This window comes from Pedobacter terrae, assembly GCF_036946585.1.
In the GTDB taxonomy this organism is placed as follows: domain Bacteria; phylum Bacteroidota; class Bacteroidia; order Sphingobacteriales; family Sphingobacteriaceae; genus Pedobacter; species Pedobacter terrae_C.
Genome location: NZ_JAQIIV010000025.1, coordinates 1 through 57,671, shown reverse-complemented (window position 1 = coordinate 57,671; position 57,671 = coordinate 1). Strand labels below are relative to the sequence as shown.

Sequence of the window (57,671 nt, the reverse complement as noted above, 5' to 3'; positions counted from 1 at the left end):
TTGTAGCCATTTTGGTTGGTAACGATGGTGGCAGCGAAACCTATGTGGCCAGTAAGATGAAAAACTGTGAAAAAGTTGGTTTTAAATCTTCACTACACCGTTACGATAATTCGGTTACCGAAGCTGAATTATTGGCGAAAATTGAAGAAATTAATCAGGATGCTGATGTAGATGGTTTAATTGTACAATTGCCTTTACCTAAGCATATTGATCCTGAGAAAGTAACCGAAAAGATCGACTATCGCAAGGATGTTGATGGTTTCCATCCCGTAAACCTTGGGAGGATGATGCGAAACCTACCTTGCTTCATCCCAGCTACACCATACGGCATCTTGTTAATGTTGCAGGAATACAATATCGATACTGCAGGAAAACACTGTGTGGTGGTGGGTCGCAGTAACATTGTAGGTAGCCCAATGAGTATTTTGATGGCCCGTAATGCCAATCCTGGTAACTGTACAGTAACACTTACACACTCACGCACCAAAGATTTGAAAGAGCAGGTTTTGCAGGCAGATATCGTAATTGCGGCGATTGGTAAGAAGAATTTCGTTACTGCCGATATGGTTAAACCTGGTGCCATTATTATTGATGTGGGCATTAACCGTGAAAACTCTACTGAAACCAAATCAGGTTTTAAGTTATATGGTGATGTTGATTTTGAAAATGTTGCACCTATATCATCCTACATTACTCCTGTACCTGGCGGTGTAGGTTTGATGACCATTGTTGGTTTATTGAAAAATACCTTGGCATCAGCGAGGAAAGAAATTTATTTATAATTGAGAGTTTAAAGACTAAAATAAAACATCAAAGTTGATGAATTTGGAAAAACGGCTTAACTATTTGAGCCGTTTTTTTTACGTATAAAATTTTTAATCCCTACGTAAAATCCCTATATTTGAGATAAAATTTAATCAGATGGATACTAAATTAACTTTAAGTTTCAATCAAGATGTTGTAGCGAGGGCAAAAAAATATGCTGCTGAAAATAACATCAGCTTGTCACGATTAATAGAACACCTCTTAACTCAGGTAACTGCTAAAGAATACAAGTCTTTAGAGGATTTTCCCATTTCAGACTGGGTGAGTATGGTTGCTGAAGGTGAAGTAGCGTATAAAAAAATACCAAAGGCAACCCGTAAAAATTCAAAAGACGAATTCTTCTCCTCTAAAAAATAATTGATGAAGATATTTTTGGACGCCAATGTTTTAGTATCGGTACTGAATAAAGAATACCCACTTTATACCTATTCATCGAGAATTTTAAGCTTGGCATCTCATCCAAAATTTGAAATCTATACTTCACCACTTTGTTTGGCCATTGCTTTTTACTTTGCCGAGAAGAAACATAAATCTCAATTGGCCAAGCAGAAAATCGATTTGCTTTGCCAATATATTAAAATTGCAGGAAATTCATCAAAAGGTGTTTTGGATACATTATCGAATAAGAAGATACACGACTTTGAAGATGGACTTGAGTATTACGCTGCGCAATCAGTTGATTGTAAATGTATCATCACTGAAGATGTGGAAGATTTTTATTTTTCTGAAATTGAAGTTTTAAACTGTCAGGAGTTTTTTAGAAGACATTTGCTTAATTAATATTAGTGATAGAACTTTTTACCAGACCTGTCAATCCTGAATGAAATGAAGGATCTTTTATACAGCTCATAGATTTCTCTCCCAAAAGTTCGGGACTGCGCCATAGTCGAAATGATGAATCAAGAGAAATGAATTTAACTACCCCAAAATTTACTCCACCAACTTTCTTCGAAACCAATGTATAGACCGTCTTCTCTCAATTCTGTAGGATAGATTCTAATGTAATCGCCCTGGCCTTCTGCTCCCCTCCCTGTTACTAAGCTGTATTCGTAACGGTGAATCGGGCAAACCAGGCGTCCGTTTTTGCACCAGCCACCGCTAAAATGTCCACCGGCATGCGGACAATGTGATTGTGTAGCCATAATTTTATCTTCATTATTAATCACACAAATCTGTTTGCCATTAACAGAAATGGTTCTGATGTCATCGATATGGGGAATTTGATTGTTATTTAATGCTTTAAACCACTTCATAGTACTAAAATACGGCAAATAAATATCAGTATTATTTCATCTTTCTATTAAATTTAGAAATAGGAACTGCTTCCCCACATTTTTTTAAGATATTTGCAAGCTCAAAAATGAAACAAGCAATACCAGAAGACGGCACATTACTTCCTTTAATGGAAGAATTTTACACCATACAGGGCGAGGGATTTAACACAGGTAAAGCGGCCTATTTTATCCGCTTGGGCGGTTGCGATGTAGGTTGCCACTGGTGTGATGTTAAAGAAAGCTGGGACGCAGAGATGCATCCGCTCACAACTTCGGATGTTATTGTAGAAAATGCCAGTCAATTTCCTGGTAAGGCAGTGGTAATCACAGGGGGCGAGCCTTTAATTTATAATCTCGATTACCTCACCAATAAACTTAAAGAACGAGGAATCCTAACGTTTATCGAAACATCAGGTGCCTACCCCCTTTCGGGTAACTGGGATTGGATTTGCCTATCGCCCAAAAAGTTTAAAGCACCAAGGCCTGATATTACCCCTTTCGCCAACGAGCTAAAGGTAATTGTTTTCAATAAAAGTGATTTTAAATGGGCCGAGGAATATGCTGCAATGGTATCTCCTAACTGCAAATTATATCTTCAGCCAGAGTGGTCTAAATCAAAAGAAATTACACCATTAATTATTGAGTATGTAATGGCCAACCCTAAATGGGAGATTTCCTTACAAACACACAAATTTTTAAATATTCCTTAATTTAGTTTACATTAGCTTTTATACCAAATGTTAATGTAATGAAATTTTGCTTAATCCTCTCTTTTAGCATACTAAGCTTTTATTGTTTTGCACAAAGTTCTACAAGTAAAAAAGCGCAGGTTTATTTTGAAAAAGCAGGTCCATTTATTGATAAATTTGATTACACTTCCGCTGAACAGGTATTAAAGAATGCGGTAGAAGCCGATCCGCTATTTCAGAACGCTTATATCTTACTTGCTGGCGTTTATAAAGCTCAAAAAAGATATCAGGAAGCCAAAACAGCTTACGAAAAGGCAATTTTAATTAATAAAACCGTTGCTCCCGAAGTAATTTATGACCTAGCAGAAACAACATTTGCTACGAAGGATTATTTAAAAGCAAAGCAGCATTTTATTAATTTTTTGGCATTGAATTCTTCATCTGAAAAAACGAGGAAAGCAAAAAAGTATCTTTTGGATTGCGATTTCGCCAACATCGCAATAACGAAGCCTGTAAAATATAACCCATTAAATTTAGGCGAAGGTGTTAACACACCCGATGCCGAATACTTCCCTGCGATCACTGCCGATGGAGAGACATTGGTTTTTACCCGCCAGGTAAATGGTAATGAAGACTTTTGGAGCGCACAGTTTAAAAACGGCACATGGGGTCTTGCCAAGCCGTTATCAAGCAAAATAAATACAACTAGTTATAATGAAGGTGCACAAACAATTTCTCCTGATGGTAAATATCTATTTTTTACCGGATGCAATCGACCAGAAGGTTTAGGCAGATGTGATATTTATGTTTCTCACCGCGAGGGGAAAGATTGGGGTGAACCCTATAATATTGGTAAGCCTGTTAATTCTGAGTTCTGGGAATCGCAACCGGCCATTAGTCCTGATGGGCGTACATTATATTTCATTAGCAACAGACCTGGTGGATATGGGGGTTACGATATATGGAAGAGTACCATAACGGAAGATGCAAAATGGGGCCCTGCCATTAATCTTGGACCTGAGATCAACACCGCTTTTGATGAAAATACTCCTTTTCTACATGCAGACGGCAAAACATTGTATTTTTCTTCAAATGGCTGGCCAGGTTTTGGGAATAAAGATATTTACTTTAGTAGACAGGGAAATGATGGCCAATGGCAAAAACCGATTAACATTGGTTATCCGATCAATTCTTTTGAAGATGAAAGCGGTTTAGTGGTAAGCGCCGATGGAAACTCCGGGTTCTTCTCATCAAATTTGAAAGGAGGTTATGGCATGCAGGACATTTACAGTTTTGGCATTCCGGAAACGGCAAAACCCTTAAAGGTTTCTTATGTAAAAGGAATTGTAAAAGATCGGGACACTAAAAAAACAATTGAAAGCAATGTGCAGGTAATAGATTTGAAAACCAATAAGACCTTTTTTGATGATTATACCGATCCCGAAACGGGTCAATTTTTGGCAGTGATGCCCATTGGGAGCAATTATCTGTTTAATGTTAATGCTGAAGGCTACCTATTTTACTCTGAAAACTTCGAACTTAAGAGTGTCGATATCAACAAACCTTACCAGATTGAAGTATACATCGAAAAAATAAAACAAGGCGGAAATGTAACCTTAAAAAATATTTTTTTCGACACCAATAAGTTTAATCTTTTACCTGCTTCTATTCGTGAACTGGACCTGCTGATCGATTTTTTGCATCAAAATGAAAATGTTCAAATTGAAATTCAGGGACATACCGATAATGTTGGTGATGATAAACTGAATGAAAAGTTATCTTATAATCGAGCCAACGCCGTTTACGACTATCTGGTCAAAAACAGTATTGATGCAAAAAGGCTTACTTTCAAGGGCTTTGGGGCTAATAAACCTATTGCTGATAATAAAACTGAAACAGGCAGAAAAAACAACAGAAGAACTTCTTTTGTGATTACTAAAATATAGTTTTTCTGTGATTCTATTTGATCTGAACTCAATACTCCTTGTTATAAAGTGGCTAAAATAATAAATATACGGTTGTTTCGGTCAAGCCCTTTTTCAATTTGTAGTTTTATCCTATATTAAAGGTAATCTTTCAATATAACTACCTAAAAACAAGCCTCTAACAAAATAATTTTTAAAAAACTCAAGCAATTTATACTTTTATCATATGGATAATGTAAAACCCCTGCCCGATTTATCAGCAGAAGAACAACGTGTTTTAGGCGCTTTAATAGAAAAAAAAGCCGCACCACGCCCGATTATTACCCAATGACTTTAAACAGTTTAACGGCTGCGTGTAACCAAAAAAGTTCAAGAAATCCGGTGGTAAATTATGATGAGGAAACGATAACTTTAACGCTAAACCAACTTAAAATAAAAGGGTTAATTTCCACCGTTACAGGAGGATCCAGTCGCGCAACTAAATACAAACATAATTTAGCCATTGTTTATCCATTAGTACCCTCTGAGTTGGCAATCATTTGCCTTTTGCTTTTACGCGGTCCATTAACACCTGGAGAAATTAATAGCAATTCGGGAAGGTTATATGAATTTGAAAGTATAGAAGAGGTTTTAGAACAACTTCAAAAACTTTCGGATGAAGAACCAGCCTTTGTAAAACAATTGGCTAAGAAAGCTGGTCAGAAGGAAGCCCGTTTTGTTCATCTTTTAGGCGAACAAGCTGAAACCGCAACAGATCCTGAAACATATACAGCACCTCAAACTGATACCACAGCATTGGAAAATCGCGTTGAAAAGCTAGAATTGGAAGTGGAAGAACTTAAAGAGCTGGTGAATTTATTGATGGACAAGTAGGTTAGCTAGTTCATTGGCATTGGTTCAGTGATTTTCCAGTGATAACTTTAATTAAAGTGCTCGTTAGTCTGCTCGTAGTCGGCGACCTTACGAATTAACTTTCTGTGTTTCCGTGGCAAAAATTAAGTCTTAGCGAGACGCTAAGACGAATACTAAGTGAAAAATAATTTAAGCAGATAATCCTTCAAAAAATCGTCATTCCCAACTTGATTGGGAATCTTAAAGCGCTCGTATTAAGATTCGCGAATGCGCGAGAATGACGACCGTTCTATTGGAGTCTGTCGATGGTAGCGTTGTATTAGACTTTGCGAATTAACTTTCCGTGTTTCTGTGTTTCCGTGGCGAAAATTGGTCTTAGCGAGACGCTAAGACCAATACTAAGCTTCGTACTTTTTAAAAATAGTACTCGCCGTGTGACCACCGAAACCAAAAGTATTGTTTAATACATAATTGATTTCCTTCTTAATTGGCTCGCCCAAAACAATATTTAATCCCTTTGGAATATTTTCGTCTAAATTTTTGGTGTTAATCGTAGGCGGAATGATATTATGCCTGATCGAAAGAATACTGATTACACTTTCAATTGCACCTGCTGCACCCAACAAATGGCCGGTCATCGATTTAGTGGCGCCAATGATTACAGGTAAACCATTAAAAACAGTATTAATTCCCTGCAATTCACTTAAATCGCCCAATCCGGTTGAGGTAGCGTGTGCATTAATATAATCAATTTTATCCGCAGTTATGCCAGCGTCTTTTAATGCTTTTTTCATCCCTAAAGCAGCACCAATGCCATCAGGAGGCGTTCCGGTAAGGTGATAGGCATCTGCAGCCATTCCCCCACCAACAATTTCGGCATAAATATCTGCGCCACGCGCTAAAGCATATTCCAGCTCTTCCAAAACCAAGGCACCAGCACCTTCACTCATCACGAAACCATCTCTATCTTTATCAAAAGGTTTAGATGCACCTTGAGGATCGTCGTTATTTTTCGATAAAGCTTGTGCAGCGTTAAATCCACCTACAGATGATTTGGTCAATGCTGCTTCCGAACCACCGGCAATCATCACGTTTGCTTTTCCTAAACGGATCGTATCAAAAGCGTTCACAATTGCGGTATTAGATGATGCACAGGCCGAAACTGTACAATAATTTGGTCCGCGCAATTTATGACGAATAGAAATAGCCCCAGCAGCAATATCAACAATCATTTTTGGAATAAAATAAGGGTTAAACCTTGGCGTGCCATCTCCTGCATGAAATTCTTCCAATTGTGCCTCAAAAGTACCGATACCCCCATTTCCAGTTGCCCAGATTACGCCAACTTCAGCCAATTCTCCATCATTCATGGCACTGAAATCCAATCTGGCATCTTCTATAGCCTGATCGCTCGAAGCAATAGCATACTGCGTAAAAAGGTCGTATTTTTTAATCTCCTTTTTCTCCAGGTATTCTTCAGGATTAAAATCCTTTACTTCACCTGCAAACTGCGTTTTAAATTTACCCGAATCAAATTTTGTAATGGGACCAATTCCACTTTTTCCGGCTAAAATTTGTTGCCAAAATTGCTCAACGGTATTGCCAAGCGGGGTTATCGCACCTAAACCGGTTACTACTACTCTTTTCATTTTAATATTTTTTAGTCAATTCCCTTGGATAAAATGAACTGTTATTTATCCAAAGGGTATTTTAATATAACTGGAATAGATCAACACGGCCAATTGTCTTGTTACAGTTGATGTAAACCCAGGATTTACTTAATGCCGCGAAAGTAACAATTCCCATATTGAAAACCGTCATCTAAATGGAAACAACTTTTTTTTCCTTTCCAGCTCATATTATTTTAGTGCTCAACGGTATCTATCCAAGCCTTTCTATTGGCATTCATTACATTTAAAGCATCAACTGGCGACTGTCTGAACAATTCATAAATCTTTGCGGTATCGCCTACCCTGATTTCAAACTCATCATTGGCTAAAGCAGCGATGAATTCATCGGCAACAACCGAAGGTTTAATCCCATTATGGCCACCGATCTCTTTTGAAAACTCGGTATCGACCAACGGTGGCATCAATTCGAAAACTTTAACAGTTGTTTCTTCTAAACTTAATCTTAACGAAGTGCTGTATGAATGTAACGCTGCTTTACTGGCTGCATAAGTTGGCAAGGTAATCCCTGGCACATAAGCTACTACAGATGAAACATTTACAATCGCTGATGCTGCCTGTTGTTTTAATACAGGCAATAATTTTTGATTGATCCTGATGATAGAAAGGTAATTGGTCAATATTTCATCTGCTGCATTTTCAAATGCATCCTGATTCGGATCGGCTAAATTATAAAGCAATGCTCTTCCGGCGTTGTTGATCAACAAGTTTAACTGAGGAAATTCAGATTTGATTTTCTCGACCAAAAGATCTACATCATCTCCCTTGCTCACGTCAGACAGAACAGTAGTTAAATTAGGTAATGATGCAGCTGCTGCATCTAGTCTGCCTTGATTTCTACCCGTAATAATTACATGGTTATCTAAAGCGGTTAATTGTTTTGCGATCTCTAAACCGATACCAGCAGTTCCGCCGATCAATAAAACGGTATTTTTCGAAGTTTTCATTTTTATATTTTTTTTTAAAATTTTTAAGATTAAGAAATGCCTTCTAAGTATAATAAATACCAATCGGTATATTTTGGTTCAAAAATTTTTAGCTGAGGCTATTGACGTATTTTTTTAAAGAATCCATAATTAAATTCCAATATGCTGGTTTTGCAGTCAATCTTGAAATCATGATTCCACCTTCTATGATGGCAATAACAGTCAGTGCAATTTGCTCCGGATGATAATTTGCATTGATTTCTTTGGCAGCGATACCGGTTTCAATCAGTTCTACAATACGGTTCTTCCAACCGAGCACAGCTTTTGCTGCTCGTGCTTTCAAAGCCGGGTGGGTATCATCAGCATCAATGGCAGTATTTAAAATCGGACAACCACCTTCTGTTACTGTACCGGTAAGAAGATTTTGATAGATATCAATGTAAACCAATAATTTACCCTTTACATATTTTTGTCTGTTTATTTCGGCCTCTATCCTCGACACCACATTTTTTAGATTGTAATCGAAAGCAGCCAATGCTACTTCATCCTTATTGGCAAAGTTGCCATAAATGCTGCCTTTTGTTAAACCAGTAGCTGCAGTAATATCATTTAAAGAAGTACCAGCATAACCCTTCATATTAAAAATAGGTGCTGTTTTCTCTACAATAAAATTTCTCGTTTTTTCTGCCTTGGTCATGTTTCTTTAAATCGACGATGCAAATATATACCAATCGGTATATTAAATTCAATTATTTTTATCATCGTAATCTCCTTTTAACTTAAGTAGTGCCTCCCTTTTATCACATTAATTCATTTTAGGTTTGAATTTTGTAACTTTGATTGATGAACAAACCAGAGACGATAGAAGATTTTTATCAGAACAAATTCAGGTTCCTACCTGATAACCTCCAGAATGGGGTAGGTCATTTTAACGTTTTCAAACTGGAAGATTGTTTAAGGGATGATCACAAGCCGATGAGTTATAACCGCAGGGATTATTACAAAATCTGCCTTACACGTGGCCATAATGTTTACCACTATGCAGATAGGAGTATCGAAATTAATGGTACAGCTTTAATCTTTTTCAATCCGCTTGTACCTTATACCTGGGAACTGGGCAGTGGCAAACAAAGTGAGGTAACAGGTTACTTTTGCATCTTTACAGAGGCTTTTTTCACCGAAAAGATCCGTGGAAATATTGGTGATTTGCCAATGTTTACCCATGGAGGAAAACCCGCATATATTTTGAATGAACAGCAGGACAGGCACATCGAAGCTATTTTTTCTAAGATGTTTGAAGAAATTAATTCTGATTATATTTATAAATATGATCTGCTTCGAAATTATATTACAGAAATTACCCATTTTGCTTTAAAAACAGAACCTTCTGAAAATCTATTTAAACATACGGATGCCAATGCCAGGATTACTTCTGTTTTTACCGAGCTGTTAGAGCGACAGTTTCCCATCGAAACCACTACTCAAAGGTTTACCATGCGTTCGGCGAAAGATTATGCTTCACAGCTTTCGGTACACGTAAACCATTTAAACCGTGCGATAAAAGAAACGACTGGCAAAACCACTACTCACTATATTACAGAACGTTTGTTGAGAGAAGCTAAAGCTTTACTGAAACATACCGATTGGAATATTTCAGAAATAGGTTATTGCCTGGGATTTGAAGAGCCTACCCATTTCAACAATTTTTTTAAAAAATTAACCAACCACACTCCTACTTCTTACCGGATTGTTTGAATTTCGTAACAATCAGTTTGATTAACGTAATAGCGTAAATTCATTTGCGCCGTAATTTTGTCTTAACAAAAAAAGGATAAAACTATGGGCATGAAAAAAGTTTGGTTTATTACTGGAGCTTCAAAAGGCTTAGGATTAAGTTTAGTTCATCAGTTATTAAAGGCTGGCCAATCTGTGGTGGCTACCTCAAGAAGTATTGATGAACTTAAAAAAGCAGTAAATGATGAAACGGGAAAATTTCTTCCTCTGGCCGTTAATCTTGCTGACGAAAAAAGTGTAGAGGATGCAATACAAGCAACTATTGCAAAATTCGAAAGAATAGATGTTGTAATTAATAATGCAGGTTATGGCATTGGAGGTAGCATTGAAGAATTGACTGATGCGGAAACGCGCAACAGTTTTGATGTAAATGTTTTTGGAACAATAAACGTCATCAGAAAAGCTTCACCTCATTTAAGGGCGCAACGAGCTGGTCACATCATCAATATCGCATCGATTGCGGGCATCGCTGGTGCAACTGGCTGGGCGATATATTCGGCAGCGAAATCGGCAGTAATTGCATTGTCAGAGGTCTCGGCCGAAGACCTTAAAGAATTCGGCGTAAAGGTGACCGTTGTAGCGCCAGGTGCATTCAGAACCAGTTTCTTAACTGCGAATTCATTGATTTTGGCAGCTAATCCTATTGCCGAATATGAAGAAGTGCGGTTAACACACAGCAAATACCTAAAAATGGATGGTCAACAGATTGGTGATCCAGAGAAGGCCGCAGCAGCTATGATCTCATTGGCAAGTATGCCTAATCCACCGGTTCATTTACTTTTAGGGAACGATGCTTTTCAGCGGGCAAACAACAAGTTAGCATCATTGCAGAAAGAATTTAATGATTGGAAAGCCATCACCATTTCAACAGATTTCGACAAAAATTAATTTCAAAAAACAAAATTTATCATGGAAAATCAAAAAGTATGGTTTGTAACAGGCGCTTCAAAAGGCCTGGGACTAATCTTAGTAAAAACATTATTAAACAGTGGCGTTAACGTTGCCGCAACTTCAAGAAATTTAGAAGATTTAATGAAAGCCGTAGGCGAACACGAAAATTTCTTGCCTTTGGCAGTTGATCTGATCGACGAAAGTAGTGTAGAAAATGCGGTTAGCCAAACCATCAGCAAATTTGGCCAGCTGGATGTTGTCGTAAACAATGCGGGCTATGGCATGCTTGGCGCATTAGAAGAGTTAAGCGACAAAGAATCGCGCCAAAACTTTGATGTGAATGTTTTTGGTTCTTTAAATGTAATCAGAAAGGTGTTGCCGCAGTTGCGAAAACAACAATCAGGTCATATTTTCAATATCTCTTCAATCGGTGGCTTTTCAGGTAATTTCCCCGGCTTTGGGATTTATTGCGCCACCAAATTTGCGGTAGTCGGCTTTACCGAATCGCTGGCTGCAGAAGTAAAATCAATGGGCATAAAAGCAACTGTTGTAGAACCGGGTTATTTTAGAACCGAGTTCCTTACATCAGGCTCATTAGCAGTGCCAAGTTCTCCTATCAATGCCTATAAAGAAGTGCGCGAAACACAAGTTGCACACCAAAACGACATCAACAACCAACAGCCAGGTGATCCGGCCAAGGCGGTTGAAGTAATTATTGCGGCTTCCAAAAGTGAAAACCCACCGCTTCATTTGTTCTTAGGTCCTGATGCTTACCAGATAGCCGATGGAAAAATTGCAGATGTACAAAGGGATATGTCGAATTGGAAATATTTAGCTACTGCTACCAATTTTGATGAAGTGATTATTTAATTTATGAAATCCGTCATTGCTCTTTCGACCGACAATGCAATGACGGATTTTTTATTATCGTTTTAAGTTTTCGTTTACAAAATCCTTGATGTAAGATTTAATCAGGTCTCTCGTATTTCTGAAATGCAACATGATTTCTACTTCTGTACCTATTGCTTTTGCCGGATCAGGAAAGTTACGGTGTAATTTTATGGCATTCGTAGGAAAATACGGGCAAAATTCTTTGGCATGATCACACACGGTAATCACATAATCGAAAGAAATATTGAAATACTCTTCAATATTATTCGAAGTTTGGTCTGAAATATCAATTCCATCTTCGGCCATTATTTTTATTGCCTTTGGATTAACCCCATGTACTTCTATGCCGGCGCTATAGATTTTAGCTCTATTTTGTGCATAATATTTCAAATATCCTTCTGCTAGTTGGCTACGGCAACTGTTCCCGGTGCAAAGCACCAATATATTTTTCATGAGGGCAAAAATTAAATGTTAACAGCAACCGCTACCTGGTGTACAACTGTTTTGATCAGACACAAGGTTAACTAATTCGACTTTTCTTTTTATAGGTTTAACAGGCGCACAGCATTCCTCACCCGTTGCTGTTGTACCGCAACTTCCCCCGCGGCTAGTAGCCTTGCATTGCGTGGCATCCGGTGTCAAGTTGATAATCAGGTTGTCGCCATCGATTTTAAATTCAGCGGGATACATTTGTCTCGTATCAAATATTGAATTTCCAAATTCAATCTTCACAACCGCCATTGGATTTATAGGCATTCTATTATCTACTAATTCAATAATTGATAATGCCTTTTTTACATACATAGCCCTGCCCCCTTCCTCTTCCGTAGGCTCCCATAATTGTATGATAATTTCAGTCCAGGCATTCATAACTCCTCCGCAATCTACTGAGGTTATTGGAGCCTGTTTAATTTCAGTAATGTGGTAATTAGCATTTACCAATTTATCAGCTGTGTATCGGAACTGTAACAACAATTCTGGATGTTGTTGAAGTTTAGCTTTGAAGCTGCTCCATTCCGTTGAAGATGCATTAATCATAATATTGCAATTTAACGATTGATTGATATAAAAAATTTTAACAGCAGTTTGGTTCGCCATTATATGATGAGAAGAAATTACCCAACTGGTTTTCAAGCAATTTCCATGTGCTAGGCTCAATACAATAACAAACGCTCACTCCATCAATAGTCCCTTGTATAATACCGGCATTTTTAAGCTCTTTTAAATGCTGAGAAATGGTCGCTTGTGCAAGGCCTAATTCCTCAACCAAATCGCCGCAAATACAGGTATTTGATCTAAGAATCCGTTGCAGGATTGCTATCCTGGCGGGATGCGCCATTGCTTTTAACCAGGCAGCCATTTGATTCTGCTCTTCGGAGAATATTTCTGTTTTTGTAAGACCCATAATTATATCGCAATATTACGATAGATAAATCACTTATCAAAATTATTTACATCAATTATTTTCTGCCACGCAGACATGAAAACGATGCCTGAATTAGTTTCATATACAATGATCGTCATCTTTACAGGAACGCAGTAGCATAGAGAAATTTGTCCTGAGATAAATTTTAGCCTCGCTGAGCTTTCGAACGCTCGACGATGCTTGAAATGACAACATTTGAAGGATAACAAAAACGTCGGCTAAAATAGCCGACGTTTCTTTATCCCGATGAGAAAAAACTATTTTCTAGGTTTTGCACTCATGTAAAAAGTGAGCTTTCCACCGTTGGTGATATCAGCATGTTTAATTTTATGATCGGTTATTTCTTTACCGTTCAATAAAACTTTCTCTACATAAACATTTTTATCGCTTTGTTTAATGGCTTCAAGTGTAAAAGTTTTACCATTTTCCAAATTGATCACCGCGTTGTTAACCAAAGGGCTACCTAATGAGTACACATCAGAGCCTGGTGCAACAGGATAAAACCCTAGCGAAGAGAACATATACCAGGCACTCATCTGTCCACAATCGTCATTCCCACCTAAACCATCGGCAGTAGGTTTGTATTGCATATTCAGGATATGACGAACCTGCGCCTGTGTTTTCCATGGCTGATCGGCCCAATTGTACAGGTATACAATATGGTGTGCCGGCTCATTTCCATGCACATAGCCACCAATAATACCTTCGCGGGTAATATCTTCGGTGTGTGCAAAAAATTCATCAGGTAGATGCATGGTAAACAGGGTATCTAAACGGGTAGCAAATTTCTTTTTACCGCCCATCATTTCGATCAAAGTAGCAGGATCTTGCGGTACAAAAAAACTGTAGTTCCAGCTATTGCCTTCAATAAAACCTTGCCCTTCGGTATCTTTTGGATCAAATTCCTTTTTAAAGGTTCCATCGGCCAATTTCGGACGCATAAAACCCGTAGCACTGTCATAGTTGTTCTTCCAGTTGTTTGAACGTTTGATAAATTCATTATAAACATCCATTCTATTTAATTTCTTCGCCAATTGCGCAATTGACCAATCATCGTAAGAATATTCTAAGTTATTGGAAACCGAAATACCTGATTTTTCTGCCGGGATGTACCCTTTATCCATATAATAGCCAATGCCCTCATAATCCCGGTGTTTGGCTGTTGCTATGCAGGCATCTAAAGCTTTGTTCGCATCACCAGTGTAAGTACCTTTAATAATCGCATCAGCAATTACCGAAACACTGTGGTAACCACTCATACACCAGTTATCGTTAGCATAATGCGACCAGATTGGTAACATGTGCAAACTACTCTGATCGTAATGCGCCAACATTGATTTTACCATATCATTACTACGGCCTGGCTGGGTAATATTAAAAAATGGATGTAAAGCCCGGTAGGTATCCCAAAGGGAAAAGGTAGTGTAATTGGTAAATCCATCTGCGTTATGCACGCCCTGATCTAACCCTTTATAATCTCCATTTATATCGGTATATGTTGTTGGGTTGATATAAGCATGATACAAAGCGGTATAAAAGTTTATCTTATTATCATTTGATGTGTTTACCTGAATTTTGTTTAGCTCTTTATTCCAGGCAGCCTGCGCCTGTGCTTTTACCTTTTCAAAATCCCAGCCCGAAATTTCTGCCCGCATATTCTGCAGTGCATTTTCCTGACTAACAGGAGATAAAGCAAATTTAATTTTGATCTTCTCTCCTTCTTTGGTATCGAAATCGAAAAACATTTTTAACTTTTTGCCTGCAATCTCCGGAAAGTTCTGGTCCTGATTAAACTTACCCCAAAAGCCCCGGTAAGCTTGTTTGGCATCATAACTTCTGCGTCCATAACTTTTAAAAGGTTTGGAAAAGCTCATTGCAAAATACACGGTTCGTGTTCTGGCCCATCCATTGGTTTGGCGATAACCAGCAACCAAAGTATCGTTTACTACACGGACATAAGTCCAAACAGTTTTTTCTTCGTAATTATAAATACCTGCCATCAAATCCAAAATAATATGCGATTGATCTGATTTCGGGAAAGTATACTGATGCATCCCTACCCTTGTAGTTGAGGTAAGTTCTGCAATAATGTTATCATCATCTAGCTTCACTTTATAGTAACCGGCCTCAGCAACTTCATTGTTATGCGAATAGGCAGAACGGTAACCACCTTTAGGATTAGAAGCCACACCAGGGTTTAACTGCAGTTTACCTTGTGTAGGCATGATGAGAAAATCGCCCAGATCTGAATGACCTGTGCCGCTGAAATGGGTGTGACTAAAACCAGTAATGGTTTTATCTTCATACTTATAACCTGCGCAGTATTTGTATACATCGCCATTATATTTTCCATTTACTTCGTAGGATAAAGTATCCGTTTCGGGGCTTAGTTGCACCGCGCCAAATGGAACAGTGGCACCAGGATAAGTATGTCCCATTTTGGATGTGCCGATGATGGGTTTAACATACTGCACTAAATTCTGCTGTGCCGATGCCATCATTGATGAAAGCAAGAGACAAGACAGGATAACGCTTTTAGTCATATCTTTTTAAGATTAGCTTGTTTTGTTGAAAATTCTAAGGTATTAATTTATCTTCAAATATGCACAAAGCATAGACTAAAACGTTTAAGTAAAACAAAAAATACATTTTAGGTATTGCCCCTAACATTTATTATTACTTTAAACCTGCGTGGTTTGGATATAAAAGAAGTCAAGTTTGTATGCACCGCACTATTTTAAACTTGACTTCTTTCATTTTAACGGCAAATAGTTTACTGAAAGAGTTTTTTTCATGGCCATGTAATACAGATTCTGATCAATAAACCTGATAGAACGGAAAGCCCGGAGGTGAGGAACGAGCCGAGGACTTGAAGGGATAGCAGGACTGCTGGCAGCCATTAACACCGAACCATTCATTTTCAAAATTTAACAGATACCTAAACCACTTCAGCACATCTAGGTAATAAGCAGGATAAATTAACAACCGCTTTTTACAAGTAACTGACTTGCCTTAAATAATTTCAGCTAAATAAACCTTATTTTTGCATCCTTATATTTTTAAGATGAGTAAACACGGTAGAATTCTGGTAGCCATGAGTGGCGGGGTTGATAGTTCGGTAGCGGCTGTAATGTTGCATGAGCAGGGTTATGAGGTTATTGGATTAACCATGAAGACCTGGGATTATGCCACTTCTGGTGGTAGCAGTAAGGAAACTGGTTGTTGCTCGTTGGATAGTATTAATGATGCCCGTACGCTTGCCGTAAATTATGGATTCCCACATTACATTCTGGACATCAGGGATGAATTTGGCGATTATGTGATCGATAATTTTGTAGATGAATATCTTGCCGGAAGAACACCAAATCCTTGTGTTTTATGTAATACGCACATTAAATGGGAAGCACTTTTAAAACGTGCCAATAAACTGGATTGCGAATTTATTGCAACCGGCCATTATGCCAATATTCGCCAGCAAGATAGCGGCCGTTATGTCATTTCTAAAGGGAAAGACGAAAATAAAGACCAATCTTATGTACTATGGGGTGTTTCGCAAGAAAACCTTTCGCGTACTAAGTTCCCATTGGGTAGTTTTGCAAAATCTGAAATCAGACAGATGGCTTTAGATATGGGACAGGAAGAACTGGCTAAAAAATCGGAAAGTTATGAAATCTGCTTTGTACCGGATAACGATTACAGGGCTTTCTTAAAACATAAAGTAGCCGATTTAGAAGATAGAGTAGCTGGCGGAAATTTTATTTTAAGTAATGGAATGGTGGTTGGAAAACATAAAGGTTATCCTTTTTATACCATCGGTCAGCGTAAAGGGTTAGGTGTAGCCTTTGGTGAGCCTATGTTTGTAACGCAAATCCTGCCAGAAAGCAATACAGTTGTTTTGGGTAAAGCTGATGAACTTGAACGTCGAGAAGCTATGGTACGCAACATTAATTTAATTAAATATGCAAGTATTGAGGAACCGATGAATGATGTGATTACCAAAATCCGTTATAAAGATGCAGGTATGTTAAGCACAATTGTTCAGGAAAAAGATAAAATGCGTGTAGTATTTGATCATCATGTATCTGCAATTGCTCCCGGCCAATCGGCTGTATTTTATGAGGGCAATGATTTATTGGGCGGAGGATTTTTGGTATAGAAGATTATTTGCATAGACCCTGAAATAAATTACCCTTGTTGAGCTCGCTAAGGCTCGGTTCAGGGTAACCGAATACCAATACAATCCGTAAGCTAAGCTTATTTCAGCAAGTCTTAGCCTGACGATAATCGTCATTCCCAACTTGATTGGGAATCTTAAAACGCTCGCATTACGATTCCCGCCTGCGCGGGAATGACGAATGATCAGTGGACTCTGCAATATCAGCAAATAAATACGGAACACATTTTACAATCATTCACTGCCCTTAAAAACATTAATTGATGCGGTTTTCCATTGAATGTAACCTAAATTACCACAGGTTTGGGCTACAAAGTTTTCTACGTCTTCTGGCACATCATTAACTACACGCCACCTGATTTTATATTTTGGGTTGTAACTGATATAAACCACCAGATCATCACTGCGTTGCCCAACTGCATGCAAAGGTTGTAAATGAATATCCTGTAAATCTGCAGCAGCAATCTTTAATCTTTCATTCATAATCCTACCTAACGAAAGATCTGGTTTAAAATCTGTTTCGAGTATGGCTAAAACGGTAACGGTCATATAAAAAATAAGTATATCAGCAAACAAACCAAGAAAGAAGCCTTTTGTTTAAAATCATATCGTTTACATCAAATGATCTGGATAATATTTTCTTTACGCTGTCTTCCTTGAAGCAAATCTATACTAAAAAAATTAGTATCAAAATTTATTTCTTCATTTTTTTCTTGTTAACTTAAAAATTATAGAAACGCATGACATGAGTTAAGACGAGGGCAATAATCCGTAAACTGTATATAAAAAGCTTAAGCATCTGATTGCTAGATCAATCATCTCTATAACAAATTTAAGCTGGTGAAAAGTGTATCTATGTAGTGAATGACAATCCAAAGATTAAATAAATTATCGAATTGCTGCTAATTGAGAACTTTAACAGTTAAAGACCTGTCAAAACCCCGGTAAGTTATGGTTTTGAATGAGTAAACAGCTACCAGATATGGTTATTCTTGACATTATGTTACCTGATGGAAACGGGTTGGAAATCTCTATGCGTTGAAAGAACATCTTAAAACACACGATATTCCGATAATGGCCTAAATACAGTTAGGTCTAAATGGGACATAGAAAATTTCATTAACAGGCCGTTTGATCTGAACGATTTTGTTTGCATGATTGAGCAATACCTGGGCAGCTAGTTAGTAAAAAGTCATTAGTCCACTCCTTTAGTTTGCGGTCTTGAATCCGTAGTCATTAGTCGAAAGCTTAAGTAGAATAAAAAAACTGCTAATTAAACCAACAACCATTGAACTGATGACAAAGAAAACTACTAAATAGTGTACTAATGACTAATGAACTATCTAAAGGGCTATACTTTCGATTGCTTTATCTAAAGCTAGCTCTTTTAGATCTGGAATGCTTACACCTTCTGCACGATACACAGTGATATCAGTCATACCCATAAAACCAAGAACAGCTCTTAGATAAGATTCCGTAAAATCATAAGGTTTCATCGGCCCTTCTGAATAAACACCACCGGAAGAAATAGCCAAATACACTTTTTTGTTTTTCACCAAGCCCTCTGGACCCTTTTCTGTATATCTGAATGTTTTACCAGCCCGCGCAATGTGATCGATCCATGCCTTTAATGTTGACGCAATACCGAAATTATACATTGGGTTACCAATTACAATCACATCTGCATCCTGAAGTTCGGCGATAGCCTCGTCAGAATGTTTTATAGCTACTGTTAATTCTGGAGTGTGATTTTCTTTTGGTGTAAAAAAAGAATTGATGTGTACTTCTTCCAAATGTGGAAACGGAGTATTGGTAAGATCGTGTACGGTTAAAGTACTGCCAGGATTTGCTGCCTGTAATTTTTCAACAATGGCATTTCCCAATTTAATACTGAAAGATGCTTCGCCTCTTGGGCTGGATATAAGATGTAATATTTTCATTTTTTGCCTTTTTATTTCTGGCAAAATTATAGATACAAAGTATCAAAAAGCTATTACTATACCAAAGGATAGTACTATCCTTTGGTATAGCTGCTTATTTTTTTTTGAAAATAAACCCTTATTGACTTGATTTACCGGCTAAAGCGCTTACCTGCTTTAAATGCTTTCTTAGGTTAGGTAAATATTTCCCGGCATATCTTTTAACATCAGCGTCAGAAGATTGAGCTGCTTTTTCAAATAAGGCGACAGCTTTTTGATGATCTGAAATCATCATTTCAACATAAGCCTGATCAAATGAGCTTCCATTTAGTTTCCTTAACTGGTCAATCGCCTGAGTTACCTCTGCTTCCGTTGGTCCATTAACTTTCTTTTGTGCCAAACCCGTGTTACCTGCCTCGCCCCCTGCGTTTCTGGTACGAGAAGTATCTTTCAGATTTTCAGGAGCAGAATCAACCCTGCCGTCAGGCCTTAAACCACCCTCCGGATTGCTCATCGGCAGCGCCACCTTTTTAAGTTTTGCCAATGTCCTCAATTCTTCATTGGCCTGGTTATGATCATTAACCATCATTTGACCAAATGCTTTAATTTTTTTATCAGTTGCTTTGTCTCCAGCAAGTTTCCCTGTCAATACCTCTTTCATTCCTGCAATTGCGGCCTGTTGCAAAAATTGCTCGGTGGTAATGGTATCTTGCTGATGGGCATAGTCAGTTAAAGTTGCATAATGCCAATCAGCATTTGCAATGGCATTAAATGAAGTAGCTGAAATAATCATTCCCACTACGGCCATTTCCCGGGTTTTAAAACGCTTTTTCATAATAGATTAGTTGAGGTATCACGCACTAATAGAACCATATTAGAATTTAAAAAGTTTGAGCAACATCATTATTTAAAACTTACAACAACAAGGTTTAAGATTTTAAATTTCTACTAAACTTAATCCATTTTTATTCTGTTCTATTATAAAAACATAACTATGGAAAATCAAGAAAACAACCAACAGGAAGAAGAAATTCAAAATATCGAACAATTTCAGATCAACCGTTCGCAAGGAAATGCAGCTGAAGGCCATGCCACTCCAGAGCCTGATGACGATAATGACTATACGGAGGATGAGGTGCCATTTGCTGATGGTGAAGGAACACAATTAAACGAAGAAATTGAGGATCCTGAAGGCGAAGAAAATGATGAAGAACTGGATGAAACGGATGACTACAATGAATCTGACATAGAAGAATTGGATAATGATCCCAACGCTTATGACGAGGATGATAGCGAAATGCTATAACCGATCTTTAATTGATAGAGGAAAAAAAATGCCAGACCTGCAGATGTCTGGCATTTTTTATTTGAATAACATCGGACTAAAATCTATGCAGTAAGGCATTAAGATTATAATTTTTTATTTTTAAAAATTATCCGTTCACCACTTCCCCGCCATTAACATGCATCACCTGTCCGGTAATAAATGAGGCATCATCTGATACAAGGAATACATAGGCCGGGCCAAGCTCTGAAGGTTGACCTGCCCTTTCCATTGCGGTTTCAGAACCAAATGACTTGATCTTTTCTTCATCAAAAGTGGATACAATAAGTGGTGTCCAAACCGGACCCGGTGCCACAGCATTTACGCGGATACCTGTTTTAGCTAAATTCGTAGCCAATGAACGGGTGAAAGATGTTATCGCTCCTTTTGTTGAAGAGTAATCGATCAGGTTTGGCGATGAACGGTAGGCCGTTACCGAGGTTGTATTAATAATGGTATCGCCTGCCTTAAAATAGTTAAGTGCCTCGTGGGCAAAATAAAAATAGCCAAATATATTGGTTCTGAAAGTATCTTCCAATTGTTTATCATCAATCTCTTTCGGATCTTTCTGCGGAATCTGCATTCCTGCATTATTTACTAAAATATTAATCTTTCCAAATTTTTGGACCGTTGTTTCAACTGCTTTTTTACAAAATTCAGGTTTTTTAACATCACCTTTAATCAATAAACAATCTTTGCCTTCGGCTTCAACCATTTTCTGAGTTTCTTTTGCATCTATATCTTCATCCAGGTAAACAATCGCTACATCAGCTCCCTCCCTGGCAAAATGAACAGCAACTGAACGACCAATTCCACTATCTCCACCGGTAATCAGCGCCACTTTATCACTTAGTTTGCCAGATCCTTTATAGCTTGATTTGATCACTTCAGGTCTTGGATCCATCTTCGCTTCTATACCTGGTTGTTTATTTTGTTTGGCAGGTGTCTTTTGTGTTTTCATCGCTTCTTCTCTCTAGTTAAATTTCACTACTGTTATTAACAAGAGTATCTTCTGCAAAGTTTTAAGGCCCCGCTCTTGGCTTAATATTGTTCAGCACCTCGGATGAATAAAATCTCCCTGTTATTAACCTGGTGTGGCCTGCCTGGGTAAAATGAACAAAACTTAACTTAATTTTTTATTGTCTTTCATTAAAAGATAAAATGAAAGTAAAAGGCACATTTGTTTATACTCTTAAAACAGGAGAGAATGCATTGATTTTGTTAGCCGAGAATAAGTCTGAGCAGGAGAAACTTTATCATTATTTATCCATTGATGCCTATCGGTTTAAAAAAGAAATTGCAGAAGAAATCCCTCATATTGAACTAATTTCTGCCGGTTACAAAAATGAACAAGGTAAAATTGCCTGGAACGAGGAATATATTCCTGTACCGAAATGGTATGACCATAATTAAATGCTAACTAAACATATTGATAGCAAAGGATGTTAATCTAGTATGAAGTTGATTGCATTGTCTTTATTTTTTTTCCTGTACACGCTTAAGTCATATGCCCAATATACAGATAGCACCAATTATCATATACTACTCACTTCAACCGGGTCTATTAACCGAACCAATAAAGACCGTGCTTATCTATTAAATAATGCACTTAATTTTGGTTTAAAAAAGAAAAGTTTTGTTTTAAATTCTACCTCGGCGTGGCTTTATGGAAAGCAAAACAGCAATTTAACCAACAATGATTTTTCTACCACATTAAACTTCAACTTATACAAAACCCTTCCACATTTTTATTATTGGGGATTGGTGAATTATAATACCAGTTATTCGCTAAAATTAAAAAACCAATTGCTTGCAGGTGGAGGCATTGCCTATAGCATAGTAGACAAATCCAATGCATACATTAACCTAAGTGATGGTGTATTATTTGATCAAAGTAGCTTAATTGTGGGCGACAGCTACCACACCTACCGGAATTCGCTGAGGTTACAGTATCATTTCGCTATAAAAGAGCTCATTACGATTGACGGAAATCATTTTCTGCAAAACTCATTTGACAGAAAAGGCGATTATATTATCCGCTCTACCACCACACTCGGGTTAAAACTCCGTAAGTGGATCAGCCTCACTACCGCGTTGAATTATAATAGATTAAACATTACCCAGAGCGAAAACTTGAACTTAACGTACGGATTAACGATCGATAAATATTTTTAGATGAGTTTTCAGTCGCTAATCTAAAGCAAAATGGCCAAGGTTAGCTATCCCTTTACCGACATTGGTGCCAGGTTATTCATGTTCTTTTCTGATGTATGCAATTCATCTGCAAACTATAAGCAAATTCATGGTTTACTTTTGTAGTGCTTTAAAAACCCGATATTGGATGATACGGAATCTTGGGTAGAAATAGCTAATAATTACACAGTTTTATATTATGTCTGAAAATTCTATCATTCTTAACCATTGTTGAAAATTTTATCAGAACAAAACCCACTGAAATAGAACACTTAGCAATTTTTATTGGCACAACTGACAAAAAGAAGTTCGAAGATACGCCATCAAATCATAATTTTGTGTTATGGCAAACATGAACGTTAGAAAATCAATCCAGAATAAGATCGAATCATTAGCGAAGGAAATTGAAACCTTGCAGGCAGAATTAAAGAGATGGGAAAAAATTGCAGCCGATTATGAAATCAATTCAGAAAGTATTGATTTGATTTTATCGATCCAATTACCTGAAAAACCTGAACCAAAAGCCAAAAAGGCAAAATCTTAAGCCTTAAAAAGGAGCAGTGGTATTGTAAAAAGACTTAGCGAACACTTACAGATTAGTGATTTACAGGTATTTTATGATGTTGAGCTTAGCCCGGGATCAGCTCGGCTAGAGTAAAGTTTTTCGATGGTCTGGTTAGTACACAACACTGTGTAGCCAAACGCTTGTTTACAAAAGAAAATGACTTTTTATAAAAATCAACAGATAAGTTTGTACCCCACTCCTCTTAAACTCATGATTTGAATTTCAGGTTCATTTTTTAACAGCTTACGGAGATGTGCCATAAAAACATCCATGCTACGGCCATTGTAGAAACTATCTTCACCCCAAATTTTAATCAGCGCCTGTTCGCGTTCTAAAGTATTATTGCGGTTTTTCAATAATAATTCAAGCAATATGGTTTCTTTATATGAAAGTGAATGTTCGCCAGTTGAAGTTTTTAGTTTTTGGGTAAGGACATCGAGTACGCAATTCCTAAATTGGTATTTCCTAACCACGTCTGTTTCATCTTTTTGTTCATGACCGAATCTTTTTAAAAGCGATTCCATGCGCACCAATAGTTCATCAATACTAAATGGCTTTTTTAGGTAATCGTTTCCTCCACTCTTAAATCCTTTCACCACGTCTTCGGTAAGCGCTTTTGCGCTTAAAAATATAATGGGAATATTGGGGTCCAATTTCCTGATTTCTGTGGCCAGCGTGTAGCCATCTTTCTGGGGCATCATAATATCAAGGATACAGATATCAGGTTTGTTTTCCTGTAATTGCGACCAAGCCAGTTTTCCATCCAAAGCGAGATTTACCTCATAACCACTACTGCTTAAGCCATCAACAACGATACGCGCCAAAAAGGGCTCATCTTCAGCATACAAAACCTTAATTTTCTTCATATAAAGGCAAAATAACCATAAAAGTGCACCCTTTTCCATCTTTACTGTATAACTCAACATGACCATCATGTAATGCTATAACTTGTTTTACATAGTGAAGACCTAAACCAGATCCTTTTACATTATGGATATTATCCTGGTTAAAAATCCTAAAAAACCGTTCAAAAACCTGTTGCTGATAAATTTCATTTATTCCCGGGCCATTATCTTTGAAACTGATCGTTAATTGTCGATCTGCTATACTGCACGATACTTCAATTTTAGCATGAACCGGAGAATATTTTAATGCATTATCGATCAAATTATAAAACACATTTGAGATGTGCATCGCATCGCCTTTGATAAATAATGGTTCAGCTGTTGGCAAAAATGTGATAAACGCATTCTTCTCCTGTACCTGCACCTCCATAGCGTGAATTACCTGTTGTAGTATCGGCTGAACATCAATCAGGCTGAACTGCAATTTTGTTTCTCCCAGATCCATTTGCTCCTGCTTAAGCACCTTTTCAATCATGGCTTGCAAACGCTGCAATTCATGAACACTGATATTGAGGTAATTTTCCAATTTTTCGGGCTGATCGATTAAATGATATTTTTTAATGGATTCGAGGGCAACCGAAATCGTCGAGATTGGAGTTTGCAGCTCGTGTGTCATATTGCTGGTAAAAGCTATCTTCGCCTGTGCGTAAAGCTGCTGGTTTTTCATCAGTCTGATGAGGAGGTAAAAAGCAGCAGCAGTAAGGACCAACATCATGAAGGATGAGATCAGGTAATAACGCATCTGAAAAATAACAACCCAAAAAATATTCCCCACAACGAGCTGGTATCGGTGTAAAAATTTTAAGTTATAGGTATAACACTCACTAACAAAAGACAATTTGTTTTTGGCAACAGGAACTGGTTTGATCAGGTTTCCGCTCGAATAATCGTATAAGGCATAATTCCTATGAATTCTGATATCAAACTGTTGGAGTTGACGGTTAACCAGGCTATCCAGACTTTTCAAATCTTTTTGATCATCTGATGAAACCTGACGTGGAGACATATTATCCGTCTTTGCAGATGAAGATATTTTAAAGTGCTTTTTCGGGTCGTTTAGAAATGACATCCTCATTTCAACGACAGTGCTATCATTATCAATCCCATAGTGAAACTGGCTATGCAGGTTGTCCAATTTCAGTCCATCAAAAGCCTGCCTCAATGCAAACCATTCTGAAGAAAGAAAAAACTGCTTAAAACGGCTGCTCCTTTCACGTCCCCTGGATACGCTTCGGTAAACGATCTGTTTAGAGGCATTGCTTACAATAGATTCGAGTTTAGTTTTAATATCCTGTTTTTGTGCCAGGTATAACTGCCGGATCCAGGCACACTGCAGGCAAAGACTAATAATCAGCGTAATTACCGCCAATGGGAAAACATTTCTGGATGTAAGCCATTTCATTTCCCTAAAATGAACAAATCATTTTATTGAAGGAAGTACAAACTGAAGATTTAACCTTATTTAACCGACCTTAACTTTGCTTTACATGGGTAGCAGTTAGCTTTGAAACATGAAAAAATTAATCGTAACCCTGTTCTTTTGCCTTCCTATAATGGTTTTGGCTCAATTGCGAAAAGGTTTGGTGACCGATAAATACGGAATACCTATAGATGGGGTTACCATTAGCCTTCGCCATGCAGACTCTACTTTAGCTGTGCAGCTTTCCAAAATGGGTCTGTTCAGTTTTTCACAACCACTAAAAGGCAATTACTTTTTAGCGCTTAAAGCCATTGGCTATAAGGATATAACGAAAATGCTGGAGTTGCCAATAGACTCCCTTACCATCATTATGACCAGCGATGAAAAAACGTTAGCTCAAGTAACTGTATCAGCCTCCAAACCAGTTATTGTCAGAAAAATTGACCGGGTAATATTCAATGTTGAAAATAGCATTGTAGCCAGTGGAACAACTGTATGGGATGCTTTGGCTAAAGCACCAGGCGTACAAACAAAGTTTGATGGTGGAATAACAGCCAACAATAAAGGCGCGGTTATTTACATGGATGATAAACCCATCAGATTATCAGGTGAAGATTTAGCTGCGTATCTCCGAAGCTTGCCATCAGACAATATTGCCAAAATAGAAATTATTGCTAATCCCACAGCCAGGTATGATGCCCAGGGAGGTGCAGTAATCAACATTATTTCTAAAAAACCAAAAGGTGATGGTTATAATGTGGTACTCTCAGGCGGTTATACCCGATCTACCTTTAACAGCTATAACCCGAGTGTGGTATTTAATTACCGGAAAGACAGATGGAATGTGTATGGCAGTTATGGTTATAGCCACCGAAAAAAAGACCATACCGAAAACGAATACGTTATTTTTGATTCGCCAGGGAGTTATTCAGACTGGAGGAATGAAAAATCGGGCATACGCCTGGGAAATGCCAATAGCTATAAAATTGGGGCCGATTATAACATTACTAAACAACAAGTAATCGGCATTTTGGTAAATGGGTATAATGGCACAAGCAACAGACCAAATAATACGTTAACTGCTATCTTCAATAACCGCGCTCCATTACCAGATTCGATTTTGCGAACTCAAAATGTTTCTAACGGGAAAGCCAGTCAATATAGTTTTAATTTCAATTATAAGATCAAATTAGATACTAATGGAAGAAATATTAATTTGGATCTTGACTATGTACCCTACCAAAATGAAAATAGCCAACAGGTAGATACTTATGGAATTTTAGCTAATGGCAATCCCCTACTTAATCAGTACCATATTTTTACGCCATCCAACCAAAATATTGATATTTACTCTGGAAAAGTGGATTATATGGATAAGTTTTGGAAAAAATGGACATTTGAGTCTGGCCTGAAATATAGCAGTATCCGTACGCGTAATCGCTTTGATTTTTATAATAATCCAATTACCGGCCCTGAATTGGTAAACGGCCGCAGCGATAAGTTCGAATATGCAGAAAATATAGCAGCCATTTATGCCAGCATGAGCGGCGACCTAGGTAAATGGAGTTTTGAAGGTGGTTTGCGAGGAGAATACACCCTCACGAATGGTAAATCTATTGCGTTAAACACCAACAATCAGAATAATTATTTTAAAGTCTTTCCTACACTTTTTGTGGTTTATAACGTGAATAAAGACAATGAAGTTAAACTTACCTATAATTCAAGAATTAGCCGGCCAGAATATTGGAGACTCAATCCTTTTAAATCTTACACCAGTCCATATACCTACCTGGAAGGAAATCCTGCTTTACAGCCCGCTTTTATATACAAAGGCGAACTAGGTTACACCTACAAACAGCAATATAACATCTCATTTTACCTCAGGCGTGTGGTTGACTATTTTAGCAATATTACTGTACAGGATAACAGCTCAAAAATCTTCTATGATACCCAAAGAAATCTCGATTTAAGTCAGGAAATCGGTTTTTCAGCATCTTTTCCAATTAAATTGGCAAAGTGGTGGGAAATCAACAATTATGTGCAAAGCTCCTATCGCCAGGAAAAGTCGGGATATTTGCAGGCACGCTATGACTACCATGTATGGGGCATTTACCTAAGCTCTAATCATGCCTTTACCATAAATAAGGCTCGGGGTTTAAAGGCAGAAATCAGCGCCTGGTACTCTTCCCCAACCATACAGGGCATTTACCAACTGTCAAAACTTTATGATGTAAGCGCAGGTATGAGCAAAAGCGTCTTAGAAAGTAAGGGAACTTTAAGGTTTTCCGTTAATGATATTTCTTATAGCAATGTTTATCGCATCAATGTGAACTATCAAAACCAACGTAATGGCTTTACAGAAAAAAGCGATACGCGCAGTGCTACTTTGAGCTTCTCTTACCGGCTAGGAGGAAACCCAACAGCAGCCAGAAAACGGCCTTCAGCAAGCGAAGAGGAAAAGAAACGCACGCAATAAAAGTAATTTTATTGGTCGTTATTTTATTTAGCTAAATTCTAAATCTGTTAAAATAAAGTCTTGGTTCTAGTGTGCGTCTTAGCATCTTGCGTTTGAGCAATCAGATGATTTTTTTCTTTTAAAATTCAGGCATGCACTCTCATCCTTTTGCATTCTATTTTTATTAATTTTTTCGGATTTAGCTTATTGCTATCAAAATTGACTTGGTGCCAAAACTAGCTGCGCTGCAATGAGGAATCAAAACAATTTACAGCTTTAAATGTACTAAATTCATGTACGACAATTACAGTTTCGAAGAGGCTACCGCTTACCAGATCGAACTTGCCAAACAATTAAAGTTTCAGCAAATACCTGAAATTAAAACCATTGCCGGCGCTGATATTTCTTTCAATAAAAATAGTGCTACCATGTATGCTGGCATTGTAATGCTCACCTATCCGGATATGGTACTAAAAGCTTTCGCTTTGGCCACGTATGAAACCAATTTTCCTTACAGGCCAGGCTTTTTAGGCTTTAAAGAAGTACCTGCATTATTAAAAGTATGGGAATTAATTAAAAGTAAACCAGATGTTGTGGTGTTGGATGGAAATGGAATTTTGCATCCAAGACGAATGGGTGTTGCTTCGCATTTTGGCATTTTGGCTAATCACTCAACAATAGGCTGCGCCAAAAGCCTTTTATACGGCGAAAACCATGTTCCTGAAAACAAAAGATTAAGTACTACAGAAATTAACAGCTATGGGGAAACCCTTGGTTTTGCTTTACGCACCAAGATTAGCTGTGCCCCTGTGTATGTATCTGCTGGTCATTTAATTACAGCTGATCAAAGCTTAGCGATCTTAAAAAACTGTATTGGGAGTTACCGGATCCCTGAACCAACCCGCATAGCTCATAATATTGTAAATGATTTTAGAACAGGTAAATTAAAAGCTGGATTTCATGAGGTATCTGCACCACTGACTTTGTTTTAATAAGCAATAAACCTTCAATAAATGATATGTAAAAAATAGATCCCTCCCAGCCTGTACGGGCGGGCCTGTCCGCACAGGTGGGCATTGCGCTGCGCTTCAGTCGAGGACGAAAGTTATCGGATCAAGGCGACGATACTATCAACCTAAACCCAGTTAATTCCTTTTTTAAGCAATTGCAAAGTTTTATATTCCTCTGAATTTATGGCTGGCTGCACATTGTAGCCCCAATTGGCCTGTGGCGGTAAACTCATTAAAATAGACTCAATCCGGCCATTGGTTTCCAGGCCAAATTTTGTCCCGGAATCATATACCAAATTAAATTCCACGTAACGACTACGGCGTTGGTACTGCCATTCTTTGTGCGCTTCTGTAAATGCTTTATCCCGGTTACGGTCGATTAATTCCGTATAAATTGGTAAAAATGTTTCGCCGATATTAACAGAAAAATCTAAAATCTGCTCCCAGGAAAGATTGGTATTTTGAGGTTTTAAACGATCGTAAAAAATACCGCCAATACCACGGGTTTCTTCACGGTGTTTAATAAAGAAATAATCATCAGCATGTGTTTTGAACTTCGGATAAAATTCAGTGCTAAAATCATCACAAGCCTGCTTCAATTTGTGGTGGAAGAAACGGGCATCGTTTTCAAAAACATAATGAGGCGTTAAATCGATACCGCCACCAAACCATCGCGTTTCTTCGTTAAGTTCAAAATAACGGATGTTCATGTGGATAATCGGTACTAAAGGGTGATTTGGATGAATCACGATGGAAACACCAGTAGCAAAAAAATCATTTTCGGTTACGTTAAAGGCTTTTTTCACCGCTTCTGGCAGCTTACCATGTACAGCAGAAAAATTCACCCCTCCTTTTTCGATAATTGTACCATTTTGCATGATCCGGGTACGTCCACCTCCCCCGCCATTTCGCTCCCACAGCTCTTCTTCAAATTTCCCTTTGCCATCGGCAATTTCCAGTCCCCTGCAAATTTCATCCTGTATTTGCTTATACCTTGCTGCTACTTCTTCTTTAAACATGATGATTTTTTTTCTATTTCCATACAAATTTAAGGGTATTGAAGCAGCCATGTAGATTTATATTTAGATAGTACATTTGGTTGACATTGTTTTAGTGCCTAGTCCAAAGTCCTATCACTATTGTTCTAAATAGTTGAGGTCTTTATTGAAGCTTTCCTTTAAATAAGCAACAGAGATCATAGCAACTACGGTTACTATTCCCATTACAATAAAACCAGCGGAAACGATGTTGTAACGGTGCACAAAAAATTCGAAAACAAACGTGATCGGAATCAATGCACCACGTACAAAGTTCGGCGCTGTAGTGGTTACCGTTGAACGGATATTTGTTCCAAACTGTTCAGCTGCAATGGTTACAAATGTTGCCCAATAACCAACTGCAAAACCCATAAACAGACAAATTAGGATAAAATTACTTTCGGTTAAACCTGTACTATTTAAATAAACCAATACCGTAATTACAGATAAACTTTGAAAAATTAGCACTGTCTTCTTACGCGATCTTAATACTTGTGCCAAAACGCCACATACTACATCGCCAATGGCAATACCAAAATAAGTATACATAATACCGGTACCTGCATTTAATGCATCCTTAGCGCCCAATGCTTTACCTATTTCTGGCGATTGGGTAACTAAAATTCCCACAATAAACCATAGCGGGAGGCCAAGACAGATACAAGCCAGGTACTTTAGGAATCTTTTTCGATCGGAAAATAACATAAAAAAATTTCCCTTTGAAACCTCTTGATCTTGCTCGGCATCTTTAAACATACCCGATTCGAAGGTACCCACACGCAAAAGCAATAAAAGCAGCCCCATACCACCACCTACAAAATAAGAAGTTTGCCAGGTAAAATGTTTACCTACTGTAGCCGCTGCCGCTGCCCCCAACAAACCGATACCGGCCACTACCATCGTACCATATCCACGTTTTTCCTTATCCATGGTTTCGGTAACAAGGGTAATTCCAGCACCTAATTCACCCGCCAAGCCAATACCTGCTATAAACCTGATGATGGCATAGCTATGCACATCAGAGGCAAAGCCATTGGCTATATTCGCCAGCGAATACATTAAAATTGATCCGAACAGTACTTTGATCCTACCAAATTTATCACCGATGATTCCCCATAGCAAGCCTCCTAGCAACAAACCGAACATCTGCATATTGATGACATACTCCCCTTCTGTACGCATATGTTCCGCAGAAACACCGATGTCGGTAAAACTTTTTACCCTTACTACGGAGAACAGAACGAGATCGTAAATATCGACGAAATAGCCCAAAGCAGCTACAATCACTAAGAAAATTACATTACGGCTGTTGGTTTTAGCTTGATGATCCATTTAATATTCGGTTTAAGCGCTGAAAGTACGCAATAACACAAATATTTTAAATAGATTTATAAAAAATAAAAGCCACCTGTGTTTGGGTGGCTTTTAAGATCCTACATAGGAGGATTTTGTTTTGTAGTGTCAGGTGGCATTTTTGTTGTCGTGTCTGGCGTTGTTTTGGACGTGGGTGTCCATTGGTGCCGTGGTTGTCGAATCCGTTCTAGTACTGTCTGAAGAACCAGCCATATTCTTTGACGAATTGCATGCCTGATGTGGCTATCATAAGAGAACCTGCAAAAGCAAGACTTAAGATTATTTTTTTCATAGTTTTTAATGTTATCTATCATCCAAAACAACCATAGTGTCATTTGGTTTTAATTTTTTTCCTAAAAAGGGGAATATATTTCAAGAATAAACATCGGAATGTTCGGTATTAATAATGACGATCAGATACCTTTTACAATAAATCTCCATTTTACCAATAACATTTATCATATATTCCAGCATATTTTATCCAAAATAGATTAGTTTTTTAAAAATAACCAGATTAAAAGCGAGTATCTGTAATTACTTTGATAAAGTTAGCATAATCAGATAATTTATAGATTCTAGAAAATATGACCAGAACAAGATCTTCAAAACTTTAAAACGTGATAAAACTTTCTGATATTAGTAAATATGATTATTTCTCAAAACACCCTTAAATGGGTAATGCGTTTTTACCCACCTCTATTTTTTCAACGCATTTGGGTTCAGAAATTTGAAAATGAATTTAGAAGCTGTACGGTTAAACTGAGTAAGAGTTTTCTGAATAAAAATTATAATGGTTCTATTTTTGGGGGTACCATTTATGCTGCTACAGATCCATTTTACGCCCTGTTATTCGATCAGTTGATGCAACGCCGGGGATTTAAAGTACGGGTTTGGTTGAAGAGTGCATCTATACAATATCTAAAACCTGGCCGTTCTACCTTATATTTTACCATCACAGTAACCGATGATATGCTCAATGAAGCTGAACATGCCTTAAGAACCATTGGGAAATTTGTAAAAGCCTACCCGATGGAGATCACCAATAAGAATGGCGAATTGTGTGCTACGGTAATGAATGAAGTATATATCAGAAACCTGCACCAGGGCGAAACACCCAGGGTAGCTTATTAATTTTTAGATTATGCCGAGTATTAAAAGTTTAATTTTGCAGGGTGAGGGCGTGATGCTCGATTTTAAAAAAACCATTACCAGTACCGAAAAAATAGCCAAGAGTTTGGTCGCTTTTGCCAATAATAAAGGTGGCAAATTATTAATTGGTATTGCAGACGATGGAGCTATTAAAGGAGTGAAGTCAGAAGAAGAAGAGAAATACATGATTTTAACTGCTGCACATCAGTTCTGCAAACCGGCTATCGAACCTCATTTTGAAGAAATTTATGTTGATGATAAGCTGGTTTTAGTTGTTGAAATTCCGGAAAGCGATACCAAACCCCATTATGCACTTGATCACCAAAAAAAGTGGTGGGCCTATATCCGCATTGATGATAAAAGCGTTTTGGCCAGTCGGATTATTCTTGAAGTGCTAAAACAAGAAGATCAAAACAACGGTGTACTCATCTCCTATTCTGAAAATGAAAAAAAACTGCTTCAGTACCTTGAGCAAAATGAAAAAATCACCTTAAAAGAATTTAGTAAACTGTTGCGCAGTTCGTACCGCAAGGCCCAAAAAGTATTGGTTAATTTAATTTTAACCAATGTTATTAAATCACACACAACTGAAAAGGAAGAGTATTTCACAGCAGTTAGGTAACGTGCTTTTTCTTGGTTGTCGTCATCCTGAACTTCCGCCCGGCCGGTCGGACGGGTGTTTCAGGATCTTTTTTAATCGTACTATGGCAATGTAGAAGCTAACAGGAAAGAAATAAATTCAGCATGACAAATGAGAGAGCTATTATCAGGAAAACTGGCTGCCAAGATTTGTTCGTTCTGAACTTATTTCAGGGTATATTGTTATGGCTTTTTAACATTAACTTTTCTACATTCCTATTTTATGAATTTTAAAAAACCGATCTTTGCAGGCCTATGTTTTCTAAAATTTACACTAAATATAAGCCCTATTATAAAGAAAACCTTCATTTAGCACTACCTATTGTAGGCTCGCAGGTTGGCCATACTTTGGTACACATGGCTGACAGTATTATTGTTGGTCATTTTACCGACACCATTCAGTTAGCGGCTGTTTCGCTGGTAAACAGCATATTTATGCTGATTCTCGTGATCGGACTGGGCATTTCTTATGGTTTGACGCCACTAATTGCCCAGGAAAATGGTCGTCAGAATTATGACGAATGCGGAAAGCTTTTATCAAACAGTTTAATGATCAACATCTGTATCGGCATATTATTATATGTACTGGTGCAATTGGGGATATTTTATGTGATCGATCGCCTTGCCCAAACACCCGAGGTTGTACGCTACGCAAAACCTTATCTCAATCTTTTATCTGTTTCGATTATTCCGCTATTGATTTTCCAGACATTTAAGCAATTTGCCGAAGGCTTAGGTTTTACCAAGCAGGCTATGTTTGTTTCTATCTGGGGAAATGCCCTTAATATTATTTTAGGTATCATCTTCGTAAAAGGCATGTTCGGCATCAAATCTATGGGGGTAAGTGGTGTAGGTTTAAGTACATTGATTGACAGGATTTTGATGGCTACCGTAATGTGCTTTTATGTATTGCGTTCTCAGCATTTTAAAAAGTACCTGACTAGTTTTAAGGTAACCTTTTTTGATAAGATAAGGGCAATTAAAATTGCTAAAATCGGAATGCCCGTAGCCATGCAATATTCTTTCGAAATCAGTGCTTTTAGCGGCGCTGCGGTATTAATTGGTACCATCGGAGCGATTGAACAGGCTGCGCATCAAATTGCAATTAGTCTGGCGGCAATGACCTATATGATCGCCAGTGGCGTAGCATCGGCAGCAACGATTAAAACTGGAAACAACTTTGGCAAAAATAATTTTGATGATCTTCGTAAATCAGCCATTGCCAGTTACCATGTAATATTGCTGTTTATGTCATGCACTGCGGTTATTTTTGTTCTTGCTAACAATCTTATGCCTTTTATCTATACCGAAGATGCAGCGGTAATTCCTATTGCTGCACAACTATTGATTATTGCAGGATTTTTTCAGCTGTTCGATGGAACCCAAGTAGTCGGACTAGGTGTTTTACGAGGCATGGGCGATGTGAATATGCCTACCTTAATTACCTTTTTAGCTTATTGGGTAGTTGGAATCCCCATTGGTTACGTATTGGGCTTTCATCTTGGATTAGGTGTCAATGGAATTTGGTATGGATTAACATTAGGATTATTAACGGCCTCTATCTTATTGTTTTTGAGGTTCCAAAATAAAACGAAAAGTTTGAATTACAAAACAGCCGTGATCTCGACTGAAGCGTAGTCCTGAACGTTCGGGCGAGAGATCTAAATCGAAAATACGCTAGAAATAGATTTCTCGACTTCGTTGCACTCTTCTCGAAATGACATGACTAAGTAATAAAACAAGAAATCTGAAGATTATTTAATTGTCATTCTGAGCGCAGGAACTATTTCCCACCTACATTCACCACAATCCCAATGGTAAAGATAGAATTACCGGCAGACATATATTTACGGCTCTTTAAGCCGATATTACTGCTTGTGGTGTATTGGAGCTGAAAAGTTTTGCTGAGGGCCATACGTGTAAAGAATATCGGCTCAAAGAAAATATTATCTTCTTTAGGCTGCACAACACCATTTAAAAAGAAACGATCCATTTTAACATGGCTGATCCTTAAAGCAGTACCATAGTTGATTGGGAAATCGGTTCCAAACAAACGCAAATTATTTTTTTTTTTTGAACTATAATTTACCTGTAGGAATGTCTTTCTATAATCTACTTCCTGCAGTTCGGAACTAATCAGGATATCGTTTTTATAATCACGGAAAGTAATATCGCTCCAACCTTTGCCTACACCCGCATAAACTTCGATTATCCGGTTATCATCCGGGCCAAAAGTATCAAAATAACCACCTCCAATTTCAATCAATTTATGACCGAAATCTTTGCTTTTTCTTTCGCTATTCATCCTAGAACCACTAAAAAGTACACCGATATGATCAGAAACAGCATAAGCGCCATTAACGCTGGCATTGCCTTTTAACGAGATATGTGCCCCACCACTAAATTCACCTTGTTTACTCAACATGGGCGTGTTTGGGACGTTAGGCATATAAACGGAAGAACAACTGGCTGCAAAAAGCGCTAAAACCGGGAGTGTAAAACGTAAGTATTTAATCATAGATGTTATATAAACAGATTTTGGTGGTAAAAATTGTATTAGAGCTCCATTTTCATGAAATCCATCACTCTTTTAAACTCATCCTGTAAACCGGCTTTTAAGTGAATTATTTCTTTCGAAACAGGATGAATGAAGGCTAATTCCGAAGCATGGAGCAACATGGTTGTCATGTCCCATTGTTCCTTAAAAAATTTGTTTTGTTTATTGCAACCATGTGTCCTGTCGCCAATAATTGGATGTAATATATGGCTAAAGTGTCTTCTTAATTGATGCATTCGCCCCGTTTTAGGTGTCGCTTCCACTAGTGAATACCGGGAGGTTGAATGTTTACCAAAAGGCACTGCCACCTCTGCTCTGTTAATTGTGCGAAAGGAGGTAAAGGCATCCTGCATGGTTCCGTTTTCTTTAGCTAAAGGATAATCGATATCCATTGCATCTGGTGTAAAACCGCGTAAAATAGCTAAATACCTTTTATCGGTTTGTCCATTCATAAATTGCTGGTGCATAGCCACTTCAGATTCCTTATCAAAAGCAAACAATAATATTCCGCTTGTTTTTCTGTCTAAGCGATGCACCGGACTAACGTGCTTGCCCACCTGATCTCTTAACAATTGAAGGGCGAATTCTGTTGCATCTCTTGCGATGGAAGACTGATGCACCAATAGTCCATGAGGTTTATTAATCGCTATTAGATTTTCGTCCTGGTAAATGATCTCCAACATATAGCCGCGAAGATAACGATATTATGGCGTTGCAAAAGGGCTCATCCAAATAAATCAAAAGCAAGACGGTAGGTATTGCAATGCGCATCCACAATATCCTTAATATCTGTGGAGTAACCCCCACCCATACTTACCTGGAGGGGTAGATTTTTATCTTGACAACTCTGCAGCACAATTTTATCCCTTTCCTTGCATGCTGCTTTGGTCAATGCCAACTTTCCCAGTTTATCGGTCGAAAGCACATCTACTCCAGATAGATAAAATACAAAATCGGGTTTGGCCCGCTCAAAAGCCTTTTTCAGATTGACATTTAATACCGACAGATATTCATCATCCTTTATGCCATCATTTGACGGAACATCAAGATTCGAAACTTCTTTTTTAAAAGGAAAATTTTTTTCGCCATGCATCGAAAAAGTGAATACTCTTGGTTCATGTTGAAAAATCTCGGCTGTACCATTTCCCTGATGCACATCTAAATCAATTATTAAAATACGATTCACTAATTTTCTATAAAACAGATAATTAGCGGCAATAGCCTGATCGTTTAACAGACAGAAACCTTCGCCCCAATTGCTACCCGCGTGATGTGTCCCACCAGCAACATTAAAGGCAATGCCGTTATCTATAGCAAAATGAGTCCCATCAATTGTTCCCTGTGTGATCCTTAATTCGCGCTCTATAAGCTGAGCATTTAATGGGAAACCAATCTTTCTCTGATCCTTCGCAGAAAGTGTTAAGTCCCTAAGTTGTTCCCAATATGCTTTTTCGTGAGAAAAGAGAATGATATTCTCCGAAACAGGTTCGGGACTGAATAAATTCTGCTGTGTTATTGTCCCCTCATGCAAAAGTTGCTCTGGTATCAATTCATATTTCAGCATCGGAAAACGATGCCCTTCGGGTAGAGGATGTGCATAAAGCGGATGCCAGGCAATTTTGATCATTAGCCTAAAATTTCTCCAACATGTTTTTCGATATTGGTACAGATCTGATCAACCGGAAGATCATTTGCATCGTAACCAAATGGATTTTCTATTTCTTCAGCTACAAGCTCCAAACTCGCTAATACGTAGAGGATAAAAGGTACTATTGGAACTACAAAGTACCCCAAACTGAATACCCATCCAAAAGGTAAGGTTATTACATAAATAAAGATGAACTTTTTAATAAAGGCGCTGTATGAAAATGGAATTGGTGTATTTTTAATCCTTTCGCAAGCGCCGCAGATATCAGTAAACTGGTTAAAATCAGCAGATAGAACAATAAATTGTTCCTGTGAGATTGAACCCTTTTCCAGCAAACCATAAAGCCTGTTAATTAAACTGCCTGCAATCTGATTGGGAATATGTTTGCCCCCTTCTACTTCGATCAAAAAACTGTTTTTACCAAAATATAGTTTTTCGCGTAAGTGTTCTTTTAAGCCAAAAGCATATTTTGGTATGCCATATTCGAAATAGCGCACATCATCATCTGCAAGCTTAAGTGCTTTGATTTTCATGGCCAGGTTACGGCTTACATTGGTTAATGATCCGAGCAGCTTTCTACCTTCCCACCATCTATCATACGCTGTGTTGGTCCTGAAAACCAATAGCAACGACAAAACAAAACCCAACAAGCTATGCATCATCCCCACATTGGTCACATAACTACTTTTCGAAAGCTGAAAGAAAGTTAATTCGGCATAGGCAACCACACCCGAAAAAACAGCTACCGCAAGCATTAAGGGCCATAGCTTTCTAAAGGTATCACTTTTATGGATATGAAAAATGAAGGTACTCCAGTCTTTAGGGTTATAATTAATCATCTAGCGATTTTTTTATCGAATGAATCTTAAACTTTTTACAATAAAACTTCTTTACTTACTTTTAAAAGCGCTTGTCCGGCCATATAAACATCTTCAAAAGAGTTGTAAAGCGGTACAGCACTTAAGCGGATCACATCAGGTTCACGCCAATCACCCAAAATATAGTTGGCCACTAAACCATCAAAAACCTGTTTACCGTTACGCTGTGCGATAATGGATAGCTGCGCCCCTCTATCTTTTGCCAACTTAGGCGTTATAATTTTATACTGTTCTACTCCTAATTCCTTATTTACTTCATTTACAATAAATTCTAAATAAGATGTTAAAGCAATACTTTTCTTCCTTAGTGGTTCAATGAAACCTGCTTTTTCAAAAATCTGAAGTGAAGCATGATATAACGCCATGGGCATTACCTGTGTACAGCTCACCTGCCAGCCGTCTGCCCCGGTTTCGGGAACAAAGCCTTTTTCCATTTTAAAACGCTTACTTTCCTGATAGCCCCACCATCCTGCAAAGCGATTCAACTTTGTGTTGCTAAAATGCTTTTCATGAACATAAATGCCACTTATTCCTCCCGGACCAGAGTTTTGGTATTTGTAGGAACACCAGCAAGCAAAATCAACATCCCAATCATGAAGCTTTAAGGGCACATTACCGGCAGCATGTGCCAAATCCCATCCTACCAACGCACCGATTTGATGCCCTGCTTTTGTAATGGTTTCCATATCATACCATTGCCCGGTGTAATAATTTATTCCTCCAAATAAAACCAAGGCAATTTCATTGGCATTTTCGTTAATTTTAGCTAAAATATCTTCTGTATGCAATATCTCTTCACCTTCCTTTGGAAAAACCTCTATTATGGCTTCTTTTGGGTCAAAACCATGAAACCTTACCTGACTCTCTATCGCATATTGATCTGATGGAAATGCACCACCTTCCATAATAATTTTGAAGCGTTTGCCTTTAGGCTGATAAAAACTAACCAATAATAAATGGAGGTTCACGGTAAGCGTATTCATAGGACAAACCTCTGATGGTAATGCACCAACCATTGGCGCCATTAACTTTTTAAGCGCTTTATGATAGAACATCCAGGGTTCGTTTCCATCAAACCAACCCTCCACCGCATAGTTGGCCCAATTAGCAAGCTGGCCTTTTAAAACTTCCTCAGCCACTCTAGGTTGAAGCCCTAATGAGTTGCCGCACAGATAAATAAAATCTTTTCCATTGTGGTTCGGAAATAAAAACTGTGACCTAAAGTAACGGAGCTGATCAGCTTCATCCTGTTGTTGAGCAAATGATAGGTTATTTTCAAGATTCATCGGATCAATATTACAAAAAAAGCAGGTATTGTTTCCAATCCTGCTTTTTAATTCTTTTAGATTTATTAGAATTTAATCGTATCATGCTTGCCCAGATCTGGTGTATCTCCGGTAACTACCGCTTTTAATATACTGAATAATACCACGATTTTCGAAGAAGATGAATCCCAGTATTCAGCTTCTTCAGGCGTAACTTTTATTAGAATTAATCTCGGATCTTCCACACCATCAGGAAACCAGGCTTTTATAAATGGCGAAAAATAAGCTTCTTTACGTACTTGATCATCTACAAGCTCTGCTTTACCTTTAACTGTTAAATACGTATTTTTTGATGGATCGCTATAAGCTAGCAGCACATTGTTTTCTTTTGAAATTTCTTTCGATTTTAAAGAATACTCATTGGTATAAAACCATAAACTGCCATCGTCTTCAATTTTTGCTGTTCCCATTGGCCTGCTTCCGAATTCATCACTTGAGGAAAATGTGGTGAACATGCAAGTTCTTACGCTTTCTGCCATATCTTTTAAGATGGCTATATTTTTCTCGTTTTTCATGTTTTTGATTGTTTATAGAGAAAAACAGCAAGCCCTCTAAAAGGTTTCTATAAATTAAACCTTATTTGGTTTACTCACATATTTATTTCCTTTTACAAAGAATCGCCAAGGCAACAATGCATGTTCTTTAGCGTAGGCAATACCAACACGTGGCGTTGCTGCAATATTTTCTTCCGGATACCTTATACCGTGATCCTCAATCCAGATCTCATCATTGGCAAGACTTTTGGCATTGAAAGTTTTGTCTATCCCCAATGCCTTTGCCGCTGAACCGGGGCCAGCTGAAATAGCGCCTTTCAAACGAGACATGTTTCGTCGCTCTTCCATGATTTCTATTCCAACAAGCGGCTCTATCCCTCTGATCAAAACCGCATGGGGATCATCTTTAACCGAGGTGACCACATTAAAAAGATGGTGCATTCCATAACAAAGATACACGTAAGCAATGCCACCTTCACCATACATGGTTTCGGTACGGTTGGTGCGGCGACCGCCGTAAGCATGAGAGGCCTTATCTTTTATTCCAAAGTAAGCTTCTGTTTCGATGATGATCCCAGCTGTAAGTTCATCGCCAATTTTAGTATACAGCACCTTGCCAAGTAAATCTTTTGCGAGACTTACCACATCCTCATTTTGATAATAGTTAGCTTTTAATTTCAATATTTTTATCTAAATTATCTATTTAATAAAATGTATATAACCTGCTCTAAGTTAATACGATCCGTTTCATCAAATTTATTTAACATTTCACTATCAACGTCAAGCACACCAATAACCTCTTCATTAACAATTAAAGGTAGGACGATTTCAGATTTTGAAGCAGATGCACAAGCAATATGACCAGGAAATTCATCAACATCTGGCACAATGATGGTTTTAGCTTCAGCCCATGAAGTACCACAAACACCTTTTCCTTTTTTAATTCTTGTACAAGCTACAGGGCCCTGGAAAGGACCGAGCACAAGTTCATTCTGCTTTACCAGGTAAAAACCGACCCAAAACCAACCAAACTGTTCTTTAAGCGCGGCAGCAACATTTGCCATATTGGCAACAAAATCTCTTTCACCATACAATAATGCTTCAATTTGTGGGATGATGGATTGATACTGTGCTTCTTTAGAGGCATCTCTCGTAATAACTAAATCTTCAGCCATTTCTTATGTTTATAGATTCAAATTTAATAATGAAATGTGAGATGCAAGCCTAACTGGTTTTTAATGACAAAAATTTGAATGATAACCTATCCTGAAAATGCTTAGTTTTGGCTTCTTAACCGGGTGTTTATGATTGTAGCCTTAACCATTACTAAATTTCGTGGCCTTACTGTCCCTTTTGCCTTTATAGGAATGGCGGTCTTAAGAGTACCTCTATGGCTAAATAACAAATGTGATTTTTGGAAATTGATGGGAAGTGGCAAAGATGCACGGGTTGATTTATCTCCAGATTACAAGCATTGGGCTGTTTTAACTACCTGGGATAATCGGAACGACTATGACCATTTTCAACATAACTCTGTAGTGATGAAATGGTTTAAAATTTTTGGAATTGAAAGTTTTACGATTTTATTAAACCCTTTAACTAGTCACGGTCTATGGTCAAAGCAGCAGCCATTTAAATTTGACCAAACAAATAAAAGCGCTTCAGGTAAAATTGCAGTAATCACCCGTGCAGCAATTAAATTCAATAGATTGAAAGAATTTAGGCAGAATATCAAACGGGCAGCTGATGCGATGCGTATTGCCCCTGGATTTATTTTGTCTGCCGGTATGGGAGAAAACCCTTTTTTTGACCAAGCTACCTTTTCGATATGGGAAAATGCGGAGAGCGTAAAAAACTATGCTTATAAAACATTTGACCATGCTGATGTAATTAAACTTACCAGAGCACGGGAGTGGTATAAAGAAGAGCTTTTTGCCCGTTTTTCAATTATCGATAGTTGGGGCACATTGAATGGTGTATCTATAGAATTGTAAATAAAAATATAAATGAGAGTAGTAGCAGAACTTCCGCATCCGGAATGTAAGATCACCATTTTTTCGATGAACCAAAAATATATTGTAAAATTTGAACAAGGTACTTTTGAGCAAAGTTATAAGCTTGCAGAACTTGACCTAAGTGGTGGCGGCGTAAATGATGTGTTCGAAATTATCGATGAAGAATTTATCCAGACTGTTATTGCACGTTTTAAGGTCATGCGTTCAGACTTTACTTTAGCTTACAATAGGCATCAATACTAAAAAAAGATGCGATAATTATTTGATTTATAGTCTTTTAATTAGTTAAACAAAACCATATTTGGTATTTTAAGCTATTTTTGATAGGTAAAAAGGGAATTAATGGTAGTTTATATTAAGGTAAATCAATATAAAGCATTGATATTTTGATTATTAAACAAATAAACAAAATATAATTTTGGTACGTCATTTTGCCAAATATATGGGAAGTTAAGATTTTTTGGCACAAATATATCAAAGATGCTAGTTAGATGCTTGAGAGAAAATGAACTCAACCCTGCAGAAGCTCAATCAGACCAGCGAAAAGCAAAAACACAACTGATTGATTAAACCAATACCGTTGTGTTTTTAATGTGTAGGTCTTTATTATATGTCATTGCTAGATCTGATAGCTACGAGATGACAAGAGTACTTTGCATAATCAGGTACCGCGGCATAAAGCGGAAATAATCCAACATTTGTACCCAACTAAATTTTTAAGATATTAATGCGCATTAAGATGCTGAAATAAATTCAGCATGACGATCCTCTTAAGAAAGTCTATAATACCGATCGAAAAACGGTTACTTAATATGGATTTAACTAAGCAATTACCGTATCATGCACCACTACCCTATACCAGTTTTTTGAGAATTTTTCTACGGCATCTAAATGTATTTTATCCTCCTGATACGCATTATGATCTGCAATGTTTGCAAAAGTAATGGTAAGCGAATAAGTAAAAGAGTTATCCGTAACCGGACGTACCGGCGTGTTTGCAGCCAATCCATAACTTAAAGTTTTAATGTATTTAATTGGCTTTAAGCTTTCAAAAAAGTTTTTAAAATCGGCAATTTCATTCTGGGTTAATTGTGGTTTTAACCAGAACATTACAAAGTGTTGAATCTGTCCTTTATCAGCGGTAGGGAATTCTGTCATAGGTTCTTTTTTCTTTAAATATATCAAATCATTTTTTATTAGACATAAAAAAAGTCCTGATGTGAACCAGGACTTTCTTATATTTTAGGAAAAATTAATTTTTTGGCTGTACCCGACCAGATTTTCTGTCTTCGCCTCTACCGATCAGATAACCACCACCAGCACCAACTAAACCACCTATAATAGCACCTCTTCCTTTTTTCTTGTCAATTAAAGCACCACCAACTGCACCAGCGGCACCACCAATTACAGCACCTTTAGCTGCATCACTCCAGCCTTTTTTCTTAGCAGTTGGTTGAGTACCTCCATAGGCACTGCTTGAACTTCCACCAGAACTGGCGTATGATCTTCTGCTACTTGTACTTGTACTAGATCTTCTTGCAGCTGCCAATTCTGCCTGGTGTTTAGCTTCTTTTTCCTTTTCCACTCTAGCTACTTCAGCTTTTTTAAAGCTATCTAAGCGTAAACTATCTTTTACGGCTTTAATGGCTAATTGTTTTTCTGCTTCCTGCTGTTTCAATGCAGCTTCTTCTTTTGCTTTGTTATTACAAGCAAACATAACAGAACTTAATGCGATTACTACCAATATCCTTTTCATAACTTTTAATTTAAATATGACTCTGGCCTAGCTACCTAACCTCACTAAACAAGTTTCATTTGTGATATATGATTTAGTTAATTATCACTACTAAAGAAAAAATGATGCCAAAATGTTTTGAAAATCAAAAAATTATTCCACCAAATCGGTGTACCAAAAACCTGAAAGCCCAGGTTTGGCACAAGGATCATCATGTTGTGACGTATTTTTTGCTGGCGATCTGTATGTTCTGAATACCTGCTCACCAACAGAAAAATCAATTTTTGCTTTAAAAATTGGCCCTTCAAAGGCAAAAGTATGAAATTCGCCGTTTTCACCACAGGGATCAATTTCTGGCGGAAGCTGATCAATCAAGTCTTCGCTGATTATTTTTCCACAAATGTCTTTCAGATTATCCTGTGTACATACAACGATGGTTTTGTAGTTCAGATTAATAAACTCGCGGATTAAGTTTCTGGTGTCTTTATGCCATAACGGAAATATGGCTTCCAAACCGATTTCAGCTAGATTACTTTCGCGATACTTACGCAGGTCTTCCAGAAAAATATCACCAAAAATGGAATGTGTAATTCCTTCTGCTTTAAATTTATTAAGATGCGTATGCATCGTATTGTCGTATGTTTCCATATCGGGCATTTCGCCCAATCGGATTTGATACAAAGGGATACCAATACTTTCGGCCTGTTTAATCAGCAAAGCTTCCCTTACACCGTGCATCGAAATACGATTATACTGTTCGGTTACTGTAGTAACCAGATAACGGATTTCGAGCATTGGATCCTGAAGAGCATAATGTAGTGCGAGCGTACTATCTTTGCCGCCACTCCAGTTAAAAATACAGACTTTTTTACCCATCCATTAAGACACTTTTCAATTGCTCCATGCCATTCACAGCATTTTGTTCAATAGTAACTACATTTTTGTAGCGCTTAACATCCGGAGTTTTTGGATCGATGATATATTTATTAACCTCACGCGGCACGAAATCAATAAGTCCTGCTGCCGGATAAACCGCCAATGAAGTGCCGATCAGCACGAACAAATCAGCTTCCTTACAAATTTTGGCTGCAACTTCAATCATTGGCACGGCTTCACCAAACCACACTACATGGGGCCGCAGTTGTGACCCCAATTCGCACAATTCACCCATTTTTATTTCTGAACCTATAATGGGATAAGTTAAATGAGGCCTAATATCGGATTGCGACCGGGTAATTATGCCGTGTAGGTGTGTAACTTTGGTAGAACCTGCTCTTTCGTGCAGATCATCGATATTCTGGGTGATGATTTCAACATCAAAATTGCTTTCTAACTGGGCCAGCAACTGATGTGCCCGGTTAGGTTTTGCAGCTAAAACCTGCCTTCTTCTTTCATTATAAAACCCTTGTACCAATTCCGGATTTCTTTCCCAGGCTTCGGGCGTAGCTACATCATATACATTGTAACCTTCCCACAAACCGTCCGAATCCCTAAATGTTTTTAACCCACTTTCGGCACTGATCCCTGCTCCTGTTAATACGACTAACTTCATAAATATTACACCGATTGGAATGATCGAATGAACTGATCATGATTGATAAATTTACTTGCTATATAGTTATCAGCTTTAAAAATATCGGGATGAAACATGCATGCTAAGGCCTCAATACCTTCTACCAAAGTGCCAATACTTGGTTGTGTGAACATGTCAAAATCGGCAATGTAAACCTGGTTGTTTTTTACCGCCTCCAGATTATTCCAACCTGGTTTTGATGTGAGGAGTTTCATTTCTTCCAGGCTTCTTTTTTGGTCGAAACCACATGGCGCAATCACCAAAACCTCTGGATTATATTTTAATATCTTCTCCCATGGCGTAACGATCGAATCGCCCGCAGGGTTCGAAAGCATATCCACGCCACCGGCAGCCGCAATTTGAAATGGAATCCAATGTCCACAATTGTAAACCGGTTCAATCCATTCCATCAGCATCACCCGTCTTAATGGTGACTTATTTTCGCGTAGTTTATCCAAAATCTGATCGGTTTTCTGCTGTAAACCTGCTAAGTAACTAAAAGCTACTTCTTCCTTTCCCAAAGCGCTGGCAATGGTAATGGCACATTCAAAAACATCCTGCAGATTATTGGGAGAAAGCGGAACCAAAGTTGGCCGCTTACTCAGCTTCATTACTGCCGTTTCGGTACAAACTGTATCAATATTGCAAACCTCGCATATATCCTGTGTAAAAACCACATCGGGTGCGATGCTTTCTAAAAGCGCATCGTCTACCCAATACAGGCTTTTGCCCTGTGCTTTGGATGCCGAAAAAATCCGGTCAATTTCTATACTGGAATAGTTTTTACCTTCCAAAATACACCGCACGATTTTCGGTTGATCGGCCGCCTCTTTCGGACATTCAAAGGTTACCCCATAAAGGTAATCCTGAAGGCCCATATCATAAATCATTTTGGTGGCAGCGGGTAAAAAGGAAACAACTTTCATTTAATGGAAAATGTAAAAGGTAAAATGTGATTGACGTTCTAAGTTAGAAAAAATCCCTCTCTCGTTTATATTTATTTTATAGTAGCGAATTTCAGCATCAGATATCCATATTACTTTTGACCATTTAAGAACATCCAAGCTATTATGGTCTTATATTTCTTAAATATTATGAAATGTCAATAGCTTGCACATCTTTATGTAAACTACTTACTTATGATCAGCATAGATTTCTAAATTCAATAACTTTAATGAAATAAATTGTAACGAACAATTTTAAGCAGAAATCCCCTTTTGAATTAATCAAAAGAGGATTTCTGCTTATTTTTCGACTGGTTGCTAAACCACCAACTCAACAACTACAACTTTTGCATTTGCAGTTTTAATACCGGATATTTTGCTTTTAAAATTTCGAAAGCACCAAAAAGCAGTGCGCCATAAATAACCGTTCCTTCCAAAAATCTAATTTCGAACGGAATGGCTTTCACCAGGCAGTTCCAGTAACCAGCTAAATCCTGCGTATATGCCGGATTGTTAATCCAAACGCCTAAGTCGGTAACCAACCAGTGAATCAGCACAATGCTTAATGTTGAAGCCAGTAAATTTACTACGTTAACGTTCTTAAGTAGTATTCTGCCTACCAAAACCATTAAAGCAAAAGCGATATAGGTCCAATACCAGCCCTCATATAAAAACGAACTACCACTATATTTACTGAAAATGGTTGAAGCTAAAACAAAATCGCTTAAAAATAAACTTAGCAAGGGAAAAGCAAAAGCTTTAAGGTGACCTTTAAAATAAGCACCGCCAAATAAAGCTACTGCCCCTATAGAGGAAAAATTGGCGAACTGCAATTCATCAGCGTTGAAAGTTACCAGCAAGCGGAAAGCCGTTAAAGCCAGAATCATCAACAACAAAATTAAAGTGCGTGGATTAAATTTTAAATGAGACATTTTACTTCGGTTAATATTAAGGTACAAAGTTAAATTTAATTAGTGTATATTAAAAATTACACCTGTATTAAAGTTGAAACCTAAACTATTGTAACCAATAATCTCATTGTATTTTTTATTCAGTATATTTTTTGCATCAAAGAACAGTTTTACTTGTTTTTTAGCAAGAGCATATTCAGCATAAGCATTTAGCAACTGATAAGAAGGTAAATTTTCTACTGTATATGTCGTGAAATTGCCATCATTGCGTTTGCCGAAATAACGATAGTTTGCACTTACATATAAATTGCGGGTTGCCTGTGCACCTGCGGTAATTCCGAATGTATGTTTCGGTCTGCGAAAAAGATAATCGGCAACGGCATTATCAACAAAGTTGAATTCATTACCTTCCACATAAGCATAATAGCCGTTGATGTTGAACACGCTAAATTTTGCGGCTGGCTCAATTTCGAAACCCTTGGTTTTCTGACTTAGCTGGTTTACATATCCATTAGGGTAAGCATAAATAATGGCGTCGGTTAAATCGCGTTTGTAACCTGCTAAACGCAGGCTGAATTGATCATTTGCGAAGCTGAAATTAACTCCAGCCTCATAATTCTGTGATTTTTCAGGTTTTAACGCAAGATTAGCACCAAATTGACCAAAAAGCATATTTAAGGTGGGCACTTTAAATGCTGTTGAAACCGTTCCGAACAGTTTTATTTCTTTAATAATGTTAATACTTGGAGTAATTGAATAGGTATAGTTTTCACCATATTGTTCGTGTTTGTTATAACGTCCGCCAACTTCCAGGTTAAATATGCTTAAGTCGTGTAAGAATAGTGAACTATAAGCAGCAAAAATATTGGTTTCGGGTTTACTGGTAGCTGATGATAATTTCATCACACGGTTATCGATACCCACTAATAAATCCAGCTTATTACCTAATTTCTGATTATAAAACAAATCCAATACCGATACCCTGCCTTCGTTAACACTAGGATACTGACTGTGTGCATCATTCCGGGTACTTTCGAAGCTATAGTTTAACGTTACTTTTCCGGTAGCAAACTCATATCTGGCATTTGTACCTGTAGCAAAGTTTTTCAGAATAGAATAATTATTGGCATCAGTAAAAGCACCGCCATCAAATTGATAATTGCCATAATAGTAACGAACAAATGGATTTACCGAAAAATGATTATCTAATTTGATTCCGAAGTTTGCATTCAAAGCATCGGTTTTGAAGCCATCGTTATCAAATACGGATGTATTTCCTATTGGATTAGCAGCCTCAGATATTCCATCGGTTTTATGATGGGTATAATTAATATTATAGGAAAAACCTTCCACGCCACCGTTTAAACCGATGGTTCCTTTATATGTTTCGTAACTTCCTGCGCTGGCCACACCATAAATGGTATTTCCTTTCGGACCACCTTTTTTAGTGATGATATTGATCACCCCTGCAACAGCGTCAGAGCCATAAATGGTAGACTGTCCGCCTCTTAAAATTTCAATGTGATCGATTTGATCAATAGAAATCAACCTTAAATCAAACGCACCTCCGTTACCTGACGGATCATTCTGCACAATACCATCAATTAAAACTATTGAATAAGCACTTCCGGCACCTCTAAAGAACACCGATTTGTTTAATCCGGGATTACTGCTTGCACCTGCCACAATAATTCCGGCCTGCTCACTAATGAGTTCTGGCAATGACTTACCGTTACTGCGCTCCAATACTTCGCGACCGATAATAGTAACCACTTTTCCGGTTTGTGATTGTTTCTGGTCGTTTTTAGTTGCAGAAATTACAACATCTTTGAGCTGCAAACTGTCTTGAATTTGCGCACTGGCCACCTGGCCGATCATTAACTGTGAGAGCCCCAGCCCTGCTACAGTCAGCATACATTTTTTGTTCATTTGATTGTGAGTTTTGCCCACAGCCAACAGATCAGAAAAGGAAATGAAAATACGAACAACGTTAATATCTCAATCCTAGCTTCAATCCCCGAAAGCTATGAAATTAAACGCTAAAGGCAGGTCTTCTGACTTACTCCCGGTTTTCCGGCCTTCCCATCCCTACTTATCAGGACAGTGGCAAATGGATTGGAAATCCGTTTAGGAGCTTACAGCTGCGGGACAGTTACAGATTTACACTGTATTCCCTTTTAATTCCGGGTGTAAAACCGGAAACCAAAAGCGCCGCAAAAGTAATAAAATTAAAGAATATGTAAAATGGATGATGGAAAATGGTGATTTTTATAGAAAAAGCTAAATTAGAAATTAAAATTTTACTCATGAAAAGGATGTTAATTACAGCATTTATATCAATCAGCATATCCGCCATGGCACAAAAAACCGATACCATTTTTATAAGAAAGCTGATGGAAAGTAAGGCTGAACTCTTTTCTTCAGTGCTCAATCATCCTGATAAAAACCAGGTGCAGGTTCTTTATACCCAGGTTAACCGCGATGTTACAAATAGGCCTACTTTTAAAACTTTTAGTTATAATTTAGATCCCAATCATTATTTTTATCCTGCAAGTACGGTTAAACTTGCAGCCGTCATTTTTGCGCTGGAAAAGGTAAACCGTTTGAAAAATACTGGTTTAACAGCCAAAAGCATCATGATTACTGATAGTGCCTATAAAGGACAAACTAAAGTTTTGACAGATACAAGCGCAAAAAACAGACTTCCATCGATAGAACACTACGTTAAAAAGATTTTGCTCACCAGTGATAATGATGCCTTCAATCGACTATTTGAATTTATTGGGCGGGCAGAAATTAATAAAAAACTGAAAGCAAACGGACTCAATCATAGCCGCATTTTAAATCGCCTTGCCATTGGTGATGCCGGTGAATCTGCCAAACATACCAATCCTATTAAATTTTATAATGGAGATCGATTGGTTTACGATCAGGTCGCTCAGTATGATCCAAAAGAATATGAATTGAACTTAAAGCATGTGGTAATGGGTATAGGGTATATGGATAGTACAGATAAATTAGTAAATAAACCTTTTAATCTGGCCGGCAAAAATGCTTTCGCCATCGCAGACCAACAAAAGCTGATGCAGAAGTTGATTTTTCCGGAAGCTTTTTCTGCTAAAGAGCGGTTTAAACTTACTAATGAAGATTACAAGCTAATTTACACTTATATGAGTAAATATCCTACCGAAAGTGATTTCCCGAAATACGATCCCAAAGAATTTTGGGCAACTTATGCGAAAATGTTGTATTATGGAAGAGAAAAGGTAACACCTGAACCCCATATCAGAATCTTTAATAAATACGGTGATAGCTATGGCTACATCATTGATAATTCTTATTTCGTTGATTTCAAGAATGGAATTGAGTATTTCTTAACCGCTGTAGTACAAAGCAATGAAGATGGCATATTTAACGATAATAAGTACGAATACGAAACCGTTTGTTTTCCATTTATGAAAAATTTAGGTCGTGCAATTTACGAGTTTGAGATGAGCAGGACTAAAAAGTATAAGCCAGATTTAAGTAAATTTAAATTAGTGTATACTAATTAAAACCTTTAGCGTCATTTTGGGTTTATAGCCTATTATTGTATAAAAAACTATACATTAATTAAAAAATAATATATTCGCATTTCAAAAATTAAAGAATAAATCTCTAATGGCTAAATTATTAATAATTGACGACGAGCGCGCGATAAGGAGTACCTTACGCGAAATTCTAGAGTATGAAAATTACGATGTTGAAGATATAGATAATGGTATCGACGGTCTCGAAATGATCAAAAAAGGAAATTTCGATTTGGTTCTTTGCGATATCAAGATGAATAAGATGGATGGTATGGAGGTGCTGGAACAAGCACAGATCATTAAACCCGATTTACCGTTCATTATGATATCCGGTCACGGCACAGTTGAAACTGCCATTGAAGCCAGCAAAAAAGGCGCATTCGATTTCATTTCGAAACCGCCTGATTTAAATCGCTTACTAATTACGGTACGTAACGGTTTAGACCGGGGAAATTTAGTTACCGAAACCAAGGTTTTAAAACGCAAAGCCAGCAAAACCCGCGAAATTCTAGGAGAGTCAGAAAGCATTTCCAAAATTAAGGAGACCATTGAACGTGTTGCACCTACCGAGGCCCGCGTATTGATTACTGGTGCAAATGGCAGCGGCAAAGAGCTGGTAGCCAGATGGTTACACGAAAAATCAAACCGTGCCGATAGTCCTTTAATTGAAGTAAACTGTGCCGCTATCCCATCAGAACTCATTGAAAGTGAATTATTTGGGCATGAAAAAGGCTCTTTTACATCAGCGGTTAAGCAACGTATCGGAAAATTTGAACTTGCCAATGGGGGAACCTTATTTTTGGATGAGATTGGGGATATGAGCCTCTCTGCCCAGGCAAAAGTTTTACGCGCTTTACAAGAGCATAAGATTACGCGTGTGGGTGGCGAAAAAGAAATTGATGTAAACGTTCGCGTTTTAGCTGCAACCAATAAAGATTTATTGAAAGAAATTGAAGATGGTAACTTCCGTATGGACTTGTATCACCGGCTAAATGTAATCAATATCCATGTTCCACATTTAACTGAACGTACCGATGATATCCCTGTTATTGCCCAAAGCTTTTTGGAAAGCATCTGCAGCGATTACGGGATGCCTGTTAAAAAAATAAACGAGGGCGGTATGTTGGCTTTGCAAGCTTTACCATGGACGGGTAACGTACGCGAGCTGCATAACATGATTGAACGCCTGATTATTTTAAGCGACAAAGTAATTACAGAAAATGACGTACGTGCATTTGCCAATCCAGGAGGTGGTACAAATATTGGTGCCGCTACCAGTACACAGATTGCTGGTATTGGTAGCGCTAGCATGGCTTCTTCCTTTGATTCGTTCAATAATTTTCAGGATTACAAAGATTATGCAGAACGCGAATTCATCAAGTTCAAGCTGGAAAAAAACAATTGGAATGTATCAAAAACAGCTGATGAAATTGATATCCAAAGAAGTCACTTATATAGTAAAATTGAGAAATTTGGCTTAAAAAGAGCTGAGTAGTACTAATTAGATTGAAAAGTTTTAAAGTTGGAATGTTTGAAGGTTATCCGGACAGCATTCCATTTTTTTTGCTCCATAAACCAATCGTCATCTCGACTGAAGTGCAACGAATGGAGAGATCTATTAAGACTGATATTCACTAAAAGATTTCTCCACGCCTGTACGGGCAGGCCTGTCCGCACAGGCGGGCACTACGGTCGAAATGACGATCTCGCAGGGATGAACGTCTAGCCCATATAATCATTCTGCCTCATCAGTAAAGCCCTGTATTTGTTAAAAATTGCCGTTTTAGAAACAAACCCTAAATACTGGTTGTGCACAGTTAATACAGGCAAAATCCATACATTATCCTGTTCCATTTTTTCTAAAACCATTTTCAGATCGTCATTTTCAATAATAACATTTGGTGCAGTTTGTACCAAATGAGAAGCCTGCAGATGTTCCTTATCAGGGTGATTAACCATTTCATTAAATAGCTCCTCAATATAAATTATACCTTTAAAATCTCCCACTTCATCCGTAACAGCGATCACATTTTTGTGCGATTGCATAATCTCATTCATTTTTAAAGCAATTAAATCATTTATCTGCAACTGAGGATAGGTTTTTTCGATCAGGTATTTTAGCTTCATCTGGTTTAGAACCGTGGTATCCTTATCTTCATGCGACAATAACTCTCCCTTATCGGCAAGCGCCTTAGTATAAATTGAATGTTTTTGCGAGCTGCGGTTTATCGCGTAAGAAATGGCAGTGGTAATCATCAATGGCACCATCAAGATATATCCTCCCGTAATTTCTGCAATCAGAAAAATACCGGTTAAAGGGGCATGCATAATAGAACCCAAAGCGGCAGCCATACCAGCGACAATAAAATTAGATACATTTAGTTGTGCTATACCTGAAAGATTAACCACATAAGCAAATATAAACCCAATTAAACCACCCATAATTAAGCTGGGTGCAAACGTACCGCCGTTACCGCCAGCACCTAAGGTAACCAGCGTAGCGATTGATTTCATGAAAATGGTTACAATAGTAAACAATACTACTACAGCCGAAATTGAACTGTAGTCAGCAAAAACACTATTATTGATAACAGTCTGATAGTCACCTTTCAATAATCCTTTAATGGTAATATATCCCTCACCATATAACGTTGGAAATAGAAATACCAAAGCGCCCAACATTAAACCACCTACAATTACTTTCGTATAAGGATGTTTTATTTTATAGAATAATCCCTTTACAGCATAGTTTGCTTTGGTAAAATAAATCGAGAACAAACCGATAAAGCAAGCTAATATTACATAGTAAAATAAAGCATCAACTTTCCAGCCTTCAGTAACCAAAAAGAAAAGTTGTTGAGTGTAAAATAACCTGGCTACTACGGCAGCAGTTGCAGCTGACAACAACAATGGGATAAATGCAGGAATAGTAAACTCTGGCAATAAAATTTCGATCGCAAAAACAATACCTGCTACAGGACTGTTAAAAGCACCTGCAATTCCTGCTGCCGCACCACAGGCCACAAGCATAGTAATTTCGCGATAAGATAAGCCTAGTATGCGACCAAGATTAGAGCCTATTGCCGATCCACTGGTTACAATGGGCGCCTCCAAACCTGTTGAACCGCCAAAACCAACCGTTACTGCCGCAGTAATAATCTGCGAATAAATATTATGTGCTTCTACTTTACTTGATTTTTTCGAAATGGCATAAAGCAAAGGGGTTAAACCCGTTTCGAATTTTGTTTTACGGATAAAGTATTTGATGTACAAAACCGTTAACAAAATACCGATCATCGGAAATATAAAGTACAGGTAGTATTTGTATTTCCAGTGCCAGTCTGATTGAAGAAATTCTTCGATATGGTGGGTTAAACTTTTTAGAACAGCGGCAGCCAATCCGGCTAAAATCCCAACAATTACCGCGAGGATAACTAAGAAATTACGGTTTGATATTTTAGATTTCCGGTATTGATTAATCTTATCAAGGTAATTTACAAATCTAATGTACATTCTATTGTTCTTTAAATAGAGGGAGGATGCCCAAAAGTAAGAAAAACAAAAACAGAAGCCAATTTAAAGACCTCCTTTACGCATCAAATTTATCCAATAATTTAATTAAGGTGGCAAAATCTTTTGGGTAAGGGGCGTCGATCACGATATCCTGATCATCTAATCCTTTAAAAACCAAATGTCTGGCATGTAATGCAAAACGTTTCATAATCGGTTGCTCCTCTTCGCCTTTGGTTAATTTATAACCTCTCTTAATAGAAGAAAGAAAAACAGGTTTGCCTTTATACATTTCATCACCTACAATGGCCGCTCTTTGGGTGGCCAGGTGAATACGAATTTGATGCATACGCCCTGTAATGGGTTTGCATTCCACTAAAGTATAATGTTTGTAGTATTTTAACGAGTCGAAAATGGTTTCCGCTCTTTTACCCTCTGCCCTATCAATAGTTACATTTTTATTACCGTCGTTCAGGATTGGGAGATCAACCATTAACTGATCGAAAATAACATGTCCATCTACCACCGCATGATAGGTTTTATTCACCTTTCTTCTTTCAAATTGCATAGAAGCATGGCGATAACCTTCCGGATTTTTGGCAATAATCAAAGCGCCAGAAGTTTCTTTATCCAAACGGTGACAAACCTGTGCGTCATCGCTATATTGTTTGGCTAAACGTAACACATTGGTCTCTCCTGATCCACCGCGCTCATCAAGTGAGGCTAAAAAAGGAGGTTTATTGATTACAATAAAATCATTGTCTTCGAAAAGAATTAAGTCTTTAAAATTTGGAAACTTCAAATCGTGCAGTAATTAATGAGGCGCAAAAATACGATTTTATTTTTTAAGGTTTTCGTCACCCTGAATTTATTTCAAGGGTCTCCACTAACAAAGGTGCTGACCACGCAGTAGCTACAAGTCCATTGAAACACTATTCCTTGCTTGTAAAATAAATTTAGCATGAAGAATGCTTTACTGGCATTCTCATTCTGAACTTCCGCCCGGCCGGGCGGACGGGTGTTTCAGGATACAATTGAAGCTTTAATTATATAAAAAAGCCGTCCAGATGCTAGATCTGGACGGCGTATTTTTTTAACGTTGATACATTTACGCTAACTCGAACTTATAACCCACTCCTTTTACGGTTGAAACATATGTTTCACCTAACTTTTCCCTTAATTTGCGGATATGCACATCTATTGTCCTGTTGGTTACCACGACTGAATCTTCCCAGATATTTTTAAGGATCGACTCACGGGTATATACTTTACCGGGTTTTGATGCCAATAAGTATAAAAGTTCAAATTCTTTTTTGGCCAATACCACTTTACTACCACCTTGAAAAACCAAATAAGCTTCACGGTCGATGACTAGATCGCCAATCTCTAATTTGTTTTCAGACACTTCTTCCGTACCTGCATTCCGTCTCAAAATTGCGTTAATCCGGCTAACCAAAGCACGTGATTTAATAGGTTTTGCAATATAATCATCAGCACCCACATTGAAACCCGCTATTTCTGAATACTCCTCACTTCTAGCAGTTAAGAACACCATAAATGTATTTTTAAATTCGGGTATTGCACGCATTAAACGGCAAGCCTCAATACCATCCATTTTAGGCATCATTATATCCAGAATAATCAAATCCGGATGTACCTTTTTCGCAACAGTAATTCCTTCCTGGCCATTGGTAGCTGTAAAAACCTGATAACCCTCTTTTTTAAGATTATACTCAATAAGCTCCAGAATATCTGGTTCATCATCAACAATTAATATTTTCTGACCTGCGTTGTTCATAGTTAAATATTTGTTACGAAAGTAGTGTCTATGATGCAATATTTAGTTAAGCCTAAGTTAAGAAATTGTTAATTACTTAAATTAGTTTAACATGGAATTAGTTTTAACGTAACGTTTTGGCTAAGAACGCATCTAGTTCCTCACCACGCAGGTTTTTAGCCACTATTTTTCCTGCAGGATCAACCAGATAAGATGTTGGTATCGCTTGAACCTGGTATTTTTTTACGGTTTCGCCATTAAAATCTTTCAGTTCTGAAACATGCGTCCATGTTAAGCCGTCTGCTTTCACTGCACCCAACCATGCTGCTTTATCCGTATCCAGTGAAATGCCAATAATATCAAAGTTCTTACTTTTATATTTATTGTAAACCTTCACCACATTTGGATTCTCCTGACGGCAAGGCTGGCACCATGATGCCCAAAAGTCGATCAATACATATTTACCTTTATAATCTGATAAACTTACGGCCTTGTTATCTGCCGTATTAATGGTAAATGACGGAGCAACCTGCCCAACCTGAACCGCTTTTAAAAGCGCCATCTGTTTCACAAAGGCATCTACCGTAGCATTACCTTTAATCTCGTCTTTAACCTCCTCGGCAAATTTTACCAGTTCAGCTTCAAATTCCTGCGGACTTAAGGTATTCATGGCATAGAAACTGGCTAGCGTGCCTTTATTGTCTTTCGCAAATTTTATGATCTGTGTGTTCAATTGATTAATGTAAGATTCATACTGAGGTTTCATTGATTCCAGTACGGCCGCCCTATTTTGAGGTTGTGTTGCGACTTTTGCTTCAAAATCTGCTTGTAATTTTTCAACCTGTTTGGCGAAATTGTTTCTAATAGCATTTAGTTCTGATAATTTTTCTACTTCATTTGCACCTGAGATTTTATAAGCCATATTTTTATCGGCCAAATCAGCTTCCAATTTAATTTCATCGCCATTTTTTGCAATTAACATGAACTCATGGTTACCTACTGATACCCTGAAGAAATCAACAGATGGTGTTTTGCGAATGAATTTAAATTCACCTTTTTCTGATAAATTGGTTGAATCGATTGCAACCATATTGCTATTTTGCATGCCGTACAAAAACACTTTCTTTTGCGCACCTGGATTTTGAAACTTTCCGTCAATTGTAAAAACTATCTTTAGATTTGCATGCCATGAAAGCAATCGCGATCAGCATGATCAGGCTCAATTGTTTTATTCTCATTTATTTCAGTTTTTCAAGTATTAACTCATTTAATTTTTTTGCATCGGCCCTTCCCTTTGCAAGTTTCATTACATCGCCCACGAATAAACCTAAAACGCCCTTTTTCCCTTTTTTATACGCTTCAACCTGTTGCGGGTATTTATTTAACACTTCTTCGATAAATGCATCCAATT

Annotated in this window: 59 protein-coding genes and 1 riboswitch (1 of these 60 running past the window's edge); of the genes, 23 read left to right on the top strand and 36 right to left on the bottom strand. The window is 37.7% G+C overall.

Annotated elements, in window-relative coordinates; translation table 11 throughout:
* The 3 genes from PGN18_RS21315 to PGN18_RS21305 all read left to right on the top strand — a co-directional run.
* Nucleotides 1-782, top strand: the 3' portion of a protein-coding gene (locus tag PGN18_RS21315; RefSeq protein ID WP_335321600.1) for a bifunctional 5,10-methylenetetrahydrofolate dehydrogenase/5,10-methenyltetrahydrofolate cyclohydrolase. The gene continues 100 nt to the left of window position 1, outside the view; 782 of the gene's 882 nt are visible here — the last part of the coding sequence; its start codon lies beyond the left edge, outside the window; its stop codon occupies nucleotides 780-782.
* A gap of 139 nt (nucleotides 783-921) precedes the next feature.
* Nucleotides 922-1,182: a DUF6364 family protein gene (locus PGN18_RS21310; protein WP_335321599.1), complete on the top strand. Its 261-nt coding sequence runs from the start codon at nucleotides 922-924 to the stop codon at nucleotides 1,180-1,182.
* A gap of 3 nt (nucleotides 1,183-1,185) precedes the next feature.
* Nucleotides 1,186-1,605 (top strand): PIN domain-containing protein, encoded by a 420-nt coding sequence (locus tag PGN18_RS21305; RefSeq protein ID WP_335321598.1) that lies wholly within the window; start codon nucleotides 1,186-1,188, stop codon nucleotides 1,603-1,605.
* A 134-nt stretch (nucleotides 1,606-1,739) separates the two neighbouring features.
* On the opposite strand, the gene PGN18_RS21300 is transcribed toward PGN18_RS21305, so the two are convergent.
* Entirely contained in the window at nucleotides 1,740-2,078 is a 339-nt protein-coding gene (locus PGN18_RS21300; RefSeq protein WP_335321597.1) for a Rieske (2Fe-2S) protein, read from the bottom strand.
* Between the two features lie 107 nt (nucleotides 2,079-2,185).
* On the opposite strand from PGN18_RS21300, the gene PGN18_RS21295 reads away from it, so the two are divergent.
* From PGN18_RS21295 to PGN18_RS21285, 3 genes are all read left to right on the top strand, one after another.
* Nucleotides 2,186-2,809 carry a 7-carboxy-7-deazaguanine synthase QueE gene (locus tag PGN18_RS21295; protein ID WP_335321596.1) on the top strand — a complete coding sequence of 208 codons (624 nt, stop codon included), beginning with the start codon at nucleotides 2,186-2,188 and terminating at the stop codon, nucleotides 2,807-2,809.
* A 38-nt stretch (nucleotides 2,810-2,847) separates the two neighbouring features.
* Nucleotides 2,848-4,734 carry an OmpA family protein gene (locus PGN18_RS21290; RefSeq protein ID WP_335321595.1) on the top strand — a complete coding sequence of 629 codons (1,887 nt, stop codon included), beginning with the start codon at nucleotides 2,848-2,850 and terminating at the stop codon, nucleotides 4,732-4,734.
* 306 nt (nucleotides 4,735-5,040) lie between these two features.
* Entirely contained in the window at nucleotides 5,041-5,586 is a 546-nt protein-coding gene (locus PGN18_RS21285) for a YceH family protein (protein WP_335321594.1), read from the top strand.
* A 377-nt stretch (nucleotides 5,587-5,963) separates the two neighbouring features.
* On the opposite strand, the gene fabF is transcribed toward PGN18_RS21285, so the two are convergent.
* From fabF to PGN18_RS21270, 3 genes are all read right to left on the bottom strand, one after another.
* Entirely contained in the window at nucleotides 5,964-7,214 is a 1,251-nt protein-coding gene (gene fabF, locus PGN18_RS21280) for a beta-ketoacyl-ACP synthase II (protein ID WP_335321593.1), read from the bottom strand.
* 215 nt (nucleotides 7,215-7,429) lie between these two features.
* Nucleotides 7,430-8,200, bottom strand: a complete 771-nt coding sequence (locus PGN18_RS21275; RefSeq protein ID WP_335321592.1) for an SDR family oxidoreductase — start codon at nucleotides 8,198-8,200, stop codon at nucleotides 7,430-7,432.
* An 88-nt stretch (nucleotides 8,201-8,288) separates the two neighbouring features.
* On the bottom strand, nucleotides 8,289-8,876 hold the full coding sequence (locus PGN18_RS21270) for a TetR/AcrR family transcriptional regulator (protein WP_335321591.1): 588 nt from the start codon (nucleotides 8,874-8,876) through the stop codon (nucleotides 8,289-8,291).
* Nucleotides 8,877-9,022: 146 nt separating this feature from the next.
* Between PGN18_RS21270 and PGN18_RS21265 the strand changes: the two genes are divergently transcribed.
* The 3 genes from PGN18_RS21265 to PGN18_RS21255 all read left to right on the top strand — a co-directional run bounded on the left by PGN18_RS21265 (nucleotide 9,023) and on the right by PGN18_RS21255 (nucleotide 11,734).
* On the top strand, nucleotides 9,023-9,934 hold the full coding sequence (locus PGN18_RS21265; RefSeq protein WP_335321590.1) for a helix-turn-helix domain-containing protein: 912 nt from the start codon (nucleotides 9,023-9,025) through the stop codon (nucleotides 9,932-9,934).
* Nucleotides 9,935-10,024: 90 nt separating this feature from the next.
* Nucleotides 10,025-10,861, top strand: coding sequence for an SDR family NAD(P)-dependent oxidoreductase (locus tag PGN18_RS21260; RefSeq protein ID WP_335321589.1), 837 nt, complete (start codon nucleotides 10,025-10,027; stop codon nucleotides 10,859-10,861).
* Between the two features lie 21 nt (nucleotides 10,862-10,882).
* Nucleotides 10,883-11,734, top strand: a complete 852-nt coding sequence (locus PGN18_RS21255; protein ID WP_335321588.1) for an SDR family oxidoreductase — start codon at nucleotides 10,883-10,885, stop codon at nucleotides 11,732-11,734.
* A gap of 54 nt (nucleotides 11,735-11,788) precedes the next feature.
* On the opposite strand, the gene PGN18_RS21250 is transcribed toward PGN18_RS21255, so the two are convergent.
* The 4 genes from PGN18_RS21250 to PGN18_RS21235 form a co-directional block, all read right to left on the bottom strand.
* Nucleotides 11,789-12,208, bottom strand: a complete 420-nt coding sequence (locus tag PGN18_RS21250) for an arsenate reductase ArsC (RefSeq protein WP_335321587.1) — start codon at nucleotides 12,206-12,208, stop codon at nucleotides 11,789-11,791.
* 18 nt (nucleotides 12,209-12,226) lie between these two features.
* A complete protein-coding gene (locus PGN18_RS21245; protein WP_335321586.1) occupies nucleotides 12,227-12,793 on the bottom strand; it encodes a DUF6428 family protein in 567 nt (188 codons plus the stop codon).
* A gap of 37 nt (nucleotides 12,794-12,830) precedes the next feature.
* On the bottom strand, nucleotides 12,831-13,160 hold the full coding sequence (locus tag PGN18_RS21240) for an ArsR/SmtB family transcription factor (protein WP_335321585.1): 330 nt from the start codon (nucleotides 13,158-13,160) through the stop codon (nucleotides 12,831-12,833).
* 278 nt (nucleotides 13,161-13,438) lie between these two features.
* Nucleotides 13,439-15,724, bottom strand: coding sequence for a GH92 family glycosyl hydrolase (locus PGN18_RS21235; protein WP_335321584.1), 2,286 nt, complete (start codon nucleotides 15,722-15,724; stop codon nucleotides 13,439-13,441).
* 521 nt (nucleotides 15,725-16,245) lie between these two features.
* On the opposite strand from PGN18_RS21235, the gene mnmA reads away from it, so the two are divergent.
* The gene (gene mnmA / locus PGN18_RS21230; RefSeq protein ID WP_335321583.1) at nucleotides 16,246-17,337 is read left to right on the top strand and encodes a tRNA 2-thiouridine(34) synthase MnmA; all 1,092 of its coding nucleotides are present in this window, start codon (nucleotides 16,246-16,248) and stop codon (nucleotides 17,335-17,337) included.
* Between the two features lie 252 nt (nucleotides 17,338-17,589).
* Here mnmA and PGN18_RS21225 read toward each other — a convergent pair whose 3' ends face one another.
* The 3 genes from PGN18_RS21225 to PGN18_RS21215 form a co-directional block, all read right to left on the bottom strand.
* On the bottom strand, nucleotides 17,590-17,904 hold the full coding sequence (locus PGN18_RS21225; protein ID WP_335321582.1) for a hypothetical protein: 315 nt from the start codon (nucleotides 17,902-17,904) through the stop codon (nucleotides 17,590-17,592).
* A 794-nt stretch (nucleotides 17,905-18,698) separates the two neighbouring features.
* Nucleotides 18,699-19,295: an FMN-dependent NADH-azoreductase gene (locus tag PGN18_RS21220; protein WP_335321581.1), complete on the bottom strand. Its 597-nt coding sequence runs from the start codon at nucleotides 19,293-19,295 to the stop codon at nucleotides 18,699-18,701.
* A 118-nt stretch (nucleotides 19,296-19,413) separates the two neighbouring features.
* The gene (locus PGN18_RS21215) at nucleotides 19,414-20,109 is read right to left on the bottom strand and encodes a DUF4142 domain-containing protein (RefSeq protein WP_335321580.1); all 696 of its coding nucleotides are present in this window, start codon (nucleotides 20,107-20,109) and stop codon (nucleotides 19,414-19,416) included.
* 159 nt (nucleotides 20,110-20,268) lie between these two features.
* On the opposite strand from PGN18_RS21215, the gene PGN18_RS21210 reads away from it, so the two are divergent.
* Entirely contained in the window at nucleotides 20,269-20,580 is a 312-nt protein-coding gene (locus PGN18_RS21210; protein WP_335321579.1) for a hypothetical protein, read from the top strand.
* A gap of 127 nt (nucleotides 20,581-20,707) precedes the next feature.
* On the opposite strand, the gene PGN18_RS21205 is transcribed toward PGN18_RS21210, so the two are convergent.
* Nucleotides 20,708-21,559 carry an SDR family oxidoreductase gene (locus PGN18_RS21205; protein ID WP_335321578.1) on the bottom strand — a complete coding sequence of 284 codons (852 nt, stop codon included), beginning with the start codon at nucleotides 21,557-21,559 and terminating at the stop codon, nucleotides 20,708-20,710.
* Between the two features lie 200 nt (nucleotides 21,560-21,759).
* Between PGN18_RS21205 and PGN18_RS21200 the strand changes: the two genes are divergently transcribed.
* The 3 genes from PGN18_RS21200 to PGN18_RS21190 all read left to right on the top strand — a co-directional run bounded on the left by PGN18_RS21200 (nucleotide 21,760) and on the right by PGN18_RS21190 (nucleotide 23,335).
* Entirely contained in the window at nucleotides 21,760-22,011 is a 252-nt protein-coding gene (locus PGN18_RS21200; RefSeq protein WP_335321577.1) for a hypothetical protein, read from the top strand.
* Between the two features lie 42 nt (nucleotides 22,012-22,053).
* The gene (locus PGN18_RS21195) at nucleotides 22,054-22,773 is read left to right on the top strand and encodes a DUF481 domain-containing protein (protein ID WP_335321576.1); all 720 of its coding nucleotides are present in this window, start codon (nucleotides 22,054-22,056) and stop codon (nucleotides 22,771-22,773) included.
* Nucleotides 22,774-23,134: 361 nt separating this feature from the next.
* Nucleotides 23,135-23,335 (top strand): hypothetical protein, encoded by a 201-nt coding sequence (locus tag PGN18_RS21190; RefSeq protein WP_335321575.1) that lies wholly within the window; start codon nucleotides 23,135-23,137, stop codon nucleotides 23,333-23,335.
* Between the two features lie 194 nt (nucleotides 23,336-23,529).
* On the opposite strand, the gene PGN18_RS21185 is transcribed toward PGN18_RS21190, so the two are convergent.
* Nucleotides 23,530-24,222 (bottom strand): response regulator transcription factor, encoded by a 693-nt coding sequence (locus PGN18_RS21185; protein WP_335321574.1) that lies wholly within the window; start codon nucleotides 24,220-24,222, stop codon nucleotides 23,530-23,532.
* Complete coding sequence (locus PGN18_RS21180) at nucleotides 24,209-25,663, bottom strand: sensor histidine kinase (RefSeq protein WP_335321573.1); 1,455 nt, start codon at nucleotides 25,661-25,663, stop codon at nucleotides 24,209-24,211. Before PGN18_RS21180 ends, PGN18_RS21185 begins: the two co-directional genes overlap by 14 nt.
* A 109-nt stretch (nucleotides 25,664-25,772) precedes the next feature.
* Here PGN18_RS21180 and PGN18_RS21175 point away from each other — a divergent pair, with 109 nt between their 5' ends.
* Both PGN18_RS21175 and PGN18_RS21170 read left to right on the top strand, forming a co-directional pair.
* Nucleotides 25,773-28,157, top strand: a complete 2,385-nt coding sequence (locus PGN18_RS21175) for an outer membrane beta-barrel protein (protein ID WP_335321572.1) — start codon at nucleotides 25,773-25,775, stop codon at nucleotides 28,155-28,157.
* 272 nt (nucleotides 28,158-28,429) lie between these two features.
* Nucleotides 28,430-29,128, top strand: coding sequence for an endonuclease V (locus PGN18_RS21170; protein WP_335321571.1), 699 nt, complete (start codon nucleotides 28,430-28,432; stop codon nucleotides 29,126-29,128).
* A gap of 143 nt (nucleotides 29,129-29,271) precedes the next feature.
* On the opposite strand, the gene hemF is transcribed toward PGN18_RS21170, so the two are convergent.
* On the bottom strand, nucleotides 29,272-30,165 hold the full coding sequence (hemF, locus tag PGN18_RS21165) for an oxygen-dependent coproporphyrinogen oxidase (protein ID WP_335321610.1): 894 nt from the start codon (nucleotides 30,163-30,165) through the stop codon (nucleotides 29,272-29,274).
* A 117-nt stretch (nucleotides 30,166-30,282) separates the two neighbouring features.
* Nucleotides 30,283-31,515: an MFS transporter gene (locus PGN18_RS21160; protein ID WP_335321570.1), complete on the bottom strand. Its 1,233-nt coding sequence runs from the start codon at nucleotides 31,513-31,515 to the stop codon at nucleotides 30,283-30,285.
* Between the two features lie 666 nt (nucleotides 31,516-32,181).
* Here PGN18_RS21160 and PGN18_RS21155 point away from each other — a divergent pair.
* The 3 genes from PGN18_RS21155 (at nucleotide 32,182) to PGN18_RS21145 (ending at nucleotide 34,962) form a co-directional block, all read left to right on the top strand.
* Complete coding sequence (locus PGN18_RS21155; protein ID WP_335321569.1) at nucleotides 32,182-32,667, top strand: PaaI family thioesterase; 486 nt, start codon at nucleotides 32,182-32,184, stop codon at nucleotides 32,665-32,667.
* 10 nt (nucleotides 32,668-32,677) lie between these two features.
* Nucleotides 32,678-33,307 (top strand): AlbA family DNA-binding domain-containing protein, encoded by a 630-nt coding sequence (locus PGN18_RS21150; RefSeq protein WP_335321568.1) that lies wholly within the window; start codon nucleotides 32,678-32,680, stop codon nucleotides 33,305-33,307.
* A 272-nt stretch (nucleotides 33,308-33,579) separates the two neighbouring features.
* A complete protein-coding gene (locus PGN18_RS21145; RefSeq protein WP_335321567.1) occupies nucleotides 33,580-34,962 on the top strand; it encodes an MATE family efflux transporter in 1,383 nt (460 codons plus the stop codon).
* Nucleotides 34,963-35,107: 145 nt separating this feature from the next.
* On the opposite strand, the gene PGN18_RS21140 is transcribed toward PGN18_RS21145, so the two are convergent.
* The 8 genes from PGN18_RS21140 to PGN18_RS21105 form a co-directional block, all read right to left on the bottom strand.
* Nucleotides 35,108-35,842 carry a hypothetical protein gene (locus PGN18_RS21140; protein ID WP_335321566.1) on the bottom strand — a complete coding sequence of 245 codons (735 nt, stop codon included), beginning with the start codon at nucleotides 35,840-35,842 and terminating at the stop codon, nucleotides 35,108-35,110.
* Between the two features lie 38 nt (nucleotides 35,843-35,880).
* Complete coding sequence (locus PGN18_RS21135; RefSeq protein WP_335321565.1) at nucleotides 35,881-36,564, bottom strand: pseudouridine synthase; 684 nt, start codon at nucleotides 36,562-36,564, stop codon at nucleotides 35,881-35,883.
* 41 nt (nucleotides 36,565-36,605) lie between these two features.
* Entirely contained in the window at nucleotides 36,606-37,508 is a 903-nt protein-coding gene (locus PGN18_RS21130) for a histone deacetylase family protein (protein WP_335321564.1), read from the bottom strand.
* Nucleotides 37,508-38,368 carry a bestrophin family protein gene (locus PGN18_RS21125; protein WP_335321563.1) on the bottom strand — a complete coding sequence of 287 codons (861 nt, stop codon included), beginning with the start codon at nucleotides 38,366-38,368 and terminating at the stop codon, nucleotides 37,508-37,510. The genes PGN18_RS21130 and PGN18_RS21125 overlap by 1 nt, the downstream gene beginning before the upstream one ends.
* Nucleotides 38,369-38,403: 35 nt before the next feature.
* A complete protein-coding gene (gene kynU, locus PGN18_RS21120) occupies nucleotides 38,404-39,693 on the bottom strand; it encodes a kynureninase (RefSeq protein WP_335321562.1) in 1,290 nt (429 codons plus the stop codon).
* 65 nt (nucleotides 39,694-39,758) lie between these two features.
* Complete coding sequence (locus PGN18_RS21115; protein ID WP_335321561.1) at nucleotides 39,759-40,247, bottom strand: pyridoxamine 5'-phosphate oxidase family protein; 489 nt, start codon at nucleotides 40,245-40,247, stop codon at nucleotides 39,759-39,761.
* Between the two features lie 54 nt (nucleotides 40,248-40,301).
* Entirely contained in the window at nucleotides 40,302-40,907 is a 606-nt protein-coding gene (locus PGN18_RS21110; protein WP_335321560.1) for a DNA-3-methyladenine glycosylase, read from the bottom strand.
* Nucleotides 40,908-40,921: 14 nt separating this feature from the next.
* Nucleotides 40,922-41,401: a GAF domain-containing protein gene (locus tag PGN18_RS21105; protein WP_335321559.1), complete on the bottom strand. Its 480-nt coding sequence runs from the start codon at nucleotides 41,399-41,401 to the stop codon at nucleotides 40,922-40,924.
* 129 nt (nucleotides 41,402-41,530) lie between these two features.
* Between PGN18_RS21105 and PGN18_RS21100 the strand changes: the two genes are divergently transcribed.
* Nucleotides 41,531-42,220, top strand: a complete 690-nt coding sequence (locus PGN18_RS21100; RefSeq protein ID WP_335321558.1) for a DUF3291 domain-containing protein — start codon at nucleotides 41,531-41,533, stop codon at nucleotides 42,218-42,220.
* A gap of 12 nt (nucleotides 42,221-42,232) precedes the next feature.
* Nucleotides 42,233-42,484 (top strand): hypothetical protein, encoded by a 252-nt coding sequence (locus tag PGN18_RS21095; RefSeq protein WP_293787754.1) that lies wholly within the window; start codon nucleotides 42,233-42,235, stop codon nucleotides 42,482-42,484.
* 579 nt (nucleotides 42,485-43,063) lie between these two features.
* Here the strand turns inward: PGN18_RS21095 and PGN18_RS21090 are convergent.
* The 7 genes from PGN18_RS21090 to PGN18_RS21060 all read right to left on the bottom strand — a co-directional run bounded on the left by PGN18_RS21090 (nucleotide 43,064) and on the right by PGN18_RS21060 (nucleotide 49,333).
* Nucleotides 43,064-43,399, bottom strand: a complete 336-nt coding sequence (locus PGN18_RS21090) for a Dabb family protein (RefSeq protein ID WP_335321557.1) — start codon at nucleotides 43,397-43,399, stop codon at nucleotides 43,064-43,066.
* Nucleotides 43,400-43,493: 94 nt separating this feature from the next.
* Nucleotides 43,494-43,997 (bottom strand): YMGG-like glycine zipper-containing protein, encoded by a 504-nt coding sequence (locus PGN18_RS21085; protein ID WP_335321556.1) that lies wholly within the window; start codon nucleotides 43,995-43,997, stop codon nucleotides 43,494-43,496.
* Between the two features lie 132 nt (nucleotides 43,998-44,129).
* Nucleotides 44,130-44,852, bottom strand: coding sequence for a diphthine--ammonia ligase (locus tag PGN18_RS21080; protein ID WP_335321555.1), 723 nt, complete (start codon nucleotides 44,850-44,852; stop codon nucleotides 44,130-44,132).
* Nucleotides 44,845-45,528, bottom strand: coding sequence for an SIR2 family NAD-dependent protein deacylase (locus tag PGN18_RS21075; RefSeq protein WP_335321554.1), 684 nt, complete (start codon nucleotides 45,526-45,528; stop codon nucleotides 44,845-44,847). Before PGN18_RS21075 ends, PGN18_RS21080 begins: the two co-directional genes overlap by 8 nt.
* Nucleotides 45,529-45,533: 5 nt before the next feature.
* Nucleotides 45,534-46,475: an ABC transporter substrate-binding protein gene (locus tag PGN18_RS21070; protein ID WP_335321553.1), complete on the bottom strand. Its 942-nt coding sequence runs from the start codon at nucleotides 46,473-46,475 to the stop codon at nucleotides 45,534-45,536.
* A gap of 356 nt (nucleotides 46,476-46,831) precedes the next feature.
* Nucleotides 46,832-47,425: a DUF6580 family putative transport protein gene (locus tag PGN18_RS21065; RefSeq protein ID WP_335321552.1), complete on the bottom strand. Its 594-nt coding sequence runs from the start codon at nucleotides 47,423-47,425 to the stop codon at nucleotides 46,832-46,834.
* A 39-nt stretch (nucleotides 47,426-47,464) separates the two neighbouring features.
* The gene (locus tag PGN18_RS21060; protein WP_335321551.1) at nucleotides 47,465-49,333 is read right to left on the bottom strand and encodes a TonB-dependent receptor plug domain-containing protein; all 1,869 of its coding nucleotides are present in this window, start codon (nucleotides 49,331-49,333) and stop codon (nucleotides 47,465-47,467) included.
* Between the two features lie 98 nt (nucleotides 49,334-49,431).
* A riboswitch (cobalamin riboswitch) is annotated at nucleotides 49,432-49,626 on the bottom strand.
* Between the two features lie 84 nt (nucleotides 49,627-49,710).
* Here PGN18_RS21060 and PGN18_RS21055 point away from each other — a divergent pair.
* Both PGN18_RS21055 and PGN18_RS21050 read left to right on the top strand, forming a co-directional pair.
* Nucleotides 49,711-50,958: a serine hydrolase gene (locus PGN18_RS21055; protein ID WP_335321550.1), complete on the top strand. Its 1,248-nt coding sequence runs from the start codon at nucleotides 49,711-49,713 to the stop codon at nucleotides 50,956-50,958.
* Nucleotides 50,959-51,064: 106 nt separating this feature from the next.
* Nucleotides 51,065-52,468, top strand: a complete 1,404-nt coding sequence (locus PGN18_RS21050) for a sigma-54-dependent transcriptional regulator (protein WP_335321549.1) — start codon at nucleotides 51,065-51,067, stop codon at nucleotides 52,466-52,468.
* Nucleotides 52,469-52,695: 227 nt separating this feature from the next.
* Here PGN18_RS21050 and PGN18_RS21045 read toward each other — a convergent pair whose 3' ends face one another.
* The 5 genes from PGN18_RS21045 to PGN18_RS21025 all read right to left on the bottom strand — a co-directional run bounded on the left by PGN18_RS21045 (nucleotide 52,696) and on the right by PGN18_RS21025 (nucleotide 57,669).
* A complete protein-coding gene (locus PGN18_RS21045) occupies nucleotides 52,696-54,486 on the bottom strand; it encodes a chloride channel protein (protein ID WP_335321548.1) in 1,791 nt (596 codons plus the stop codon).
* Nucleotides 54,487-54,562: 76 nt separating this feature from the next.
* Complete coding sequence (locus PGN18_RS21040; RefSeq protein ID WP_335321547.1) at nucleotides 54,563-55,285, bottom strand: RluA family pseudouridine synthase; 723 nt, start codon at nucleotides 55,283-55,285, stop codon at nucleotides 54,563-54,565.
* A 306-nt stretch (nucleotides 55,286-55,591) separates the two neighbouring features.
* Nucleotides 55,592-56,281, bottom strand: a complete 690-nt coding sequence (locus tag PGN18_RS21035; protein ID WP_335321546.1) for a response regulator transcription factor — start codon at nucleotides 56,279-56,281, stop codon at nucleotides 55,592-55,594.
* A gap of 103 nt (nucleotides 56,282-56,384) precedes the next feature.
* The gene (locus PGN18_RS21030; protein ID WP_335321545.1) at nucleotides 56,385-57,365 is read right to left on the bottom strand and encodes a peroxiredoxin family protein; all 981 of its coding nucleotides are present in this window, start codon (nucleotides 57,363-57,365) and stop codon (nucleotides 56,385-56,387) included.
* 133 nt (nucleotides 57,366-57,498) lie between these two features.
* The gene (locus PGN18_RS21025) at nucleotides 57,499-57,669 is read right to left on the bottom strand and encodes a hypothetical protein (protein ID WP_335321609.1); all 171 of its coding nucleotides are present in this window, start codon (nucleotides 57,667-57,669) and stop codon (nucleotides 57,499-57,501) included.
* Nucleotides 57,670-57,671 lie beyond the last annotated feature (2 nt).

Coding starts and splice junctions, on each gene's coding strand:
- PGN18_RS21310 (WP_335321599.1), top strand. CDS start 922: ATGGATACTAAATTAACTTTAAGTTTCAATCAAGATGTTGTAGCGAGG.
- PGN18_RS21305 (WP_335321598.1), top strand. CDS start 1,186: ATGAAGATATTTTTGGACGCCAATGTTTTAGTATCGGTACTGAATAAA.
- PGN18_RS21300 (WP_335321597.1), bottom strand. CDS start 2,078: ATGAAGTGGTTTAAAGCATTAAATAACAATCAAATTCCCCATATCGAT.
- PGN18_RS21295 (WP_335321596.1), top strand. CDS start 2,186: ATGAAACAAGCAATACCAGAAGACGGCACATTACTTCCTTTAATGGAA.
- PGN18_RS21290 (WP_335321595.1), top strand. CDS start 2,848: ATGAAATTTTGCTTAATCCTCTCTTTTAGCATACTAAGCTTTTATTGT.
- PGN18_RS21285 (WP_335321594.1), top strand. CDS start 5,041: ATGACTTTAAACAGTTTAACGGCTGCGTGTAACCAAAAAAGTTCAAGA.
- fabF (WP_335321593.1), bottom strand. CDS start 7,214: ATGAAAAGAGTAGTAGTAACCGGTTTAGGTGCGATAACCCCGCTTGGC.
- PGN18_RS21275 (WP_335321592.1), bottom strand. CDS start 8,200: ATGAAAACTTCGAAAAATACCGTTTTATTGATCGGCGGAACTGCTGGT.
- PGN18_RS21270 (WP_335321591.1), bottom strand. CDS start 8,876: ATGACCAAGGCAGAAAAAACGAGAAATTTTATTGTAGAGAAAACAGCA.
- PGN18_RS21265 (WP_335321590.1), top strand. CDS start 9,023: ATGAACAAACCAGAGACGATAGAAGATTTTTATCAGAACAAATTCAGG.
- PGN18_RS21260 (WP_335321589.1), top strand. CDS start 10,025: ATGAAAAAAGTTTGGTTTATTACTGGAGCTTCAAAAGGCTTAGGATTA.
- PGN18_RS21255 (WP_335321588.1), top strand. CDS start 10,883: ATGGAAAATCAAAAAGTATGGTTTGTAACAGGCGCTTCAAAAGGCCTG.
- PGN18_RS21250 (WP_335321587.1), bottom strand. CDS start 12,208: ATGAAAAATATATTGGTGCTTTGCACCGGGAACAGTTGCCGTAGCCAA.
- PGN18_RS21245 (WP_335321586.1), bottom strand. CDS start 12,793: ATGATTAATGCATCTTCAACGGAATGGAGCAGCTTCAAAGCTAAACTT.
- PGN18_RS21240 (WP_335321585.1), bottom strand. CDS start 13,160: ATGGGTCTTACAAAAACAGAAATATTCTCCGAAGAGCAGAATCAAATG.
- PGN18_RS21235 (WP_335321584.1), bottom strand. CDS start 15,724: ATGACTAAAAGCGTTATCCTGTCTTGTCTCTTGCTTTCATCAATGATG.
- mnmA (WP_335321583.1), top strand. CDS start 16,246: ATGAGTAAACACGGTAGAATTCTGGTAGCCATGAGTGGCGGGGTTGAT.
- PGN18_RS21225 (WP_335321582.1), bottom strand. CDS start 17,904: ATGACCGTTACCGTTTTAGCCATACTCGAAACAGATTTTAAACCAGAT.
- PGN18_RS21220 (WP_335321581.1), bottom strand. CDS start 19,295: ATGAAAATATTACATCTTATATCCAGCCCAAGAGGCGAAGCATCTTTC.
- PGN18_RS21215 (WP_335321580.1), bottom strand. CDS start 20,109: ATGAAAAAGCGTTTTAAAACCCGGGAAATGGCCGTAGTGGGAATGATT.
- PGN18_RS21210 (WP_335321579.1), top strand. CDS start 20,269: ATGGAAAATCAAGAAAACAACCAACAGGAAGAAGAAATTCAAAATATC.
- PGN18_RS21205 (WP_335321578.1), bottom strand. CDS start 21,559: ATGAAAACACAAAAGACACCTGCCAAACAAAATAAACAACCAGGTATA.
- PGN18_RS21200 (WP_335321577.1), top strand. CDS start 21,760: ATGAAAGTAAAAGGCACATTTGTTTATACTCTTAAAACAGGAGAGAAT.
- PGN18_RS21195 (WP_335321576.1), top strand. CDS start 22,054: ATGAAGTTGATTGCATTGTCTTTATTTTTTTTCCTGTACACGCTTAAG.
- PGN18_RS21190 (WP_335321575.1), top strand. CDS start 23,135: ATGGCAAACATGAACGTTAGAAAATCAATCCAGAATAAGATCGAATCA.
- PGN18_RS21185 (WP_335321574.1), bottom strand. CDS start 24,222: ATGAAGAAAATTAAGGTTTTGTATGCTGAAGATGAGCCCTTTTTGGCG.
- PGN18_RS21180 (WP_335321573.1), bottom strand. CDS start 25,663: ATGAAATGGCTTACATCCAGAAATGTTTTCCCATTGGCGGTAATTACG.
- PGN18_RS21175 (WP_335321572.1), top strand. CDS start 25,773: ATGAAAAAATTAATCGTAACCCTGTTCTTTTGCCTTCCTATAATGGTT.
- PGN18_RS21170 (WP_335321571.1), top strand. CDS start 28,430: ATGTACGACAATTACAGTTTCGAAGAGGCTACCGCTTACCAGATCGAA.
- hemF (WP_335321610.1), bottom strand. CDS start 30,165: ATGTTTAAAGAAGAAGTAGCAGCAAGGTATAAGCAAATACAGGATGAA.
- PGN18_RS21160 (WP_335321570.1), bottom strand. CDS start 31,515: ATGGATCATCAAGCTAAAACCAACAGCCGTAATGTAATTTTCTTAGTG.
- PGN18_RS21155 (WP_335321569.1), top strand. CDS start 32,182: ATGATTATTTCTCAAAACACCCTTAAATGGGTAATGCGTTTTTACCCA.
- PGN18_RS21150 (WP_335321568.1), top strand. CDS start 32,678: ATGCCGAGTATTAAAAGTTTAATTTTGCAGGGTGAGGGCGTGATGCTC.
- PGN18_RS21145 (WP_335321567.1), top strand. CDS start 33,580: ATGTTTTCTAAAATTTACACTAAATATAAGCCCTATTATAAAGAAAAC.
- PGN18_RS21140 (WP_335321566.1), bottom strand. CDS start 35,842: ATGATTAAATACTTACGTTTTACACTCCCGGTTTTAGCGCTTTTTGCA.
- PGN18_RS21135 (WP_335321565.1), bottom strand. CDS start 36,564: ATGTTGGAGATCATTTACCAGGACGAAAATCTAATAGCGATTAATAAA.
- PGN18_RS21130 (WP_335321564.1), bottom strand. CDS start 37,508: ATGATCAAAATTGCCTGGCATCCGCTTTATGCACATCCTCTACCCGAA.
- PGN18_RS21125 (WP_335321563.1), bottom strand. CDS start 38,368: ATGATTAATTATAACCCTAAAGACTGGAGTACCTTCATTTTTCATATC.
- kynU (WP_335321562.1), bottom strand. CDS start 39,693: ATGAATCTTGAAAATAACCTATCATTTGCTCAACAACAGGATGAAGCT.
- PGN18_RS21115 (WP_335321561.1), bottom strand. CDS start 40,247: ATGAAAAACGAGAAAAATATAGCCATCTTAAAAGATATGGCAGAAAGC.
- PGN18_RS21105 (WP_335321559.1), bottom strand. CDS start 41,401: ATGGCTGAAGATTTAGTTATTACGAGAGATGCCTCTAAAGAAGCACAG.
- PGN18_RS21100 (WP_335321558.1), top strand. CDS start 41,531: ATGATTGTAGCCTTAACCATTACTAAATTTCGTGGCCTTACTGTCCCT.
- PGN18_RS21095 (WP_293787754.1), top strand. CDS start 42,233: ATGAGAGTAGTAGCAGAACTTCCGCATCCGGAATGTAAGATCACCATT.
- PGN18_RS21090 (WP_335321557.1), bottom strand. CDS start 43,399: ATGACAGAATTCCCTACCGCTGATAAAGGACAGATTCAACACTTTGTA.
- PGN18_RS21085 (WP_335321556.1), bottom strand. CDS start 43,997: ATGAAAAGGATATTGGTAGTAATCGCATTAAGTTCTGTTATGTTTGCT.
- PGN18_RS21080 (WP_335321555.1), bottom strand. CDS start 44,852: ATGGGTAAAAAAGTCTGTATTTTTAACTGGAGTGGCGGCAAAGATAGT.
- PGN18_RS21075 (WP_335321554.1), bottom strand. CDS start 45,528: ATGAAGTTAGTCGTATTAACAGGAGCAGGGATCAGTGCCGAAAGTGGG.
- PGN18_RS21070 (WP_335321553.1), bottom strand. CDS start 46,475: ATGAAAGTTGTTTCCTTTTTACCCGCTGCCACCAAAATGATTTATGAT.
- PGN18_RS21065 (WP_335321552.1), bottom strand. CDS start 47,425: ATGTCTCATTTAAAATTTAATCCACGCACTTTAATTTTGTTGTTGATG.
- PGN18_RS21060 (WP_335321551.1), bottom strand. CDS start 49,333: ATGAACAAAAAATGTATGCTGACTGTAGCAGGGCTGGGGCTCTCACAG.
- PGN18_RS21055 (WP_335321550.1), top strand. CDS start 49,711: ATGAAAAGGATGTTAATTACAGCATTTATATCAATCAGCATATCCGCC.
- PGN18_RS21050 (WP_335321549.1), top strand. CDS start 51,065: ATGGCTAAATTATTAATAATTGACGACGAGCGCGCGATAAGGAGTACC.
- PGN18_RS21045 (WP_335321548.1), bottom strand. CDS start 54,486: ATGTACATTAGATTTGTAAATTACCTTGATAAGATTAATCAATACCGG.
- PGN18_RS21035 (WP_335321546.1), bottom strand. CDS start 56,281: ATGAACAACGCAGGTCAGAAAATATTAATTGTTGATGATGAACCAGAT.
- PGN18_RS21030 (WP_335321545.1), bottom strand. CDS start 57,365: ATGCAAAATAGCAATATGGTTGCAATCGATTCAACCAATTTATCAGAA.